This window comes from Photobacterium minamisatsumaniensis, assembly GCF_050336695.1.
In the GTDB taxonomy this organism is placed as follows: Bacteria; Pseudomonadota; Gammaproteobacteria; order Enterobacterales; family Vibrionaceae; genus Photobacterium; species Photobacterium minamisatsumaniensis.
Map to the genome: position 1 here is coordinate 346,030 of NZ_JAKJSI010000010.1, position 57,671 is coordinate 403,700.

A 57,671-nucleotide genomic window follows, 5' to 3' on the forward strand; every position below is an offset into this window, starting at 1 on the left:
GCCAACTGATCAAAAGTAATAGCGAGTAGTTGGGGACTAAACAGGTAGAGAAGAGGTAACGTAAACCATTTGTGCGATGACATGTACATAGTCCATATATGAAACAAGGCTAGCATTATATGATGCTAGCCTTGCAAATTACCTATGTAAGATCACACCTTAACTTGCTAAAGCAGGTTTTATGTTCTTATTGTTACCTTGGTTTGGTTTTTTATTTTGTGGCTTTTTATGGCTGCTACCCGTATTTGCAGCGCTACCATTTTTATTCGTGCTGCTATTTTTTTCACTGCGTTGGCGCTGTGCGGCTGGCTTACGATTACCTGTTTTTGGCTTTTCATCGCGACCAGCACCATTTTCGCCATTTGTTGTTTTGCGCGACTGGCCATTACGTGCTTTAGGCTTGTTTGAGCCGTTTGACGATGTTTTGGTTTTTGGTGACGACTTGCTAGAACCTGTATTATTGGCGCCAGTAGATTGTCGGCCGTTATCCATTTTAAGTTTTTTAGGTTTTTTTGGCTTAACTGCTTTAAGCGCTAATGATACCGGTAGCTTGCTGCTTGGTACAAAACCGAAAACATCTTCACGTTCAAGGTGTTGCTGCGTTAACTGCTCAATAGCATTTAGTTCTTTGAATTCGTCGGCACAAACCAGTGAAACTGCTTGGCCTTCTGCACCTGCACGGCCTGTACGGCCAATACGGTGAACATAATCTTCTGCGACATTCGGCAAGTCGAAGTTAACCACTTGCGGTAACTGATCGATATCAATACCACGTGCAGCAATGTCTGTTGCAACCAAAATACGAACTTCACCGCTTTTGAAGTTTGCGAGTGCCTTGGTGCGTGCACCTTGGCTCTTGTTGCCATGAATAGCTGCTGCGGTAATGTTACGTGCTTCAAGGAATGCAGCCAGACGGTTTGCACCGTGCTTAGTACGAGTAAATACTAATGCCTGCTTCCACTTTTTCTCTTGAATAAGCTTGGTTAGCAGTGCCGATTTCTTGCTTTTATCAACTGGGTGAACCCACTGTTTTACTGATTTTGCTGTTGCATTGCGTGGCGTAACAGAGATCTCAACAGGGTTGTTAACCAAGCCTTTTGCCAGTTGACGGATCTCATCAGAGAATGTCGCTGAGAAAAGTAGGTTTTGACGTTCTTTTGGTAAGAAAGCCAAAATCTTTTTGATATCACGAATAAAGCCCATATCTAACATACGGTCAGCTTCATCGAGTACCAAGACTTCAAGTTGGTTAAACTTAATCGCTTTTTGATTGTAAAGGTCAAGTAAACGCCCAGGCGTAGCGACCAGTACATCGGCACCTTGTCGCATGCGCATCATTTGTGGGTTTACTTTAACGCCACCAAATACAACAGCAGAGCTAAGCGGTAAGTGCTTTGAGTAAGTCGCAACATTTTCACCAACCTGTGCGGCTAGCTCTCGAGTAGGCGTTAAGATCAAAGCGCGTACTTGATTAGCGCGTACTTTAGGGCCTTTAGAAAGGCGCTCAAGAATGGGTAAGGTGAAGCCTGCAGTTTTGCCTGTACCTGTTTGTGCAGCTGCCATGACATCCTTACCTTCAAGTACAGCCGGAATGGCTTGAGCTTGAATAGCAGAGGGGGTTTCATAGCCTTGGTTAGCAACAGCTTTAAGGATCGGGGCACAAAGACCCAGAGAGGCAAAACTCATAGACAATTCTCGATAAAGTAAAAAGTTTGATCTGCCTCACACGGCAGCAAGCGCGATAGCTTACAGTACGAGAGAGAAAAGTCCTAATTATTTGACCTTGGCCTTATTTATTAAGGGTAAGCATCAGATGAGGTGATTAAAACTTCAAAGCGTTCATTACCTCGGAGTGATTCAAAATCAGGTTCTTCGGAAGCTAACTCTCTGAGTGATGAGCTACCAAGAATTGCTCGCTCTAAATCGTCAACTGCTTGCTCTTCTGCACCTAAGCAAGCATAAGCACACGCACGTTGGTATAGGGCGTGAGCATTGGTAGGGTCAAGTTCAAGTACGCGATTACACAAGCTGAGCGCCCAATGAAATTCTCGGATTTCCATTGCAGCATCGGCTTTGTGAGTCAGCGCTTCAAGGTCACCTGGGCGAATGGTTAGAATTTCGTCGTAAACCTCAATTTTCTGCTCGGGTGTTTGTAGATTTTGCGAGCGTAGCCAGAGGTTGTGGATTTCGTTAATGACTTCTATTTCTTTATTGTTTTGCGCGATGATCCGTGTTTTACGTTTTAAGTCCTGTTCAAGGAGTTGGAATTTCTTTTCATATTGATCGGCAATATCTTGTAATTGCTGGTCGGCAATCTTTTTTGTGTTATCTCTTAAATCACGCAGTGATTGCCAACCGACCAATGCGAACAATGAGGCCGCACCAGCAATGAGATAGAAAAAATAAGTCACAGTCACATTTGCGTAATTTAGTGACTTATCAGCAACGGAAAGCTCACGATCCGTAATTTCAACAACCATTCGTCGTTCTAGGTCTTGTTGTTCTTTACGTAATGACTTTAGTTCATCAAGAACATATCGCTCCATCAGCGGCTTTTCGTAAATGCTTTGCTCTGAATATTTTTCTTCAGCAAACGCCCCTGAGGCGAATGAGAAGCATACACAGAGTAGAAATAGCCGATAAAGCATGAGCGTTCCTTTTATTGCAATGGTCATTAATTCAAAAATAACGTAAGTGTCGATATTATCAACATAATTGTTAGAGATAGCATAGCATGAATAATGAAAAATCTTTTGTGGAGGGAGCGGGTGTTGTCGGGGGAGCATAGGGATTGGCAGAGAAGTAGCGCTGGGGGGCCTGAAGAGTTGATGTGCTTACTAACAACGAGATACAGGCAAGTCTATGGTTGGCGACCTTAGTCTATTTTACCACCAGCGCTGGAGAGCTATTTGCAAGCTCTAACGATATAGCGAGTCGTGAATGTTCGTACAATACTTATATCGTTGGCTTATCAAGTCCACCTGCTTGTTGAGCGGAAGCAAGCATCGCTAAACGCTTCTGCTCTTGTTCGGTTGTCTGTGTGTGCTGACTTGCCTGTTGTTGTTCCGCTTCAGTTTCTGGTACAGCGGAAAAGACAAAGTCTTTATTAAAAATAAGCATGTCGTAATACCCTCAAGTCATAATGTGTAGTAATTACCACAACAGATATGCTTTATTCTCTGTGTGGTTGAACAAAAAAACATCATCCTTGAGTTTTTTGTGCAGGGATGAGTACATGGGCGTAGATCACATTTTGTTACTTTTGGTAGGCGTAGAGGCCTCGCCACGTAATCACCCTACGTACATCACCTGCCTGTAGCCGCTAGTCATATTTACCTTAGTAACGCCAGTGCCTGTTTTGCGGATTCAAAAGCAAAGTATTCACTGTTTACGTCTTTGGTTTTGAGCCAAAGCACTTTCTCAACGTCATCAGCGGCCTTAAAAGCAGGTTTGCTTTTAAGGTTAATATGAAAAAAGCTGTCGCAAGTTTTATATGTCACGTCTTTATAATGGTAAGTATTTGGGTATGAACCTAAATATTTACCGTGAGCTTGTTCATAGCCAAGCTCTTCTTGTAATTCTCGGCTTAGCGCCTGTTCTAAGCTTTCATTATGGTCGACAAAACCGCCAGGAAAGTCATACATGCCTTTACCTGGATTTTGACCACGGATAGCGATTAATATTTCGTCTTGGTAAGTGATGACGGCAAGTACAGCTGCTGCGGTGTTATGGAAATACATAAAGCCACATTGATGACAGGCCAATGACTTATCATTCTGTTGAGCGAATGATTGTTTACCACACTGTGGGCAGTACATACTTTGAGCACCAAAAAGAACGAAAGCGCGAGAATAGCGTAGCCAATTCGTGATTGCTAGCGTGGTTTCGGGTAGAATCTGTCGCAAATTATTTCACCACCGGTTTAGTGATGTCTGAAGAAAATAATGAATATGAAGTAGAAGCCCTTGGCGTAGAGGTAAATGTCCAGCCCATTGAGCTTTATAAGGTGTTGAAAATTGCCAATGCAGTCAGTGGTGGTGGTGAAGCGAAATTTGCTATCTCTGAAGGGTATGTTGCGGTTAATGGTGAATTAGAGCAGCGCAAGCGCTGCAAGATCTATGACGGTGATGTCATTGAGTTTAACAATGAATTCTATGTGGTTTTGTGTGAGCAGCCCGTAACTGAGCCGACAGAGGCAAAAGCAGAGAAAATACAGCCAGCAGCATCAAAACCTAGTAAAACCTCAGGCAAGAAACCGGCGGAGCAGGCAAATAAAAGAAATAAATCAACGTCGGGCAACAAAGCTAAGTCTGGTAAAAAAACGTCAAAATCTGAAAAAGAAAAATCAGGCCCTGCTGATAACGCGACAGGACGTAAGCTAATTAGCTTTTAATTAGACTGAAATGAAGAAGCCGTAATAGTGACGTACTATTGCGGCTTTTTTGTTTGTGCAGTGCGGACCGTCCTTCAAAGCAATAGGTAACTTTGTTAATCTGCCAGGATCTTAAGTATATTTTGGCTTCTTCTTTTGTTTTCGACACATAAATTCACCTTGGCAGGCTGCATCGCTATTTTACTCTGGAGTAGCATTGTTGCCTTTATCCGTAATGTTGCCGAGCAGCTTGGCCCCATTGGTGGCGCTGCAATGATTTACACGGTTAGCTCCCTCTTATTGGCATTATTTGTTGGTTTACCGAACCCAAAGCGTTTTTCACTGAAATATCTATTGATCGGCGGTGGGTTGTTTGTTGCCTACGAGATGTGCCTGTCATTAGCGTTGGGTATGGCAAATTCTCGTCATCAGGCCGTTGAAATGGGCGTGATTAACTATTTATGGCCCTGCTTGACCGTGTTATTGGCCGTTGTAGTCAGTAACAAGCCTATTAGCCCCTTGTTGTACCCCGCAATGGCATTGTCATTTTTTGGCGTCGCATGGACAGTGAGTGGTGATGAAGGATTGTCGCTAGCTCAATTGGCGGAAAATGTGGCGTCTAACCCAGTAAGTTATGCGTTGGCATTTGTCGGTGCATTCTTGTGGGCAATATATTGTAATTTAACCAAGCGCTTAGCGAATGGTGAAAATGCCATTACATGGTTTTTCATTGGTACTGCAATCGCATTATGGATTAAGTATTTAATTAGCAATGAACCGCCTATGGTATGGACGATGCAAGCAGGGATTGATTTGCTGCTAGCTGCCACGGTGATGGGGGCGGGGTATGCTTTATGGAATATTGCTATTATTGGCGGCAATATGGTTTTGCTGGCGACGATGTCATATTTCACGCCGATCTTCTCAACATTTCTCTCTGCATTTTTGCTTGATATAGAATTGACGGCAACGTTTTGGCAAGGGGTTGTTATGGTAACTTTCGCCTCTTTGAGTTGCTGGTGGTTGACTCGTAAGCAATAGTATTTTTCGCCATTCGCTGGTTGTTGTAGATGCATAAATGAACCAGCACTTTCCCCAAAAAAAGCTATGTTTAGCTGTAAAGGGAGGTGCTGTGAGCATGCATAATCATCGAATAACCATTGCGGCAATGTTACTGGGTGCAAGTCTTTTCATTGGGGCAAGCAATGTTGTGGCAGAGCCATTACGTGCGACATTAGCCGATGGCCGTGAAGTTGTACTTCATGATGATAAAACATGGGAGTTTTCTTCTGTAGCACAAGGTACTAAAGCCATGGCTAAGCCTGTGGCTGTTATTGCACCTGTTGCCACTTCTGCGATTGTAAAGCCAAGTAACACTGTGTCTAACGTTGTCTCCTCAAACACGACGACTACTCCCGCTATTCCTTCGGTAACGATGAAATCCACCTTACCGGGTACACTTATTGAGTTGAATACAGGGCGTAGCGTTGACCTTGCTCAGCGTAGCGGGGTTACGTTAACTGCGCTTCCTACAAGGTATGATAATGGTGAGCTGGTTATACCGACAACATTAAAGAATGATGGAACAGACGCTATCGTGTTAGTGACCTTAGCGCTTCGTTTACACAGCGTCGAAGGGCGGTTAATCTCAACAAAAGAAAAAAAAGTGTGGACTTCGATTAAACGTATGCCTGAAACATATTTTCGCCCAGGAACTGAGCGGAAAGGGCAGACTCTTACTTTCAAAGTACTGTCAGCCGAGCAGTACTATTTAGAAACTGAAATTACCGAGGTTGAGCATTGGTGAGTTTATCATGGCAACGGCTAGCGTTATTATACCAATGTACGTTGTTTCAGTTTACTGATGTTGTAATACTTCTTTAGCGCTGACTCAATGTGACGATTATCTTCTGCTAGCAGGGTATCTAAATGGCAAGGATAGTCACCTTCTTGGCTTTTGAGGTAAGCCGCGAGAAGTTTTACGTCATCGGGCCGAGGCTTATAGCTTAAATTTGGAAAGGCGATGTAAATAGTGTCTATCGCGTCATTTATTATGTCCTTGTTTCTCTTTTCCATCGTGATATCCATTTTATTACTCTAGCCATGCATGGGTGTATTTATTTTTGGGGCGATTCTACGAGGTGAATATGACAAAGCGTTTGCAGTGAGCTATTTGATAAAATGAATAACGTTGTTATTTGTTGAGGTATTGTAAAAAATGAAGGGCAATACCTGTGCGGGGAAAGTGAGGCAGGTTGGTATACACTTTCTTATTAGATAAGTATCTTTAAATTTTTAGCTTTATCAGAAATATAGAGTTGATAGCACCAAAATTGGATTTCAACGTTAAAAAGGAAGTGAATTAAATGCCTGTGCTCCAACGGATTATTATCACCATGCTTTTAGTCGCCACCCTTTCTGGGTGTGCATCACTCCCCGAGGAGGTTAAGCATCCGAACGAGCCATTAGTCGCCCATTCAACGAGTACATTGTCCGTGTTAAGTGATACATACCGTCTTGGACAGCCTAAACAAGGGTTGAGCGGCATTCTATTGCAAGATACTGGCTGGGATGCATTGGCTCAGCGTTTGGCATTAATCGAAACTGCTGAACACAGCATCGATATCCAGTATTACATCTGGAATTCAGATGCATCAGGGCACTACTTGGCAAATCGCTTGGTTGCGGCTGCAGATCGTGGTGTTCAAGTCCGAGTCATGCTTGATGATATCAATCTTAACGAACGAGAGGATTTGTTAGTCGCTCTTGATTCCCATCCTCATATAGAGATCCGTATATTCAACCCTATACCCACTCGTAGTGGGGTCGCAAAATGGCTGAATGTGCTGGGTGATTTTTCTCGTCTAAACCGTCGTATGCACAATAAGTCATTTACTGTTGATGGCGTTTTTTCAATTGTCGGGGGACGTAATATCGGTGATGAGTATTTTGACCTTTCTGATGAAATTAATTTCCGTGACCGTGACGTACTGGTAATAGGCGCTGCTGTCACCGATATCCAGACAAGTTTTGGAGAGTACTGGAGCAGTCGTTGGTCTTACCCTGTCGACTTACTGGGAGGTGAAGTTTCACCGGAACTCCCGAGCTTAGGAGAGGTTTCTGCACCTCGTTACAAGAATTATCCCTCCTTGCCAGAAGGCAATCAGACAGCAAATCGTTTCTTGACGGATTTAATGGATGGGATGACTTGGGTTGAAGCTCGTTATGTTTCTGACCAACCAGTGCCTGTCGATGCTGATGATACTAGTGAGCCGAAGGCGACAGCCAAGTTATTGGCTGAATTGGCGCGTCAATCTGATCAAGAGATCTTACTGGAATCTGCCTATTTAATATTTGATGATCGTCAACTTGAAAAGTTGCATAAACTGACCAGTGATGGGGTTCAGATAAAAGCACTGACCAATTCAATGGCTTCTAATGACCTAATTACTAATCATTCTGGCTATGCTGGTCGACGCCGGGACATGCTTGACCATGGCATACAGTTGTTTGAGTTAAAGCCAGATTCGAATTTGTGCGTCGAGTCGACCAGAGATTGGTCCAAATGCGCCCCGGCCACAGCCTATGGTCTTCATACAAAGTCTGTTGTTTTCGACCGGCGTGTGGCAGGTATCGGCTCTTTCAATTTCAACTTACGTTCAACCTACCTTAATACTGAATCTCTTCTAGTCATTGACGATCAAAGTGTTGCTGAAAGGCTTGCTGATGACATGGATCAGGCGATGAACGAAAGTAATAGTTGGCGCCTGAATGAAAGTGAAGGTGAAGTCCGTTGGTATTCCGGCACAGAAAGTTGGGAAAGTGAGCCAGAAACTGGCCAATGGGCAAGATTCCAATCATGGTTTTTACAGTTGTTGCCGATAGAGAAATACTTGTGATTGAAGCTTTACCGCTAATTCACTGACACGTTTATATCTAGCTTATACGGCAGGAACGAGAGGGGCGGATTCAGTATGAAAGGCTATACGTTCCCCATCTCCCCTCATTATCTTTTAGATGCGCTTTGAGCTTAACTCGCTGCTTGATTATGCCGTAGCCAGTCGATGATAAACGTGGCGATACTTTCCGGTTGGTTTAAATCGAGTTGCGGTAACGAGCAGTTATCAAGGTGTTCGCCATCGGTGGCAAAGGCAAAAATGTAACTGTCTATAGGGTGCAGTAAGGGTTTGCCATAGCTTGGCCTATGTACCTCAATCTTAGGGATCGCTTCTTCCCGAAAACCTTCAACAATGACTAAATCTAGTTGGCTATGATCAAGCTGGTTTATGCATGCCTGAAGCGCGGGTTCTTCACGCTCTGGCTCTGGGTATTCGAAGTAGAGCATGTGTCGTTCTTTCGTTGCTAGCAATGTTTGAGCACAACCAGCATGGCGCAAGCGATAACTGTCTTTCCCTGGTTTATCAGGGTCAATGCTATGGTGACTATGTTTGATCAGGCCAATACGCAAACCATGATGTTTTAAGTTGGGAATAAGTTGTTCTAATAAAGTTGTTTTACCTGAACCGCTGTAGCCAGCAAAACCAAGAATAGGGGTCATTATCGCGTTAACTGAGTTTGTGATTGTCAGCATAAAGTGTAATGGAATAGGTTACTAATACCATAGCTATTTAAAGGTGAAGTGTATTAAAACTGAGTGGTATTAAATATTTTCTATCCTAGCTCATGATTCAAGCTACATTTATTGTGTAGTTCAGTTGCATCTGCTATTAACAATTTAGGTGCAGCATAATTTTGCATCTCTGCTATTCAGTGTATTTAAGACAGGAAGTCGTAGTTCTGAATAACAGATCACTATTACCACATCAGGGAGAGTGCAATGTGGGCAACTCTGGATTTTGAAGCATCTGGTCTTTCTGACCAATCTTACCCTATTGAAGTCGGTTATTCGTTGCCGGACGGTACTGGGCATAGTCTACTTATCAACCCTCTAACAGCGAGTGATGTTTGGCAACATTGGGATGATCACGCCGAGCAGGAAATTCACCAAATTTCACGTCAAGAACTGCACCATAATGGTATGCAGGTTGTTGAAGTATGCCAACACCTGAATGCAATACTAGGCCAGTATGAACAGGTATTTTGCGATAGTCAGTGGGACTTATTTTGGTTGGGGCGACTATATCACGCGGCACATATGCGCCCATCGTTTACGCTCACCGAAGTCGGGCTGTGGCTATTACAAGAAAATGGTATTGCAAGAGCGCATTTTCAACAAACAATGGCTGCACTAGGCCCTGCAAAACACCGTGCCGAATCAGATGCAAAGCAAATACGAAAAGCGATTCGCCAATTGATGGAATAAGTGTTTAAACAATAAATGTGTAGTGATGAGTGGTTTCCCTTAGATTCTTACTTATCAGAGATGCTTACTGATCAGAGGTAGTTGCTCATTTCTTCCGTATTGGTGGCAAGGTATACTTTGAATACATACCTTGCTTAGGATACTTTTCTTGCAAACTCAGTCTATTGCAACTCACAGTGCGGCGCCGTTACCGACATCATTCCGGGTTGCGGTGTTTAATGTTTCAATGTCATCCCCCCGCTCAGGCGAGATACGGCAACAGGTAGCGTCCCAATCTGATACACGTTTTTCAAAGCTTGCTGCCATTATTCAGCACCAACAGCCTGATGTATTGATGTTGTGTGAGTTCGACCATCCAGGAGAAGGTGGTGATGATGGTGCTTTGGCTGATTTTTGCCACCATTATTTAGCGGTGTCTCAACATGACCAACACCCCGTATATTACCCTTATCGTTATTGTCCGCCGACCAATACAGGATTACGCTCTGAGTATGATTTAGATGGTGATGGTGTAATAACCCTACCGAATGATGCGCAAGGTTTTGGCGAGCACCATGGGCATTTTGGTTTTGTGATTTTGTCGCGCTACCCAATAGATGAAACTAATATTCGCAGTTGGCAGACATTGTTATGGCAAGACTTTCCAAATCATAAAATGCCGCCAAATTATTACAGCAAACCGGCGTCACAGTCGCTTCGCTTGTCGTCTAAAAACCACCTAGTCATACCAATTGTGATTGATGGACACACTGTGAATCTGGTGTGTTGTCATCCAACGCCCCCAGTATTTGATGGTGACGAAAAGCGTAATGTTAGACGTAATCATGATGAGTTGATGTTGGTAAAAGCCATTCTTGATGATGCAGAGCATTTGGTTGATGACAGTGGACAAATTGGTGGCTTACCTCCAGAGCAGCACTTTGTCATTGTTGGTGATTTAAATGCCGACCGTGTGGATGGCGATGGTATGAAGCCTGCGATCCAGCAGTTGCTAATGCATCCTCGTGTTAATCGTTCAGTCGCCTCCGGCAGAATGACGCCAAAAAGCCTTGGCGGCCGTTTCTTGCGCCCTTGGCTTCCACGAAAAGGCCGTGCAAGTGAATGGACTCATATTTCAGGTTTGAGGCTTGATTATGTAATACCGTCAGCGAATTTAACGGTACTGCAGTCAAGCGTATTTTGGCCGGACAAAAAAGACTCTTTGCGATACCTCATTACCGATGATAAAGGTCGTGAGCGACCGCAGGCGGGGAGCGATCATCGCATGGTGAGTGTCGATGTTAGCTTTTAGATAAGGTAAAACGCGTGTGGTAGCAGGATATTATAGCTGGTGACATGGTTGGTACAGACTTTCTAGCCTAAGCTTTTGATACAGAGAAGCAAAACAGGGAGTTTGAGATGCCAGATTCATTGAGGTCAGATGGTAGCGACAAGTTGTGTGGTGAAGGATTACGAGGCCAGACGGCGGGAGCTACGGCACTTTGTACGGTAGGGAAAACAGGCACTGGTTTAACCTACCGCGGTTATGATATTTCCGATCTTGCGGAACATGCAGAATTTGAAGAAGTCGCTTACTTGCTGTTAAAGGGAAAGTTACCAACAAGAGCAGAATTAGCGGCTTATAAAACGACGTTGATCTCATACCGTGGTTTACCGTTAGCACTTAAAGTCGTATTAGAGCAAATTCCGGCAGACGCTCACCCAATGGATGTGATGCGCACAGGTTGCTCAATGTTAGGTAACTTAGAGCAAGAGCATGGTTTTTCAGAAGAATACGACAAAGCAGACCGATTGTTAGCGTTGCTGCCTGCCATTATTTGTTATTGGTATCGCTATAGTCATCACGGCATTAAAATTGAAACCTATTGTGATCAAGACAGCCTTGGTGGCTATTTTCTTAAAATGCTGACGGGAGAGTCACCGTCAGAGTTACATAAGCAAGTGATGCATTGCTCTTTAATTCTTTATGCAGAGCATGAATTTAACGCCTCGACGTTTGCAGCAAGAGTTTGTGCCTCGACACTCTCCGATATATATTCTTGCATCGGTGCGGCTATTGGAACATTGCGTGGGCCATTACATGGTGGCGCGAATGAAGCCGCGATGGAAATGATAGCGCAGTGGCAGACCCCAGATGAAGCTGAAATTGGCATCATGGAAATGTTAGCAAACAAAGATAAAATTATGGGGTTTGGCCATGCTATTTATCGAGAATCAGACCCACGTAATGCATTAATCAAAGTCTGGTCGGAAAAGCTGTCTCACCAAGCTGATGCGCCTTATCTTTATGCTATCTCAGATCGTGTTGAAGCTGTGATGAAGCGCGAGAAGAACCTGTTTTGTAACGCGGATTTTTTTCATGCCTCGGCTTATCACTTCATGGGGATCCCAACCAAGCTTTTTACTCCGATCTTTGTTATGAGTCGGGTTACTGGGTGGGCTGCTCATGTGTTTGAACAGCGCGACCATAATCGTATTATTCGACCCAGTGCCGATTATGTTGGCCCCGATCATCAAGACTGGATGCCAATAGATGATCGCCACTAAGTGTAACCGTCAATAGGAGCGATATGCGGCAGTTAGAGTTACTGGGAAATAATGAACCTGATCTGTTTCGTGAAACAGCAAACGATCAAGAAGGCTGGCAATCGGTACGTGATGGAAGGCTTTTTTGGTCGCGGCATTGGTTAACGCTGCAAGATGCAGACAGGTTATATCGTCGACTTGATAATACTCTGCAATGGCAACAAAAGCCTATTTCTATGTATGGTCGTAGCGTTATGCAGCCACGCTTACAAGCATGGTGTGGTGATGCGACATATCGTTATTCCGGCTTAACCATGCACCCAGATCCGTGGACGGCGGAGTTAGTCGAAATTCGGGATAAATTAAACCGTTTACTGAAGGTTCAATTTAACTCGGTGCTGGCAAATAAATACCGAGATGGTTGCGACTATATGGGGTGGCATCAAGATAATGAGCCCGAATTAGGTGAGAACCCACTTATTGCTTCAGTTAATTTAGGTGAAGAAAGACGATTTGTTTTGAAGCACACCACTACCAATGAAAAGCGAGAGTTTACACTATCACATGGTTCACTGCTGGTGATGGCTGGCTCACTACAAAGCCACTGGCAGCATTGTGTCCCCAAAACAAGGCGCCCTAAAGACAGCAGAATTAACTTAACATTCCGTACAATTATTTAACTATGCCCTGACTTTATATATCATATCTTTTGCTAGCATAATTATGCACTTAAAGAATATAAGGATATCGGTGATGTGGTTGAAAAAAGAAACACGGAATATGTTGCTGTCATGTGGACTATTGCTGGCTGCAGTCTCGCCAGCAATCGCCGCAGGCGAAAACGAATCAGCCAGCGTTTTACCAAGTTATCAGCAAGATGCCGCATTAATTAGAAGTACGTTTGAGCCTCAGCTTTATACATTACCCGCATTTAAAATGGGGCACTATGGATTAAGAATGTATCGCCAAACTCAAGATAGTAAGTACCAAGCTGCTATTTGGGCTGATATGGCCAGAGTAGCTAGCCGACTGAACTATTTTACGACTGAAGTACATACGCCTGCACAAATTAGCACTTACTCAGCAAGTAGAATTGCGAATTATGATAAGAAAAAAGATGTAAGAAGTGACATGAGGTATGAAGCGACGATCGATAAGCCTGAGTACCTGTATCTAGGTGTCGATCTATTGGGCTCAATGGCGAGAGCTAATGAATATGAACTAAAGCATCGAGAAGATGAAAAGCTTCGCCAAATTATTCGCCGTTACGATTTCAAAGCCTATGCGACGGATCCCGATATGATCCGTGCTTGGGCAGCTCAATTAGCAAATCAAGTCTACTGGCTCAAACAATTGGGAGAGCAAAATGTCGTCTCTGAATTTATTGAAGCATTTAAATTAGCATACCCAGATGATCAAGATGCTCAATTAACCGATCAGCAATTCATGAATAAAATATATGGGATGACTCATATTATATTTGCGGCTGCTGAATATTATCAACACACGGTAAATGAAGCAGACTACCAATGGATTTATGATTATTACCGTAACAACGTTGATGCCATTCTTGCACGTTCAAAAGAAGATGTATTAGCCGAGGTTGGTATTAATTTTTTGCTCGCAGATTTAGAAAGTGATCCTGTTGTCGAGAAAATGCGAAAGGCCATTCAACAGTCAATTGATCGTAATGCGGGTATGGTACCTGCGACAAACGGCAGTACAGACTTAGTCGACGGCGAACACCGAAATGTCTTGGCGATTATGTTATTGGATTGGAAAGGTGCGAAGGAAGTGCCAACCATTACACACCAGCCAGAAATGTTTACCAGTATTCCATATGGGCTGGTGGAAAAATAAAATAATGGCAATAAAGCCCTGCTGAGCAGGGCTTTATAATTTGAGAGAGTAAGTCATAACTGGTGATGTAAATACGTTGCTGACTTTTTATTAATAGTATCGACCGCTGATACTATTAACCTTAAAGGTTTTTACCTGCATCGTTGGCGACCAATATACCGTGTTCCATCCCGCTTTTATTTTTAGTTGGCGAATGAAATCTACTGGTTTTGGAAGGCTTTCCCATACTTGTGGTAAGAACAGAGCCTGCTGGTATTTATCCGATAAAATCACACCCACTTTATTCTTTTCGAGGTAATCAATCAGTTCTTGTTCTGATTGGATCGAGAGTGGCTGTGGTTGCGATAGTACAGAAATTTCAATATTTAAGTTATCAAGTTGCTCTTCGGTTAAAGGCATAAAGCGACGGTCTTGATAGGCACTAGCACGCGCTTTATTGTGTACTTCAAGGACTAAAGGAGAGTGAGCGGCTGTTGTACCTAAACAGCCTTGAAGCTGACCATCAACTTTTAGAGTGACGAAACAGGCACCCGGTTGCAATAGTTTTTTTCCATATAAATCAAGCTGCGGCAGTTTTGGTATACCCGTCGAAAAGTGACTGCGAATCGCTTCACGCGCAATATCCAATAATTGGGTTAATTCACCTTTATTCAGGCTCTGATATAAGATAGCTGACATATCCTACGACTCTCTCCTTATCTCCGGCAACGGTATCACCAGAGTTGATTAATGCTATTCGAGTAAGCTGATACCCTCTTTTTTTAGCCATTAATAGCAGTGTATTGATCCCTGTTGAGCCACAGGCTTGTTCTGGCGTGAGTGATGGCTCGTAACGTTCAATCAGAGAGCACGTATGATTATCGATTGTTTGTGCTTCTGAGTAGGAATGAAAATGGCTAAGATCACTGCTTATTATCAGTAAACAGTTGTCACCTTGCCATAATGTATCGATTAGCGTTGCTACTTTCGCGGGTGACACATTACTGGTTATCAGTGGTATTAGAGTAAAATCATGCAAACATGCTTGGAGGAAAGGTAACTGTACTTCAAGACAATGCTCTAAAGCATGTACCTGTTCCGATACTTCAATATCTTCTATTTCGCGGAGTTTTTCAATAGATTGTGTGTCAATTCGTACTTTTCCTAACGGTGTCTCGAAATAATCCGCAGCCGGTAATGCACATCCTTTGAAATAATGGCGGTGGCTTGGACCAATCAAAATAACTTTATTAATTTTATTTGCCAGTTCACCAAGGTATTGGTAAGCCTTTGCTGCTACTTCACCCGAAAATGTATACCCAGCATGGGGGACAATTAAAGCGCGTATCGGCTGCTCAAAGTGCGATTTTTCCGATAACCAGTTTGTTAATTGCTGTTGAAGTTGCGCTTGAGACTGACTATAAAATCGACCAGCTACAGCAGGATGACGAATACGCATAAATTACCTACTTCGTTTAGACACTATCGTCTATTTCATTACCTATACTCAGTATAGAAAAGGAATACTCAATCAGGTGAATAAGATGCGAACCCCTCCTGCCTTTTATCCAACAAAGTACTGGCACCAGCTTGATGATGGACGAGTCGTTTGTGATCTTTGCCCTCGGCATTGTCGTTTACGGGATGGAAAGCGCGGCGCGTGTTTTGTAAGGCAAGCACATAATGGTGAAATTGCCTTGACGAGTTACGGACGTTCTAGCGGGTTCTGCATTGATCCTATAGAGAAAAAACCATTGAATCATTTTTACCCCGGCAGCTCCGTTCTCTCTTTTGGTACTGCTGGGTGTAACCTTGGTTGTAAGTTCTGCCAAAACTGGAACATAAGTAAGTCCCGGCAAATCGATACTTTGGGCTCATCAGCAATGCCAGAACAATTGGCTGCAGCAGCAAAACGTTATAATTGCGACAGTATTGCTTTTACCTATAACGATCCGGTTATTTTTTTAGAATATGCCGTTGATGCAGCCCAAGCTTGTCGTGAGCAGGGTATTAATAGCGTTGCGGTAAGTGCAGGTTATATTACGGATCAAGCTCGGCCTGATTTCTTCCGTTACATGGATGCGGCCAATATTGATTTGAAGGCATTTACTGAGCGTTTTTATCATAAAATTTGTAGCGGACACCTTGCACCTGTACTCGATACGCTTCTGTATTTACGTCATGAAACCGAGGTGTGGTTCGAGATTACGACATTGCTTATTCCCGATGAAAACGACAGTAGCCAAGAAATAGAAGCACTTTGTAAGTGGGTATATGACCATTTAGGGGCTGATATTCCTATCCATTTTAGTGCGTTTCACCCTGACTTTAAAATGATGGATAAGTCGAGGACGCCGCCAGCAACGGTACAGCGAGCGCGTGAAATTGCCGTTAAAAATGGATTAAATTATGCCTATGTCGGTAATATCTACGATGAACAGGGCGACAGTACTTACTGCCCTAACTGTAAGGAAAAAGTACTCTCACGTAATTGGTATGAGCTGGGCGATTGTCAGCTTTCGGGGCAGGGAGAGTGCAAATATTGCGGTTTTCAGCTGGCTGGCCGGTTTGCCGCGCGCGAGAAAGCGTTTGGCCGAAAACGGATTCCAATCAAAATTGGTTGAAAACGCTAACGCTAGCTTCCTTTTACTCGCGCAGCGATAAAGTCGACTGCCGCTTTAACTTTCGGTGTCGCGTAGCCAAGCTTTTGGTACAGCATGTACACACCCAGATGTTGGTTTTGCGTAATGCTTAACGGCTCTTGAAATTTTAATTCAACGAGCTCATTTGAATCAAAGTAGGGCTGTAATACCCAACGTGGCATCATCACAATACCAACGCCTCCAATGGCTTTTCTCGCCAACCATTTTCCATTATTTGTGGTTAAGGCACTTGGTGCCGAGACGTCTTGCCATTGCCCTTGAATCTCACTTAACCACGGTGTTGGCCCCATAGGCGTTTTGAAATATAGTCCTTTATGCTCCTTTAACTCGATTGTACTGCTTGGTACCCCATGGATCTGTAAATACTTCTGCGAGGCGGCGGCAATAAAATGGTTATCCATGAGGTGAATTGCCACCACACGTTCATCTGGCGCAAACCCACCACGGATAGCGATATCGACATCATCACGATCTAATTTAGAAAGCTCATCACTTAACACGACGTCTAATAGGATCTCGGGATAAAGCGCCGAGAACTCATCCAAGATAGGGAGTAATATCTGCTCGCCAAAACCAACCATGGCGCTAATTTTTAACCGTCCTTTGGGAGTCGCTTGATACTCTTTAACGGCTTTATCAGACTGCTCCAGTTGATCCAAAATAGTATTTATTTGATGTAAATATTGTTGGCCAACCTCTGTTAATGCAACGGTACGGGTGGTACGCGTAAGCAATTGAGCGCCTAAGCTGGCTTCTAAATCAGCAATACGGCGTGAGATCGATGAGGCAGGGACATTAAACCGCTTTGCGGCACTGGTAAAGTTGCCTGCTTCTGCTGTGGCAGAAAAATACTTTAAGGCTCTTAATTGGTCCATAAATCATTCATTGTTGTTATTAAGACAATAGAGTTTAGCATTTTAGCCTCTATATACGACTTAATACATAGGTAATACTAGATGCATCTTAGATAGCTATCCCGGCTGAAGTCTTCACCTAAAGCGAGTTGGGTAAATGCTAATAATAAAAATGAAGGAAGAAATAATGACCCAATATACTGAAATATTACTTGCTCACCGCCCTGACAATAGCCCAATTGGCCCACACTTGTTTGACGTTGTACGTAAAACGATCCCAACAGCGGGACCAGGACAAGTGCTTGTTAAACAAACGCATATGTCGTTAGACCCAGCAATGATGGGTTGGATGAGCCCAGATACAAACAGCTACATCGCACCTGTTGAGTTAAATACGGTTATGCGCTCAAGCGGTTTTGGCGAGGTGGTAGAATCGAATCACCCTGATTTTGTTGTTGGCGATAAAGTGATGGGGATGACAGGGTGGACGGAATATTTTCTAAGTAATGGCCGTGGACTGAATAAAGTACAAGCGGGCATTGATGCGGAAATGGCGCTGTCGGTGTTTGCTTTACCTGGATTAACTGCCACACAAGGGCTGTTTAATGTCGGTAAGCCAAAAGCTGGTGAAACACTGGTTGTAACAGGTGCTGCGGGCTCTGTGGGCTCAATTGTTGGGCAATTAGCCAAAGCTGATGGTTTACGTGTTATTGGGGTTGTAGGAAGTGATGAAAAAGCGGATTGGATAGTTAATGATCTGGGTTTTGATGGTGCCATTAACTATAAGTCAGAGAATTTAGACCAACAATTGAGTGCGTTGACCCCGAATGGCATTGATGTATTTTTTGAAAACACCGGAGGGCCAATTCAGCAGCTTATTTTCAATCGTATGAATACCTTTGGTCGTATTGTTGTGTGTGGAATGATTGCCGACTACACCTCAGAAGTACCGGCACCTGGCCCAAATTGGATTCCGTTGATCAAAAAGCGCATTACCGTTCAAGGTTTTGCAATGCCAGACCATTTAGGTGATGCGCCAGCGTTACTGGGCAAACTTACGCCGTATGTCATGCAAGGTAAAATAAACTATCGTACTCACCTGCTGAACGGATTAGAAAGTGCAATGACGGGGTTAAACTTGTTTTTCACCGGTGCAAATAAGGGCAAGTTAATCGTTAAATTATAATGAGTGGTTCTTTGGCTTGGACTTTAAAGCTGAATTTGAATATAAACAAAATGATAGGAAATAAAATGGATCAATTGGCAACCGAGAACCACGACAGAATTGAACTGGGTAGTTCACTCACCTTGAAAAGTGGCCAGACAATAAAAAACCGTTTATTCAAATCAGCAATGAGCGAGCAGCTAGGGACACGAGAACATAGCCCAAAAGCGGGCCTAGCGACGTTATACTCACGCTGGGCGGAAGGGGGAATTGGTCTGTCGATAACCGGTAATATCATGGTTGATAGAACTGCGCTGGGTGAGCCTAAAAATGTAGTGCTTGATGAAGAATCAGATTTAAGCTTATTTAAATGCTGGGCTGTGGCTGGTAAGAAAAATAACAGCCAAATTTGGACCCAATTAAACCATCCAGGTAAACAAATACCCAGTTTCATTTGTAAACAACCCGTTGCACCCTCGGCTATTGCTTTAGAAAACGGTTTGGAAAAAGGATTTAATAAACCCCGAGCACTGACAGAAGCCGAAATATATTCGATTATTGATAAGTTTGCGCTTAGTGCACAGTTATCCAAAGAGGCTGGCTTTACTGGGGTTCAAATCCACGCCGCCCATGGGTATTTAGTAAGCCAATTTTTATCTCCCCGCCATAATCAACGAGAGGATAAGTGGGGCGGGTCGTTAGAAAACCGTATGCGATTTGTGTTAGCAATCTATGATGCTATACGGCTTAAGGTGGGTGAGCATTTCCCTATAGGTATCAAGCTGAACTCGGCAGACTTTATGCAAGGAAGTTTCAGTGAAGATGACTCGATGCTGGTGGTTAAAGCGTTAAGTGACGCAGGTATCGATTTAATCGAAGTGTCTGGTGGCACCTATGAAAGTCCTACGATGATGGGGGGCAAACAGAAGGAATCGACACAAAAGCGCGAAGCGTATTTTCTCGACTACATTGAAAAAGTACGTCACTTAGTGGATACACCACTTGTCTTGACTGGGGGCTTTAGATCAGCACCTGCAATGCAGGCTGCATTAGATTCTGGGGCGACTGATTTTATTGGTTTGGCACGTACTACAGCTGTCGATCCTGACTTTCCACAAAAGCTAATCAACAATATTGAGCATAAGCAAGAGCTACGCACATTAACCACTGGTGTCAGAGCTATCGATAACATAGCGATGTTGAACATTACATGGTATGAGCAACAACTCGCCCTAATGGCAAAAGGTATATCACCAAAAGCGAATTTAAGTGAGTGGAAGACCTTCATCAATGTACTGCTTAATGCGGGTATGTATGCCTTTAGAAAGCGTAGGGCATAATTAAGTCGATAAAGATCTTACATCAAAATTGCGGTCGTGAAGGGTTTCGATTATCTTAGCGGGCAAAGTTAACCTGAAGAAGTGAAGAACAATGTCTGAGATGACGATTGAACAACTTGCTGGCCACCAGAACCTTGTTGTTACCCAGCCAAATTGCCCATTTTGTGTAAAAGCAAAAGCCTTGCTTGATGCACGTGGAACAGAATACACCACACTGGTACTCGGCCAAGATTTGCCAAAAACAATGATGGTTGACTTCATTGAGCAAACAACAGGTAACGTTGTCCGCACCGTGCCTCAAATTATTCTTGATGGCCAATATATTGGTGGTCATGATGATCTTGTCGCTTTTCTTGAGCGCCAAGTAGACAGTGAAGCTTTCGGTGGTTTTGAGCTATAAGCTCAAATCACGAAATAAAAAAGGTAACGAATTCGTTACCTTTTTTTGTTTTTGATCTGCGTTAAACCTTTCTTTGATAAGCCAGTTATCTTCTTGAATTCTGTTAAAATGATGTATCACATTGATGTTTTTTGAACATAGAATATCAGTGGTTTAATTTATAGTTACAGTATGATGGAGAGGGAACCTTGGGTTATCAAATACTATTATTTGGACTATTACTGGTGGCTGCTGGCTCATTGCTTGCTGGCCATTCATACCGTCATAATCGAAAAGTAACACCACTCTTTATTGGTCTTTTTTCTCTAATATCGATGATGTCTATTGGGGTTTATGCTTTTCTCGGAACGACCCAACCCGATCGCCAAGAAGTCGTTCTTTTAGAGAAAGTAAGTGATGGCTCTGATCGTGATAATATTGCGTCGATGATGCCGACTGATCTCAATCAACAACGCATTAATGAAATACAGAATGAACTGCGTGAAGATACTCAAAATGGTGAATTATGGTATGCCTTAGGGAATGCCTATATGTACAGCTCTCAGTTTGAAGAGGCTGGGACAGCTTTTTTCTATGCGTCGAAACTGGCAGAAGAACCACAAGCCAACATTTATTCAGCAATGGCAACCGCTAGCTATTATGATAAAGGGCAGAATTTTACCCCTGAAAGCCAGCAATGGTTGGATAAAGCCTTTGAGCTCGACGAAGATAACATTCCTGCTTTGATGCTACAGGCTACAGATTACTTTCTAACAGCGCGCTACCAAAGAGCGATTGATACTTGGCAGCAGGCCCTTGATACCGAACGAACAGACCTAGATCGTGTGAAGTTAATCAATGCGATTAATAGGGCAAAAGGTTTAATTTAATTATCTTTTATCCATAAAAATGTAGCTGGTGTGGCCCAGTTATACCAATCTGGATAAGTGAATGATCTAAGTATTACGCGGGAAAAATTGTTGTTATCAAGGCAGAGATTGCAGTAACTAGTGGTTCTAATTACAAAATCTCTAACGTAGAGAGCAACGGTTTTAACCAGTAAGACTGATCAAGTACTTTTGTAGGTTGGTATTAATCACTGGGCTTTTATTTATGGCCACGATGCAGGAGTTGCCGTCGCTAGTAGCAGATTGCTTGCCCTCGCATACCTCAAAGCCAAACAGTGAATCCCAAATTTCGATGTTATCACCTGTCATGCTAAATATATTGCTTATGCTAGCGTGGGCACAGTATGGAAAAATACGAATGGCGCTAGAAGGTAGTGTTTTAAATAAAAAAACCCAGCGTCAGCTGGGTTTTTATTTATATCGAATAGTTTAATTACTTATCGTAAGACGCTTCGCGAGCTTCTGCTTCTTTATCCCATTGTGGTACAACGGTCTTCAAGAAGTCTTCTTTCTCTTTGTTCATAGCATCCATATCCATGCCAAGAGCTTGCTGTGCTTTTAGCTTGGTTGAGATATCTGGGATCTGAACTTCTTCCGTAATGCCTTTAGTTGCCAACAAGCGAATAACTTGAGCACGTGCATCACTTGCTTTATCAACAGCAGTGCCTAATACGCGTAGGGCAACTTCTGGAGCATGCATATGAACGCCGTGTGAAGCAATTGCATAGTCCCAGCGCCATTGTGCGTGGCGAATATCCATAAGGATTGGCTTCATTTCCTCTTCGGTTGCACCTGCATCCCAAGCCGCTTTCGCTTCAAAGTGAGCAGCAACGATTTGCTTCTCAGCGCGTAGCTTCATATCAAGTACTTGTGCTTTACGTGTTGAAACGATGCCTTGCATTGTTGCTTTATCTTGCGTGTGGCATTGTGCACAAGTATCTTCGAAACGGTCGAATGGGTTGCCGATCTTATGATCTGTGAACACGACACCTTCTTCGTTTTGTACCTTAGGCATGTGACAGTCAATACATGTCACGTTATTCTTGCCATGGATACCATCACGCCATGTTTCATATTCTGGGTGCTGTGCTTTGATCATTGGTGCTTTAGATACGCCATGAGTCCAATCGCTGAACCCAATCTCATCGAAGTACACTTCCATTTCATCAACGCCAGTACCTTTATCCCAAGGGAACTTAACCGCGTTTTTGTTTTGTTTTTGGAAGTAGTATTCAACGTGACACTGACCACAAACTTGCGCTTGCTGGTCAAGTCGCGAGCCATCTTCAAACTTCATGTCAATCGCTTCCATTGCTCGCTTAGCGTATGGGCGTGACATTGCAAGGGCTGGTTTACCCTGCTTGAAGTCGTCGCTATTTGTGTTGTGGCAATCGGCACAACCAATAGCGTTATTGATTTCTGAGCCTAAGCGTGCCCACTTACCTTCGAAGTAGCCATCTTCACCACGTTCGTCAATGACACGTGCTACGTCTGGGCTTTTACAGCTCCAACATGCCATTGGCATTGGGCCTGAGTTTTCATCTTGTGGGCCGCCTGTACGAAGTGTTTCACGTACGTCATCAACAGCATAAAAGTGACCACGTGCTTTGTTATAGTCTTTTGCGAAACCATATCCCGCCCACAAAATCACCATATTAGGGTCGCCTTCAAGGGCATCCTCAATGGTGTCACTTTCTTTGGTCGCTTCCCAGCTTGTGTATTGCTCAATATGCTCTAGTGCGTAGTTTTGGTTGCGTGCTTCTATTCTTTCTTTTTCTGCATCTTCAGAGGCAGCCTGCACATTAGTCGAAAGAAATATTGCAGACAACAAAGCTGCAACGGCGGCAGTGTTTCTCGTCCATTTATTACTCACAGTGTGTTACTCCATAATTCTAATTATAAATAGAGCCAAGCGTTGTGAGAGCGGCCGATTGATGATTAAGAACTGGAGATCTTGCTAAGAATAGCAAATATGATGTTGTGTGGAGGAAAAGGAAAATGTTTATTGTTTTGGATCAAAAGTGAAAAATTAATAATGGGAGTTGACCTAAATTTACATTCAAATACCCCTTTTTGGGTATTTAGGGGTGGATAAATAACTGCTGGAGATTTATTTAAAAAATGAACTTTAAATCATCATCTTATGCGAAGAATGGAATTGATCTAGGTCACTAAATAGGCAGATTAAATCACTCCTAAGTAGTATTTGCAGTTTGACGCATGTTTTCACATATTGAAATATTGTTTAATATGTAACTGTTAAGCGTTGTGGCTTATGTTGATGAAAATAAGAATTGATATCAATTAAATATGTTAAGTGACATTTATATTAATTGTGCATCTTGATGCACTCAACTCTTTATATCAGCACCTGTTACTTTTAAATAAAAAGTAATTGGAAGATGAAAAGGTGAAAAATGGGCAATTATAAAGTAGCCCTAAATAGCATGATTACATTATTTGTAGGCATGTGTATTTGGGGTTTCTCAATCAATGTTGCCGCCGACTCTCAGCCAGCAGAAGCCACAGCAGCAACCCCTTCTGTTTCAACTCAAGAGTCAGGTCGACATGTTGTCGATTTCATCCGGGATCGCGACTACGCTTGTACGCAATGCCATAAAGATGAAAAAGACACGCTAAAAGGCGCACATAGTGATGTGCTTCATGCTGAAACAAATCGAAACATTACATGTGTCGATTGCCACAGCACGATAGGAAAAGATCACCGCGATGGTGGTTCATCAGTGACGAAGTTTGCACCGTCACAGTCTGTTGCTGGCAGTGAAAAGCCAGCGGCCGATATAACGTGGATCACGAAGCAAAATCAAACCTGTACTGATTGCCATGAGCCAAAAGATTTGCGTGAAGCAAACTGGACTCATGATGTGCATGCGTTAGATTTATCTTGTGCATCTTGCCATAACATCCACCCAGAAACAGATCCAATGAAGGGTATCGAAAGAAAGCCGAGAATTAAGCTTTGTGTCGATTGTCATTCAGATCTGAAAAAAGAAGAGTAGGGGCGATTATGACGTGTTCAAGACGTAATTTTTTGGCTGGTGCCGGTGCAGTAATTTTCACCACAGGCGTCGGTGCAAACTCGCTACTCGGCCGCCAATCACTGGCGGCAACAATGAAAGACGGCGTTAAGCTATACGGCATGGTACATGATGAAACGTTATGTATTGGCTGTACAGCGTGTACTGATGCTTGTCGAGAAGTGAACAATGTACCTGAAGGGGTATCTCGATTAGAAATTGTACGCAGTGAGCCTCAAGGCGAATACCCGAATGTAGACTACAAGTTTACGCGTATTTCTTGTCAGCATTGTGAAAATGCACCTTGTGTTCATGTATGCCCAACAGGTGCCGCCTTTAAAGACGCAGAAACTGGCATTGTTGATGTTGATAACTTCAAATGTGTTGGTTGTGGCTATTGTTTGGCAGCATGCCCTTATCAAGTCCGCTTCTTTAACCCTGAAACAAAATCAGCTGATAAGTGTGATTTCTGTAAAAAAACAAACTTAAAAGCCGGTAAACAACCCGCTTGTGTTGAATCATGCCCAACAAAAGCACTGACATTTGGTGATCTTAATGATCCAAACAGTGAAGTTAGTCAGCTGATAAAAGAGAAGCCTGTTTATCGCCAGAAAGTGGAACTAGGGACGCAGCCGAAGCTGTATAAAGTACCTCATGGAAAAGGGGAGATAAAAGGATGAGTACAGCATTTGCAGATGCCTTTTATTTTGATTCGCTTGTGTGGGATTGGATCATAGCCGTTTACCTATTTTTAGCCGGTATGTCGGCGGGTGCGGTGATGATTTCAATTTACCTTAAACGTAAGGTGATTGAAGGTCACCCAAGTACAAATGGTATTATTAAAGCAACGGCGATCCTGGCACCATTCGGGATTATTGTTGGTCTATTAATCTTGGTATTCCACCTAACGAAGCCATTGTCTTTCTGGAAGATTATGATCTTCTATAACCCAAGTTCAGTGATGTCGATGGGGGTAATGTTATTCCAGATATACATGGTGGTACTGTTTGCTTGGATTGCCATTATCTATAAAGATGAGCTGCTGAAACTACTTAACGGCCGCTTGCCAATTGTAGGTAAAGTGATGGCCGTTATTACACGCTTTGAAAATAGCCTTGAGTTATTCTTGGGCTTCTTAGCGTTACTGCTAGCGGCGTATACCGGCTTCTTGTTATCAGCACTTCAAACCTACCCGTTGTTGAATAACCCAGTATTACCATTACTGTTTTTATTCTCCAGTTTATCGTCGGGTGCGGCAGCTTGTATTTTGGTTGGGGTTCTTTTCTTCAAAGAATCTGCACATAGTGCAAGCGTAAAATGGGTGCACAAGTTCGAACGCCCAGTCGTGATGTTTGAATTATTTGTCATATTTGCTTTCTTTAGCGGTTTGTATTTCGGTGGCGGTCAAAGCGCTGCGGCTGCAATGGCTGCAATCGGTGGCGGTTTTTGGGCTACATGGTTCTGGTACGGTGTCATCGGCATGGGTATGTTGGTTCCACTTGGCCTGAATGCATTTAGTCCTGCGGGCATTCGTCACAACAAAGCTTTTATTATGCTGGTAACCACATTAAGTTTGATTGGGGTGCTAATGTTACGTACTTTCATTCTGTATGCTGGCCAAATGACCACGGTATAATAAATACCTAGTACTACGTTAATCGTCACGGTGTATGCCGTGACGATTATTGAAAGGATACACGATGCTTCCTGAAGTTGGACACTTTGCCCTGATCATAGGGTTTGTCTTGGCAATACTCGGCTCCACCATCCCTGTTATTGGATTAATTAAAAAGGATTCATACCTTACTCGCTACGCTTGGCCGTTAAGTTATGGCGCTTTCCTGTTTGTTACTCTATCAATTGTTTTATTAGGCGTAGGCTTTGCGTTGGATGATTTTTCGGTTGCCTACATTGCCCATCACTCTAATACCCAGCTTCCTTTCTTCTTCAAACTTGCTGCGGTGTGGGGGGGGCATGAAGGGTCATTCCTATTTTGGTTGTTCTCGCTTGCTTTTTGGGCTGCAGCCGTTGCTTGGGTGTATCGTCACCGAAATGAGGCGTTTATTGCCAGAGTCTTAGTGACTCTAGCTATATTGATTACGTTATTTAGTGCATTTATTTTATTTGCATCAAACCCGTTTGAACGATTATTTCCAGTTCCTCTTGAAGGGCGGGATTTGAATCCGATGTTGCAAGATATTGGCCTGATCTTCCACCCACCGATGCTCTACCTTGGTTATGTTGGGTTTGCGGTGAGCTTTGCCTTTGCCATGGCTGCGTTAACCTCTAAAGAGGCTCAGTTAGATTGGGCTAAATGGAGTCGCTCTTGGACGCTGGCTGCTTGGGTATTCTTGACTGGTGGTATCGCTCTTGGCTCTTGGTGGGCCTACTACGAACTAGGTTGGGGTGGCTGGTGGTTCTGGGATCCTGTTGAGAATGCATCATTAATGCCTTGGCTAACAGGTACAGCGTTACTGCACTCGTTGATGATCACACAACATCAACGTGCATTAATTGGCTGGAGTTTGCTGCTGGCTATCTTCACTTTCTCGCTGAGCTTGCTTGGCACATTCATTGTGCGCTCTGGTTTGCTAACATCGGTACATGCGTTTGCGGTAGACCCAACGCGCGGCATTATATTGTTATCTATTCTGGCGCTGATATTGGTTGTTTCACTTAGTTTATTCGCGGTGAAGTCAGCCCAATATTTTGTACCCGCTAAATTTGGTTTTTTATCTAAAGAAGCCATGTTTATGATAGGTAATAGTTTATTTGCTGTTTCAACACTAACCGTTTTGCTTGGAACGTTTTACCCACTGGTTTTTCAAGCTTTAGGGCTCGGTAATATTTCAGTTGGTGCACCCTACTTTAATGCCATGTTCGTGCCAATGAGCTTTATATTGTTCATATTTATGGGCTTTGGTGTGCTGATCCGCTGGCACAGTGTGACGATGGATGATTTGATCACTCGAACGCTTGCACCCATGGCGGCATCTGTTGTATTGGGTGTTGCATTATCAGTGTTGTTTGAAAGAGGGGTTAACCTTGTTGTATGTGCATCATTTATCACTGCGCTTTGGATAGCACTCACAGCGTTACAAGCATTTGTTATGCGGGTTAATAAAAGGCGCTCAAAAGGCTTAAAAGGCATTGTTTGGCGACAAGCGGCAATGGTGGTTGCGCATATTGGTGTTGCTATTACTATTGTTGGCGCGGCTTTAGTGAGTAATTACGATACTGAAATTAGCGATAAAATGGGGCCGGGTGATGTGGTTGTTCTTGACGATTATACCTTTACATATAGTGATACAGAGTTGCTTATAGGGCCTAATTATACAGCTGAGCAGGCGAATATTGTGATGACTAAAGACAGTCAGTTTGAAGCGATGATCCAACCTCAACGTCGGCATTATGCTGTACGAACGATGAACATGAGTGAACCAGGTATTAAATGGTATTGGCACGGAGATATTTACATAACTCTGGGTGAAAAACTTAATCGCACTGACTATGCAGTAAGAATTCAATATAAACCATATGTTCGTTGGCTATGGTTAGGCGGCCTGCTAATGATGATTGGTGGGTTTATGGCGGTACTTAGTTTACGTAACGAGAAAGCCACTCATAAACAAACTAAGCCAGTTGAAACAATCGTGGTATGGAAATGATCCTAATGATGGCAAATAGCAGGTGAAAATTGTGAATCGTTTTATACCACTGATATTAGTTGTAGGCCTGCTTGGTGTGATTGTGTATGCAATGAACAACAACACCCCGTCGTCATTAAGTAGACTAGAAAATACCCCTGTACCGCCATTTCAAATGGAAACACTCTCCATTACAGCGGTACAGGTGGATGAGTCTGTCTTTAAAGATAAGCTGACGCTATTGAATGTTTGGGCATCATGGTGTGGCGTGTGCCAGTCGGAACATCCTTTTTTGATGTCATTGGCTGAAAATAACATCATTGATTTAGTCGGTTTGAATTATCGCGATAATTTAGCCGATGCACGTAATATTTTGCGGCGTACTGGGAGCCCATATCAGACAGTTATCTATGATCCAAGAGGCAAGTTATCACTTGATTTAGGTGTGTATGGTACACCTGAAAGTTATCTGGTTGATCAGCATGGGATGATCCGCTTTCGATACTCTGGTGCGTTAGATACGAAAATATGGCAACAGGAATTTGAGCCAGTTATACAGTACATAAAGGAACAGCAAAATGATGAAATTAATGGCTAATGGTAAGTATTGGCAAGGAGCCGTTGGTTTTCTATTTACGATGCTATTCTTTAGCCTGCCCGTCTTTGCACAAGTCGAGCAGATCTTTGTTGGAGCTGATTCAGAGATCATTGAAACAGTAGAAACTTTTAAGTTTCGTTCACCTTCTGAGCAGAAGCGAGCGATTGATTTATCGCGACGCTTACGTTGCCCACAATGTCAGAATCAGAATTTGATAGAGTCGAACTCACCTGTTGCTAAAGACTTGAGGCTACAAGTATATCAGATGGTGAACAATGGCAAGACAAACGCGGAAGTCGTGGAGTACATGACTTCTCGCTTCGGTGACTTTGTTTTATATAAGCCTAAGCTCTCTCCAAACACTTATTTATTATGGGGAGGGCCAATATTGCTGCTTGGTTTGTTCGGCGGGATTGTGTTTTTTACACTTCGCAGGCAGCAACGCTCAATGAAAATATGACATTTAACTCGTGTTCTATATTAATGACTAACTATTTTAAAGGGTGAATTTCTTCACCCTTTTTTATTGCCTGTTCTAGGCTGAGAGTACCTTTTGAGCAAAAAAGTATGCCTTTTGCTCTGAAATATATGTGGTTACTTGAAAATAAAGGAACAGTTGATGAATAGAAAGGGAATAATTACTTTTGTTGTTAGCTTTGCTTTAAGTTGTTCACAAGGCGTAGTATGGGCATCTGGGGGCGGTGGTGTTTTATCCGATCCCGGTGCAGCAGAAGGCAAGCATTTTGATCCAAAAGGACAACCCCCTTCGAAATATACTCAAGACATCCAACAGCAGCAGCGTGAATCTCTACCATTTGATGATAAACGTGATTTTGATGAGGCAAAAAAAGGCTTTATTGCTGCACCTGACTATAAACAAATAAAAGCTGAATCAGGCAATGTCGCATGGGATATGGCGAGTTACGAATGGCTACTGCAAGAAAAAGAATTCGACAGCATTCACCCTTCATTGCAGCGACAAGCCGTTCTCAATATGGCTTACGGGCTCTATGAAGTCGTCCCCGATAAAATCTATCAAGTTCGAGGCTTTGATTTAGCTAACATTAGCTTTATCAAGGGTGATACGGGCTGGATTATCTTTGATCCATTAACCGCGAAAGAAACCGCAGCAGCAGCGTTGAAGTTTGTTAATGAGCAACTTGGTGAGCGGCCTGTCGTCGCTGTTGTGTATTCTCACTCCCATGCTGATCACTTTGGTGGAGCTAGGGGGGTCATTAGTGATGAAGATATTGCCGCTGGTAAAGTAAAAATCATTGCTCCAGAAGGTTTTATGCTGCATGCGGTTTCTGAAAATGTCTACGCCGGTAACGCAATGAACCGTAGACTTTTTTTCCAATATGGTGTGTTGTTACCAAGAAGCCCATTTGGACATGTTGATCAATCCATTGGTAAGAATACCGCGGCGGGAACAACTGGGCTTGTACCTCCTACAATGTACATTAAAGATGATATTGAAGAGCACACAATTGATGGTGTGAAGATGGTATTCCAAAATACACCAGGCACAGAAGCTCCAGCGGAAATGAATACGTATTTCCCAGAGTTAAAAACATTTTGGGCTGCTGAAAATATTACGGGTACAGTACACAACATCTATACATTACGTGGTGCATTGATACGTGATGCTCTTGAGTGGTCGAAGCAGATTAATAAAGCTTTATATAAGTTTGGTCAAGATGCTGAAGTGATGTTTGCCTCTCACTCCTGGCCGCGTTGGGGGAATGATCGAATTCAAGAAATCATGCGTTCTCAGCGTGACATTTACGCCAACCTTAACAATGAAGTACTTCATTTAGCCAATCAAGGCGTCACAATCAATGAAGTACATAATCAATATAAACCACCAAAGAGTCTGCAGCAGCAATGGTCAGCCCATAGCTATCATGGCTCAGAGGCACATAACAGTCGTGCTGTTATTAACCGTTATCTAGGCTATTGGGATGGTAACCCTGCAACATTGATCCCCGTGTCACCGAGTGAGTCTGGCCCTCTATATGTTGAAATGATGGGGGGCGCCGATAATATCATCAAGAAAGGCCAGGCGCTGTTTGATAACGGCGAATATCTGATGGCTTCAGAAATATTGAATAAGTTGGTTTACGGTGAACCCGATAACCAGAAAGCCAAAGATTTATTAGCCAACGTGTTTGAGCAAATAGGCTACCAGCAAGAAAGCCCTAGTGTACGTAATAGCTTCTTGGCTGCAGCGTATGAACTACGTAACGGTATTCCAACAGGGGCAACACCGAAAACATCGGGACCTGATGTTATTAGGGCAATGTCGACCAGTTTATGGTTAGACTTCTTAGCTGTTCGATTGAACAGTGAAAAAGCGGATGGTATTGAGTTTGTGATTAATCTGATCACCCCGGATAATGATGAAAAATATGGGGTCGAGTTAAGTAACTCAACACTCACAAATATCAAAGACTATATTGCAGATGAACCTGATCTTACGATCACTATTGATCGAAAAGATCTCGAACAGGTCATGATGGGTGCCGTATCATTAGATGAACAAATTGAGAATGGGAAAGCCAAACTAGAAGGTGATCGTAAACCAATCGATCAACTAAAAGACATGCTAGCGAGCTTTACGCCAGACTTTGAGTTGATGCCAGGGACAAAGAAAGCGGTTGATGATAACGCTGAATCACACAGTCCAACGTTTGCTCAGCCCGAACTAGGAAGCACCGAAGGCGGTTAATCCGTCATTTTATATACCGTAACTCATTGTAAATGGAGCGATATCGCTCCATTTTTTTGAGTACTCGTTTATGATAGTTTCTTAAGGTTCAACAAGGATATTAAGATGCTAAAAGCCATTCATCACGCTGCGATTATTTGTTCTGATTATGCGGTTTCTAAACACTTCTATGTCGATATTTTAGGTTTAAGCATATATGCAGAACATTACCGTGAAGCACGAAACTCTTTTAAGCTGGATTTAGCATTACCAGACGGTAGTCAGGTTGAACTGTTTTCTTTTCCTAATCCACCCGAAAGACCGAGCTTTCCTGAAGCAAGGGGATTGCGGCACTTAGCGTTTGCCGTTGATTCGGTTGAACTGGTGGCAGATTATCTTGAAAGTAGAGGGGTCGGCGTTGAGCCAATTAGAGTGGATGAGTACACAGGGAAAAAGTATACATTTTTTCAAGACCCTGATGGGTTACCTTTAGAGCTTTACCAAACAGGGGGAAGTGCTTAGGGCGTGTTGACGTTTCAAAATTCGGCCTGCTGAGAGCGATTTTTTCAGATAACTAGGCGGAAATAGCAGTGACTAGTGGTTCTAATCATAATATTTCTAACGAAGTTAGGTGGAAAAATAGGCTCAGCCCAAAGGGTGAAGTCTGAAAAAGCTTTATACTGCGTTACTCAATTTGTATTTAGGTGACTAAACATTAAATTTCGTGCCTTGTCTAAAGGCGTTTTCAGACTTCACAGGCTAGAATTTGAAACGTTAACACGCCCTAGTAAAGCTCTTGGGGGGCTTAGCTAAGAATTCCCGCGAGTAAGGCGGCAAAAACCAAACTAGCGACGCCGTAAAAGCCGAATTCAATGCGTGATTCAACTACGGTTTCAACTTCTGATTTCTTTACTGTGGCCATGGTAAAAAATGAACCACCAGATAAGCCGATGAGTAGGACGATTAAGCCAAAAAGCAATCCTTCGATTAAAAACGTTAATTCCATGTTAGTGTCCTTTGAAGCACGGGATAATACATTTGCAAGGGCATAATACACACCTGATTGCATTTATCAACGTGAAAAACAGACAATTAAACTTATAAAAAACAGGGTCTTAAGTAGTTATGTGATAGCTTTGCATTTATACGCATATAAGGTGGAAAAGCGAAGAACTTGATAAATAACAGCGAGCTGTGAAATTTATTGTAAAAGGTATGAGCCCTAGTCGATAGGGCTCAATATATATCGTTAAATGGTATTTTTGTTCGGTATATCTACAGTTATGTGATTAAAAGCAGGTTTCAACAAACTGACTAACCGTGTATTTTTCATCAGAAATACAGATGTACTTCCATTTATCAAATGTGAGGCACGGGTGCGAGGTTGAAAAAGCGATAACATCACCAACAGCAAGATCACAGCCATCAGGTACAGTGACAAAGGTATGCTGATCCATGATGGCAGTTGCTTCTAGCTGAGCAACATCGATACTTTCTCCATTACGGTAACCGCGTTCGGGGATGGGTAAACCCGCATCAAATGCGACATCCCGCTTCCCTAATCCTACCACTGCTTTATTCTTTTCAGGACGAGAAAGCACATAAGCCCAAACTTCGAGTGCAGATTCAAGGTTCCCCCCTAAATCACAAGCATAGCCTTGGTTCTTTTCTGCGCGGTTCATTACCTTGTCTTGGGCGTCTTGGTAGATCCCCGTATCGTGGATTAAGTAACAACCCGGCCTGATGATTGCGTTTAAGTGCTGACAGGCGGTAAAACTTTCTGCGACAACGTCGTACCATGCAGACCCTGCACCGGTAACGATAGGGTGCTGTTCTGTAATGAGTTTATCTTCAGCCAATTTTTCAACTGTACGAATGGTTGTGGCAAGGAATTCACGAATATCGGCTTCGGCATTATCACCGTGAATAACACCTTCGTAGACTTCGAGACCAGCAAGGTTTAATCCGTCCAACTGGCTGATATGTTCAGCCAGCGCAACAACGTCTTCTGCACTGCGACAACCACAACGACCGCCTTCAACACCAAATTCAATCAATATATTAAGGGTCACACCTGCTTGGTGGAAGTATTGATGCAGTTGGTCGGCATTCTCTGCGGAATCGACACAGCAATAGAAGTTAACACCATACTGCTCAATAACGTTCTTGATCAGCGACATGTTGGCTTTACCAACTAATTGATTCGCCATCATGATGTTTTTAGCACCCGCTTCGGCAGCCACTTGGGTATGTGGTGCTGTGGCGATGGTTACTCCCCATGCGCCAGCAGCAAGCTGCTGTTCAAAAAAAGCAGGAGTCATGGTGGTTTTACCATGTGGGGACAATTTAACCTGATGGTGGTTGGCAAATTGCTGCATCCAGCTAAGGTTGTTTTCTAGTGCTTGCTGCTTGATAACCGCAGCAGGTAGGCTGATTTCTTCGTTAATTAGGCTGTATTTGCCTTCATTTTTTTCATCAACCCATACTCCCTTGGTACCTGCGGGAAATTTTTTGTGATGGGTGTCTTGGTATTTACTAACATGCTTTTTATTTGCTTGGTTCATTTATTATTCTCCTAACATAGCTTCTAGGCTACGTCGTTACAGGGTTTAAGCGTGGTTATCATATTTGCGGTGTTAGAAAGTATCAAACATTGCTTGTATTTTTGTGGTGCTTCTCACTGTTTTAACCCCGCCCTGAATTTATTATTTGTCTTGTCGAGAGAAAGGTGAAAGCCGTGACAATCGAAGTTGATATTGTTTCAAGAATTACAGAACGTTTTTCGCAATTGCGAGAAGCAGAAAAGAAAGTTGCCCGATTAGTCATCGATGATTTGGCAGCAGCGTCAGGTTCAAGCATTAGCCAGTTAGCAGAAGAAGCTGGAGTGAGTGAGGCAACAATTACACGCTTTGCGAAAGCTGTTGGTTGTAAGAATGTACGTGATTTAAAGCTCAAACTGGCTCAGTCCCTGGCTATAGGTCAACGCTTTATTCATGAAGCACCAGACCAATCAGGCATTCAAGGGGTTTATGAGTCGATAAAAAATGCGATCAACATAAACCGCAAGATAGTGAATGAGCAGGATATTGCGACAGCGGTTGAAACCTTGCAAAACGCAAGGCAAATACTCGCAGTTGGTATGGGGGGCGGTTCAACCATGCTATCTCAGGAACTTCAGTTCCGGTTATTTAGGCTTGGTTACCCTGTCACAGCATACAACGATGGCCTGCTTGCACGAATGGTCGCTTCAACGGCAGATGCAAACGATGTGATGGTTGTGATTTCTGCAACGGGCTATACCCCTGAAGTGGTTGAGCCGGCATCAATAGCGAAACAATACGGTGTGAAAATAATTTCGATTACACCAAAAGAATCACCATTGGCGGAAATTAGCGATTTAGTACTGCCTATCGTGACAAAAGAAACAGATTTCATCTATAAGCCGTCAGCATCGCGCTACGCCATGATGGCTTTAATAGATGTGTTGTCGACAGAGCTTGCCTTAAGCCATAAACGCCGAACCCGAGATAAATTACGACGGTTAAAGCTGGCTTTAGATAGCCACCGCGGTGGCGAAGATAGGCAACCTCTCGGCGACTAGCCGTAACCAGAAAGTAATCAAACTTCTGGGGACGGTAATGAAGCAGCAGATATAAGAGGAAGAGTCATGCAGTTCGATACCGTTTTCAGAAATGTACAAGTTGTAGACGGCACTGGTGCCGAACCATACAACGCAGATGTAGCAATAACTGGGGATCGTATTGCAGCCATTGGTGATTTAGCGGGCAGTCAGGCTCAACAAATCATTGATGGGGAAGGGAAGGCACTTGCCCCCGGTTTTATTGATGTACATACCCATGATGATACCAATGTCATCCGTTTACCTGAGTGTTTACCAAAGATCAGCCAAGGCGTTACTACTGTCATCGTCGGCAATTGCGGGATCAGTGCTTCCCCTACGGTGTTAGCGGGTGATCCGCCAGATCCGATGAACTTGTTAGGTAAGCGAGAAGATTTTAAATACCCGGATTTTAGCGCTTATGCAAACGCAGTAACGCTGGCACAGCCTGCAGTGAATGTCGCTGCACTTGTTGGGCATACCACGCTACGTAACAACGAAATGGATGATTTACTTCGCGCAGCAACAAGTGAAGAAATATCGATGATGAAAAAGCAGCTTCACTTAGCGATGGAGCAAGGGGCATTAGGTTTGAGTTCTGGCCTTGCATATGCCTCGGCAAAGCAAGCTCCTGTTGAAGAAGTGATGGCGTTAGTTGAAGAGTTAGCTGAGTTTGACGGTATTTATACCACGCATATGCGCACCGAGTTTGAGCAGATCCTTGAAGCAATGGAGGAAGCGTTTAAAACCGGTAAGCACGGTAAAGTACCTGTTGTTATCTCCCATTTAAAATGTGCTGGTGCTGGTAATTGGGGACGTACGGTTGAAGTGCTTGATTTAATGGATAAGACAGCGCAGAAACAAGACGTGTCGTGTGACTGTTATCCGTACTCTGCTAGTTCATCAACGCTCGATTTGAACCAAGTAACCGATGAGATAGATATTTTTATTACTTGGTCTGAAAGCCACCCGGCGCAAGCAGGAAAAATGCTGAAAGACATTGCAGTCGATATGGGATTGCCATTAATTGAAGCGGCAAAACAATTACAACCCGCAGGTGCGGTATACCACTGCATGGATGAAGCGGATGTTGAGCGAGTATTGAAATACCGCTTAACCATGGTGGGCTCAGATGGACTGCCAAATGACCCTCATCCACATCCAAGACTATGGGGATCTTTCCCTCGGGTGCTGGGTTATTACAGCCGTGAAAGACAGCTGTTTAGTTTAGGCCAGGCCATTCACAAAATGACGGGCATGTCTGCCAAGCGCTATTGCTTGAAAGATCGTGGGGAAATTAAACAAGGCGCGTATGCCGATATGGTGCTGTTTGACCCAAATACTATTATCGATGTCGCCAGTTTTGAAAACCCGATAGCGGCTGCAAAAGGCATCGACGCCGTCATGGTCAATGGCTGCATTAGTTACCAAAATGGTCAAGTAGACCAACAACGGCATGGCCGTTTCTTATACCGCCACCAAGCATAATGCTTGTCGGCTTACAAATTGGTGATGTAGCCCAAATGGTTTGGGGTGCCGCCATTACTAAAATCAGTAACAAGAAGTTGGAGAAAAAATTATGACTATCACACGCTATGGCATCGAAGGCGGTACAGGCACCGGCGGTCAGCACCTTCCTTTTGCACGAGCAACTCAAGCGGGTGGTTTCCTGTATGTGTCAGGCCAGACACCAATGACCGATGGTGAAGTTGTTGAAGGCGGCATCATTGATCAGTCTCGCCTAGCGGTTCAAAACTGTGTCGATATTATGGAAGAAGCGGGCTACGGCCTAGAAGACGTTGTCCATGTTAAAGTGGTATTAACGGACTCACGTTACTTCCAATCATTTAATAAAGTGTTTAAAGAGTTCTTTGGCGCAAACCCACCAGCACGTATCTGCATGGTATGTGACTTGGTTGTTGATGTGAAAGTTGAAGTTGATGTGACGTGCTACCGTGAAGATCGTCGCTAACAGCTGACTAAATATTTAGACAAGTTTTCACCCTATATTATGTCAAAGAACATCTGAAGGCTTGTCACAACTGCTTGGTAAGGGATATCAGGTAGTTATTACAAAAGTGGCTAAGGATTAGCCAAAAGAAAAAGGGTTGGCAAAGCACCAACCCGATATAAAAAAGCAAAACTGATGATATCAGTTAATCATGGGGTAGTGATTAAGAGCGCTATCCCCAAGCAAATAAAAGCAATAACGATTATAAGAGGGATGGAATGAACAGTACACTCTTTCTCACCGGGTTCGGTGCATATGTGGTTTTTTTAATCTGGTTGGGCTGGTTTGTTTCTCGAAACCAAAAATCAGGTGAAGATTTCTTACTAGGTGGACGTGGCTTACCAATGTTCTTAGTACTTGGTACAACCGTTGCAACGATGGTTGGTACCGGTTCAAGTATGGGAGCTGTCGGTTTTGGTTATGCTAATGGTTGGGCTGGTGCGCTTTACGGTGTTGGTGGTGCTATCGGTATTCTATTGTTAGCTTACTGGTTTGCCCCTGTGCGTAAGCTTAACTTCATGACCATGAGTGAAGAACTGTCTTACTATGTGGGTGCAAACAAAGTCGTTAAGAATGTTGTTGGCATATTGATCTTTGTCGCATCGATTGGTTGGCTAGGCGCCCATATTCTGGGTGGTGGTATGTACCTGGCTTGGATTGCCGATATTGAACTGAATACGGCAAAACTGATTATTGCCGCAGCCTTTACTATTTATGTCGTTATCGGTGGTTATACCGCCGTTGTGTGGACCGATACGATTCAAGCAGTGATTCTATTTGGCGGTTTCATTTTAATGGCTGTGCTTTCTGTTGAGCATATTGGCGGGCTTGATAACCTATATGCAGCGATGGATCCTGCAGCGGTTAGTTTATTTGGTATCGATAAGCTTGGTCTGATTCCTGCTATCTCACTGGCAACCGTTGTTGGTGTTGGTATCCTCGCGACTCCATCTTTTCGTCAGCGTATCTATTCAGGTAAAGATGTAAAAACTATCCGTCGCTCATTTGTTCTATCAGGTGTGCTGTACTTGTTCTTTTCAATCATCCCTGCGGTTATCGGTATGTCAGCGCATGCGATTAACCCTGAGTTGAATAACGCGAACTTTGCCTTCCCGTATGTTGCGGCAACAGTGTTACCTGTTGGCATTGGTATGATAGTGCTTATTGCTGGTCTATCTGCAACCATGTCGAGCGCAAGTTCAGATGCCATCGCAGGCGTCTCTATCTTGCTACGTGATATCTACATTATGTTCACGGGCAAAGTACCAGCAAAAGATAAGATGGTGAGCTACTCACGCTTCGCTTTAGTTATCTGTATTGGCTTTGCTCTACTGTTTGCGCTGACGTCAAACGACATCATTAGCTATATCACTAAGATGATTTCAACGGTTATGTCAGGCATGTTTGTGTGCGGAATGTTGGGTCGCTTCTGGTCACGCTATAACTGGCAGGGTGCCATTGCAACATTAGCGGGTGCATCAGCAGCATCATTTACTGTCATGATGAGTGGTGACTTTACCGCTTTCTGGGGTAACCCTGTGATCCCATCAGTATTAACGGCATTAACCGTCGGTGTTGTTGTGAGCTTGGTAACACCAGTAAACTCAGTAACGAAAGAAGAAGCGCTAGCGATCCTTGATGCAGAGCGTGCAGGAATGGAACAGTCTGAAGAACCAGCTGTGAGTATCGAAACAGCAACTGCAAAATAATCCTCTAAAACTCGTCAAAATGCAGGCCTTTGTGATGATGTAAGGCCTGCATCTTCAATTACGCTTTTAGTACAGATTTAAAAATTTAAGGTGACAGTGTGAAAATTGCATTTTTTGGTGAATGTATGGTTGAGCTAAGCGGCCAGCCATTACAACGCACTTTTGGTGGCGATACGCTAAATACTGCGCTGTATCTATCACGCCTTGGTGCTTCCCGTGATATCGCTGTCAGCTACGCAACAGCATTGGGTATCGATAAAATTAGTCAGGATATGCTTAGCTCATGGCAGGCTGAGAGTATCGATGTTTCGATGGTCAGAAAAGTTGATAATAAATTACCGGGCTTATACTTGGTTGAAACAGAGCCTAATGGCGAGCGACACTTTCATTACTGGCGTAATGATAGCGCGGCAAAATTCTATTTTTCAGTTGATATAACACCACTAGAACAAGCGATTGAGCAACATGAGTTTGATGCTTTGTATATCAGCGGGATCAGTTTAGCCATCTTAGCGGAAGATGCCAAAGCAACGTTGATCACGTTACTTGAAAAGCATAAAGCAAATGGTGGACGAGTATTATTTGATAATAATTTCCGCCCTCAATTATGGACAGCAAAACAAGCGCAATATTGGTATTCACAAGTACTGCCGTTCGTTGATATCGCACTCATTACTGAAGATGATGACCATTTAGTTTGGGGTAAAACCGATATTGTAGAACGTTGCCAACAGTTGGGTTGCAAAGAAGTCGTAATAAAGCGTGGGTGTGAGCCTTGTAAAGTGGTTTGTGGCTTACAAGACCAGCAACGTGAAACATTCTATGTCGCAGCAAATAAAGTAGAGAAGGTCGTTGATACTTGTGCTGCAGGTGACTCATTTGCTGCAGGTTATTTAGCCGGACGACTAAGCGGTAACACGGAAACAGCATCAGCAGAATTGGGCCATCAATTGGCTTCTATAGTTATTCAATATCCTGGGGCGATTATTCCGCCTCAAGCGATGAAAGCGTTAATGTAAAAGGAATAGTGTAAAGATGTCTCAGCAACTTATTGAAAAACTGAAAGCCTTCAAAGTTATCCCTGTTATTCAGATCAACAGCGTTGAGCAGGCAGTACCATTAGCAAAAACATTAGTTGAAAATGGCTTGCCTGTCGCTGAAGTTACGTTTCGAACAGAAGCTGCTGCAGAATGCATTCGGTTAATGCGAGAAGCATACCCTGAAATGTGCATTGGCGCAGGTACAGTATTAAATGCAAAGCAAGTTGATCGTGCGATTGAAGCGGGTGCCGAGTTTATGGTGGCGCCGGGCTTGAACCCAACAACAGTGCGTTACTGCCAAGCGAAAAGTATTCCAATGGTACCAGGTATTAATAACCCAAGCCAGGTTGAGCAAGCACTGGAATTAGGGCTAACCTTTTTGAAGTTCTTCCCAGCTGAAGCATCGGGTGGCATTAATATGATTAAGTCACTACTTGCCCCATACGGTGATATCTCAGTGATGCCAACTGGCGGGATTGGTAAAGCGAATATACGTGATTACCTTGCTATAGACCGTGTACTTTGTTGTGGTGGTACGTGGATGGTATCACCTCAGTTGATTGAGGCTGGGGACTGGGACGAAATTGGTCGCCTAATTCGAGAAGCCGTTGAGCTAGTTAACGACTAGTTACGTACCTTATTTAGGACGGGTCATTTAATATAAAAAAGCCACTGGACAGTGGCTTTTTTGATTTTAAGACGAGACAGATGCCTTTGTTAGGCTTGATCTATCTTAAAACGAGCGAGTTGCTTATTTTGTTCGGCTGAGAGGTGTGAAAGCTCTTCGCTAGCTGAAGTCGTTTGTGCTATCCCAGCTACATTTTGGTTTATAGTATCTAAGGTAACCGTCACATTCTCTGAAATAGAGTTCGTCACTTGTACTTGTTCTTGTGTTGCGCTGGCAACAAGGTTGTTGACATCATTCATAGCCTCAACGGATAGCTTAATATCCTCAAAAGCATTGGCCAGTGAACTTGATAGCTGTTTCGATTCCTCGACTAATGAAGCATTGCCCTCCATATGCTCAACGGCAAGTTGAGACTGGGCTTGTAGCTTATTAATAATTTCTCGAATACTCAGTGTTGACTGCTGGGTTTTAACAGCAAGCGCCCTGACTTCATCCGCGACAACTGCGAAACCTCTACCTTGCTCTCCAGCTCGTGCTGCTTCAATGGCTGCATTTAAAGCTAGAAGGTTGGTTTGATCGGAAATGCTGTTAATTACTTCAATAACGTCACTAATTTCATTAGTAAATTCGTTGAGTTGACCAACGATGTTTACCGAATCATCGACAGATTGCTGTATTTGGTTATTCAGTCTATTAGATGTCTGCAGCGACTGTCCGCCGTGAGTAACATTTTCTGCGACAGATAACGTAATCGCTTGTGCTCTTTCAGCCTGTATGCTGACTTCGTTGGCGGCAACAGTGAGCTGATTAACAGCACTTGATACATTTTCGATCTGTTCAAGCTCGATATTGGCGTTGTCGTTGGCTTGAATCATCACGGTTGCCAGCTCTTCTGAAGCTGAAGCCACGTTATCGGCAATGCTAGCCGACTGTCTAAAAGAGGTTTTGAGGGTATCAGCAAGGTTGAGAACGTCACGGTAAATACCTTTCTCATCCCCTTTCTTCTGTAGAGTAAAATCACCTTGGCTAATGATTTTGATCTTTTCTGAAATCTCGTTTGGCTCACCACCAACATGCTGCTCTATATATTTAAAAATTAGATAGTTGAGATAGAGTGTTGCGATCACACAGATAAAGATAATATACATAACCAGTTTACTCGCTGAAGAGGCATCAGCAAGGCTTTGCTCGTATAGTGTTTTAGCGATAGATTCTTGAATATGGGTTAGTTCAGCACCTATAGCAGATAGAATATCAACCTTTTGATATAGTTCTAGTACCATTGCGTCAGTAACGGGTTGCTGCTTAATTGTAGCCAAATACTGATTGACCACGCGCTGCTGTTCAGCAAACCGTGAGGCTATAGCACTTTCTTCTGGAGTCAGGTAAGTATTCATGTACTCGCGCCAAACACTTTCAACATTTTGTAAACCTGAATCGATGGATTGATTCATTTGGTTATGCGTAAAGTCACCAAGTAAGTGCTTGTTAAACGCATCAATAATATTCACCGCAAACGTATCATTGATGACTTTAAGCTGTCCCATTGGGATAACTCTATCTTGATATAATTCACTGGAGTTCTGATTTACTCTATTAAACGAGTAAGTTAGAACAATGAAAATAATAACAAATGATATAAGGCTTAGAAGCAACTGTAATGTAAGTCTGAGTTTCATAAAATAACATCCATGCAAAGTTCGCTGATATTAAAACAATTACTTAACCAACATCCAGTGATATTTCGTTAAATAATAATTATTATTTAAAACGGCGTTTATGTAGGCTATTTTACGATGCATTAATTTGTGACTAATCGCATTGATTCATAGTTGTTTCGAATTGAACGCCAATATAATGTCATATTTAAGCTGAATATTTGACGCTCAGGGCAGTGTTTATGACTGGTGGTGATATTTTGCTTTTACTATATTTAGAATTGTAGTGAAGGTATTAATACATGAAATCACATGATATAACTTTGCCGTTTATATCAAACTTTAAATATAAGTCTTTCCAATCTCCCTTATCATCAAAATATGCAATACAGCTACCATTATTAAAGGTTGCATTATAGTTTTCACCAGTACTAACTATAACATCAAGCCCATTTATTTTGTTTGCTAAATAACTTGAGTACATTCCAGAGTATTGACTTAATAAAATAATTTTATTAATTCCTTGAACATATAGTCGATCAACTGAGTGGGCGATGATGTCTAAGTCTTGCTGCTCAGGCTTATCATCAAGTTGGTTGCTTTGGTTTATAAGTGAAAGGTAAGCAACCTTTTCATTATTAACAGATTGAATGTATGCATCTGCACGAGATTTACCTGCATTGTAAGCATAAATTTTCGAGCCATATTGCTTGAGGCCAAAGTTTATATTGCTGGCGATGATAGAATGGTTCGGTTTTATATATTGGCGAGCAATATCGGCATTTTGATCATTAAGTACTAATGCTGTGACATAAGAGAAGGCAGGGGTTAATAATGGCTTATTCAGATTTTGGTCTGAATAGAAAGCGATGTGTTTTGTATTATTTACTTGTGCCCGATCGAATGCTTGTTGGAGGTTACTTCTTAGCCATTGCTTTATCATGGGTTGCTGGTACTTATCATTAACCAGCATTGAGTCTGGTGCTTGAGTGATGAAGCTGATTGCGATACCAACTGGCTTCTGTTGCTTTGGCGAGCAAGCGGATAATAATAAAGTTGCTAAAACGCTAGCAATGATAAGTTGTGTACGTGACATAATTAAAATGAACATAAAGTGTGATCTGGATCAGCATTCTCTAGTATCTGTAATTTAATTACAAGAAAGACTCTGTTGAATACATGGGCACGTTTGACTTCAGTTTCCTGTTATTGAGAGGTTTAATCGCTTGTTGGGCAGGTAAAATCGGCTAAAATGGCTTTTTATTCGATCTTTTGTACATATATCAGTCAATTAAAAAGTTTTTTGATATTTTTTGTTGACTCAAACTCAGCATTCCGTAAAATGCAGCCCATACCAACGTCGATGAGTTGTTTGGTTGTGATGTAAGGGCGCGTTGGCAGAGTGGCTATGCAGCGGATTGCAAATCCGTGGACCTCGGTTCGACTCCGGGACGCGCCTCCATTCTCTTGAAGAGAATATAAAGCGACACTAGCTCAGCTGGTAGAGCGCAACCTTGCCAAGGTTGAGGTCACGAGTTCGAACCTCGTGTGTCGCTCCAAATTTTGTACTAACGGTCAGGTTAATATGGCAGACCGTTATTAAGATGGTGTCTTATCCATCGCAATCAAGAATTGCGTGCCCTGGTGGTGGAATTGGTAGACACAAGGGATTTAAAATCCCTCGGCGTTCGCGCTGTGCCGGTTCAAGTCCGGCCCGGGGCACCATCTATAAAGTCTGATATTATCTGAAATGAAAATATCAGCATGCGACACTAGCTCAGCTGGTAGAGCGCAACCTTGCCAAGGTTGAGGTCACGAGTTCGAGCCTCGTGTGTCGCTCCAAATAAGAAAGCCCCGATAGAAATGTCGGGGCTTTTTTACGTTTAGTCATCAACAAAATTACAATCTTTGATACCCAACCCATCAAGTTCAATGCAGATAAACCGATCATGCCAAATGGTCTTCTTCGTTAGTGGTTTTGCCAAAACCCGCACCTAAATAAAATCCTCTATTATATTGTTCGAATGCGAGACCGTATGCGGCTGAGTCTCTAATGCAAGAGTAGGGTGTTCAACGTCATTTGGGCCATTGATAACACATGATTTTCTTTATAAAGTGGTTAAGATTACTCGATTGTTAAATTTTGTGTAGCAGGGATAGCGATGAAATTAAACTGTGATATGGGCGAAAGCTTTGGTTGTTGGAAAATGGGTAATGATGAAGCCGTTATGCCATGGGTAGATATGGCAAATATTGCCTGTGGGTTTCATGCTTCAGACCCTGATCATATGTCAGAAACCGTTAGCTTAGCCAAAAAACATAAGGTTGAAATTGGAGCACATCCTGGCTACAACGATAAACAAGGTTTTGGTCGCCGCTCTATTCCACACTCATCGGTAGCGATTTCATATTTAATTGCTTATCAAATAGGGGCACTTAACGCGATCTGCCAATTTCATGATGTTGTGATGACCTATGTTAAACCTCATGGGGCACTGTATAACGATATGATGGCTGAGGAGAGGGTATTCATCGCGATTGTTGAATCCATATCAAGACTGAATCCATCATTTGAAAAGCCGTTAAAGCTGATGGTGTTAGCAAGAGCAGACAATACAGCGTATCGCGATTTAGCCGCAAAATATAATGTAGAGCTATTGTTCGAAGCGTTCGCTGACCGTGCATATGATGATACGGGGTTATTGGTGGCTAGAAGTGAATCAGGTGCGGTATACCATGATAGCCAGAGGATCCGACAGCAAGTTGCCGAACTTTCAGCAGGGTTTATCACGACGGCGTCGGGCACTAAATTATTGCTCCAAGCGGATACTGTATGTGTTCATGGTGACAATGAACAATCTATTGCGGTTGTAAAATCGTTATATGAGGATCTCCAGCGATGATGAAGATCGAACATGTTTCAGAAAACAATGCGATAGTTTACCTAGGTAACCAAATCGACGTTGCATTAACACCGAAAATTAGCCTGTTAGTTGACTACTTATGGACGCTAAAGGCTAATGCCATTGTTGAAGTCATACCTTCATACACTTCCGTACTTATTCAATTCCGGCCACAGCAAATTTCATTCGGGCAACTACAAGCTGCAGTATTGCAATATGAGCAGGCTAATCGTGAAACCCAGCCGTTAAACCTAACGCAATCAAATCATTCAAAAGTGATTGAGTTACCTGTTTATTATTCGACAGAGGTTGGCCCTGATTTAAAGGCGATCGCGAAAGATAAACAGTTAAGCCTCGACCAAGTGGTTGCACTGCATAGTGAGCAGCTTTATACGGTGTGCGCTATTGGCTTTGCACCTGGTTTTGCTTTTTTAGCATCAGTTGATGAGACGATTGCCACTCCTCGGCACCATGCCCCAAGAAAGAAAGTACCTGCAGGCAGTGTTGGAATTGCAAATTCTCAAACAGCGGTCTATCCCGCAGACTCACCGGGAGGATGGCAAATTATTGGCAATTGCCCATCGGAACTGTTTAATCCTAATAAAACACCCATGTCACCTTTTATGGTTGGCGACCAAGTGCGCTTTAGTCCAATATCGCGTAAAGCGTTTTTGGAACAAGGAGGTGAGATATGGCCACATTGGAAGTGATCCATGCAGGTATGCTTAGCCTGATACAAGATCTCGGGCGATTTGGCGTTGGCTCGCAAGGGTTAAGTCAGGGAGGGCCTGTCGATTTACATGCTTATTGCTGGGCTAATTATCTGGTTGGGAATGATGCAAATACTCCACTGATTGAGATCACGCTGGGTAAGGCGTCATTTAAAGCGACATCGCGGTGCTGCGTGGTGATTACGGGTGCCGATATGTCAGCAACCGTTGATGGTACTGTGGTTAACAACTGGCAACGGTTTACTCTAAATAAAGGGCAGGTGTTATCTTTTGGTTTCGCGCGAGAGGGGCTAAGGGCGTATTTAGCCGTCAGTGGCGGCTTTAACATTCCCGTTGTTTTAGGCAGTTGTTCAGCGGTGTCGCGAAATCAACTAGGCGGGTTGAAAAAAGGTCGGCCGTTAATGAAAGGGGATAGCTTACCGTTAAATGCGGTGGCAGATTTTAATGAGATTGGACGTAATGAAGGGCAGCAGGTTGCTTCTCGTTTCGTGCCGGATTACGGCAATCCCATCACACTTAGAGTTGTAGAGTCTTATCAGCATGCAGCCTTTGCTGATAGTGAAAAAGAGGCCTTTTATCATAGTGCCTATACTGTTAGCCAAGAAACTGATCGGATGGGGTGTCGACTCGATGGGAGAGCAATAACGGCGGATATGAATAATGGTATTGTTTCAGAGGGGATAGCGCTTGGAGCTATTCAGATCCCACCTAATGGCCAGCCAATTGTGTTACTGAATGACCGACAGACGCTTGGTGGTTATCCAAAATTAGGGTGTGTCGCCTGTGTTGATATTCCAAAGTTGGCACAAGCAAGGCCATACACTGAGGTTCACTTTAAACCAACATCATTGTCTGAAGCGACAGAAGAGTGGTTGGTATTCTCAAGATTTTTTGGTTTGCAGTTTTAGCGGCCTATTACTTTTTGATGCAAAAGGAGCACTATGTATATATTCGGCTACGGTAGCTTAATTAATCATTACTCGAGAACACGTACAGGGCAAACAAGTGAGGCGGTCGCCGTGACGGTAAAGGGGATTGAGCGTTATTGGGGTAAAATAGACAGTCGCTATAGCATTTCACCATTGGTTGCTATGGTGGGGGCTGGTGAGTGTAATGGGGTATTGATGCGGGTGAATGATGAGGCGTTGCAATGCTTTGATCAACGAGAGCGTGGCTATCAACGTATTGAGCTTGAACCCAACCAAATTATTACATCAAATGAAATCGATAAACATCAACCGATTTGGGTGTATGTTAGGCCCCAGCATGAACCGCCATGTGAAGTGCAGCCGATCATGCAAACCTATGTCGATACCGTGTTAGCTGGATGTTTGTCTATCTCAGAGACCTTCGCAAAAACATTTGTTCAAACAACTCAAGGGTGGCATTATCCCTTGGAAAATGACCGCCATCAGCCTAAGTATGGTAATCATGCAGGTGTAGAAGAAAGACACCTAGATCAAATCGATCAACTGCTAGCAACTGTTAGGACTAAATAAGAGAACAATGGCTAAACCGAATAAGAAAGGGCCAACCAAAACGGTTGATGTCTATTGTGCGGGTTGTAAAACACCACTCTATAAATACCGCAAGGGCGGAAAAGGGGCGTTGGTAAAGTGCTTCAAAGAACGCATAGTGAAAGATTTTACAACTGATGCAGGAACCTGCCCGCAATGCCAGAAGGTATTTGCTCGCGATACGTTAGTTCGTGGTGCCCCTGCATTCAAAATGATCGGTGGCAAGGTGACAATGAAATAAAAGTGGCCTTTATTCTTGAAGGGCTTTAAGAAGCATGCGTTATGACTGAGGGCATTGGATTTTTTTGCTAAACAACACGGCTTTTAAATTAAGTATTTTACGCTTATAGGTTGCCCTGACCAGCTGATAGTCAATGTCTGGCGAAAACCACATGACCAATTTTCGGTCACTTTTCCGTACTTGTTCGACTCTAATTGTATTAATTTTGCCAAAGTTGCTGTTGATTTTTTCAGTGCCCATAACCTGAAAATAGTAGTGATTGACGTCATCAGTATCTTGCAGTTTGTAGTTGAACTCTTTTTTACCTTCAATGAGTGCGAGCCGCATTTGGCTGCCAATGGCATCGGTGTCGAGTAGAGGGAGGTCCTGGCTTGTGAATGTTGCCGTTTCACCGTTAATAGTCACAGACGATGCTTTCCCATCAGAGGCAAAACTTGCTTGCGTTTTACCTGCGAGTAACCCTGATACTTCTCGCTTGAATCCTTTTGATAAAAAAGAATTATGAAGCTCAGACCAATACAATTGGCTGCTTTGCTTAAACTTTGTCTTCGTCATTAAAACGTCGATGTTGCTGTATGAAAGAACCGTGGCGTTTGTATCCTGCCATTTTAATGAACGGCTTAGTTGGCCGACTTTTAGGTTATTAAAAAAGAGATTATAGGAAAATGTTTTTGAGCATTGGTGAAAGGTAAGGGAAGGCGCAGTACTAGCGGTCGCTGAGTAGAAACTCGAGATGAGGAAAACTAAAACGATAAAACATGGATATAGAAAGGAATAAGCCTGCACTCTACCTCCGATTCAAAATACTTCACAGCTTTGATCAAAAATAGCAGGGCAGGCTTTATTGTGCCAATTTAGGACGACTATTTTAGTAGGCGTTTTAGTATTTTACCTGTAGCAGTCATTGGTAACTCAGTCATTAATTCAATGTGGCGAGGGTATTTGTAATCAGCTAAGCGTTCTTTACCCCAGTGAACCAATGTTTTAGCAGATACAGTCGAACCTTCTTTGAGAATGATGAACGCTTTTGCTTCTTCGCCATACGTTTTATGCTCGATACCGATGACCGCAATCATCTGAACATCAGGGTGACCCATGAAGGTTTCTTCGATATCTCGAGGGTAGATATTAAACCCACCACGAATAATGACTTCTTTAAGTCGATCGACAACATAAACATAGCCTTGCTCATCCATACGTACGATATCGCCAGTATGGAGCCAGCCATCAACGACGGTTTTCGCGGTTTCTTCTGGCTTTTTGTAATAGCCTTTCATCACGTTATGGCCACGAATTAGCAACTCGCCTTCCTTACCTGAAGTAACCTCGTTACCTTGGTCGTCGACAACTTTCATGGCTACACCAGGTAATGGTTGGCCGATACTACCTGGCTTACGTTCATATTCTAAATGGTTAAATGCAGCAACAGGCGAAGACTCAGAAAGGCCGTAACCTTCTATAACGGGTACATTTAATTTTGCTTCAAACTGCTTAAGGATCTCGACAGGCATCGATGCCCCACCTGAAATGGCGACCTTGAGCGTACTTGCAATGTCAGCAACATAATTGTCACCATGTTTTTCGACAAAGGTAAGTAAGCCCATAAACATGGTGGGTACACCCGCGATATGGGTGACTTTATGTGTTTGCATTAACTGCATAACCGTTTTGGGCACAAAGCGAGGTACAAGTACTAATGTACTACCCGCTAGGATAGAGGTATTCATGATCAGTGACTGGCCGAAAGTATGGAAGAGAGGCAAAATCGCCATACTTACATCAGTACCCTTTTGGTTGGTAAGCGCTTGGCAGGCTTGGGCATTACATAACATGTTACTTTGGCTGAGCTCGGCCCCTTTAGCTCTACCTGTTGTCCCTGATGTATATAAAATGACGCAGGTGTCTTCGGCACGTCGGTATTGTGCATCAAATTCGGTTAAGTCCGATTGCAACCATTGATTGAAACGGTGCGCGCCATCAGGGAGCACTTGCTCCGTATTCGCTTCAATCGTTATAAAGTGTTTACAGCTAGGTGTCTGCTGGAAGCCATCAAAGCAATACTGACCACAAGGTAGGGCGCTATTGCCTTCAAAGCTGATCAGTGCGACAGCATCAGAATCATCGAGGTGATAAGCAACCTCTGAGCCTTTTAACATGACATTCAGCGGTACTGTTACTGCACCGACTTTTTGAATCGCGTAATAACCGATCACGAAGTCTGGTGTATTTGGGCAAGAAATTGCAACCTTATCATCAGGCTTAATACCGAGCTGAACTAAGTGGTTGGCGACTTGGTTAACCATTGTGTTCAGTGCTTGGTAGCTTATTTTTTGTTCACCAAAAATAAGGGCGATATCGTTAGATCGAAAAGCGGCATTACGTTCAAGGTTCGTAGCTAAATTATACATAGAGTATTGATAAGGTGGTGAATGGCTCGGATATTCTAATATAGCTAGGCTGTTGATGTGAAAAAATCACTTGAATTTATTCTATAACTTGCGAAGAGGCTTGTTTTTGTAAGAAAAAACGAATTTTTTATTACAATGAAAGGGTAGTCAATTCAATTGGTTACGTGGTTAATGAATGTGTTTATAGGTTTCGACTCTTAACTGTGTTTTCTAACTAACTGAATTAATTGCTTAATTTACACTTACCGCTTACAGCAGAGAGATGAAGATTTGATGTCGTTTATTTGACGATTTTAATGTCCACTTCTATTTTTAGTTGGGTTTAACTGACAGAGGTGTGGAAAATGAAAAAAATGAATTCAACCTATCGTTTACAAGTCATCAAAGAGGTTGCGGTACGTAAGCAGTTACAATCGCAAGGTGACCCGATGGCTTGCCACATATCTGATTTATTAAATTCAAGCCAGCAGAATACCGAAGTTGTTGAAAAGCATTATAGTGGTTGTCATTATGATGATAGTGTCGGTGGATGGGTGAGTAACCTATGGGACGCGAAGAAATAGCATCACAGTAAAAAATGTCATTACTAGCATAGTAGTATTTTGATAGTGAATGTCACCTGTGACAGCATACGTTTTATCGCAGTTTCCACTCTGAGAGACTGCCTGAATTGTTCTGTTATAGGTGATCTTACGAGGATTACGTTGCATAAGCCGCTGGATAAATGTGATCGACTCAGGTACATTCCTCTCGTCTGTAACTTTTAGGTCGACGCATGAATTACGTAGAGTTAGATAGCTATTCCCGCAAGTGGATTTTCACCCACGCTTCAATGCCTGTAGAAGCCACTGATTTAGCCTTGATCAAACCTTTTACCCAAGCCCGTTCTGCACAGATTTGGCGTGATCATATCAGTGCTCACAGCCCTGATGCGGATCATTTTGAAAAGGGTGATTGGGCGTTTGATAGCAAAATTTGGTCAGAGGCTCATGATTGGCAAGATGCATGGGATAGCGATGAACCGGAGCTACCTGAAGAGCTACTTGAATTTCTTGAGTGGGAAGATAACACCACCGTTTTCTTCTGCTACGAAAAATACAATGTGATTGAAACAAAGTGGAACGTATTCAAGCGCAATTGGAAGAACTTCCTGTTTTTTGATGATGGCCCAATACTCCTTGGACGTAAGAAAAAACAAGCCGTTTGGTTTAGTTCTAAAGGCACATTCAAATGTGCACTACGTGGTGACTAATACATCGCGAATTATGTGATAATGAATACCAGTCAGTGGTTTCTGGCTGGTACTTATACCAACCTACATAAGTACTTGATCAGTCTTACTGGTTAAAACCGTTGCTCTCTACGTTAGAGATTTGGTAATTAGAACCACTAGTTACTGCAATCTCTGCCTTGATAACAACAATTTTTCCTGCGTAATACTTAGATTAATTACTTATCCAGATTGGTATTAATACTTCTTACTTATCTTGTTATATTCAATAACTTGACCCTTTCCCATTAATTTTGCTTCATACATTGCTTTGTCTGCTCGGCGTAAGATGTCGTCTTCATTTTGTTCATCTTGTGGTTGTACGTAATAGCAGCCGATACTTGCACTTATCGATAAGCTGACTTTTCCCAAATGAATCTCTTCAGCAATACGATTAAATAACCGGGTACAGGTTTTTTTTACTGCCCCTTCACTTTCTATAGGGGTGAGTAAGATGACAAATTCATCACCCGCCAAGCGCGAAACAAAATCTGATTTCTTTACTGTACGCTTCAGTTTTTCTGCAATGATGGTCAGTACCTGATCGCCAGCTGCATGCCCGTAAGTGTCATTGACGTTTTTAAAGCCATCTAAATCGATAAACAGCACCGCAGAGATTTGCGGGGTTATTTTCTGTTGAATTAAGTACTGGTGTAGCGTTTGATGCAATTTAGCCCGATTCGGTAAGTTGGTAAGTGAATCATGAGTCGCTAGGTGTTCTAGGCGCTGCATTTCTTTTAACGAGCGCAGATCTGAGGCAATAACAACAGTTTGTTGCTCTTGGCTGTATGAATCTTGTATTCGGTTAACTCGGACGAATAAAGGAAGGATCTCATTATTGATTGTTCGGGTGTTGACCTCACCTTGCCATTGATTCGCACTTTTTAAGCTTAGACTAATGGTTTGTTCAGCTTGTTGATACTCATCGTTAACCAGTATCTTGAAGTGCTGACCGAGGATGTCAGCCTCCTTATATCCTGTAAGCTCTTGAAATGTAGCGTTAACCATTGAAATGTAGCCATCTTTATCAAAAAGTAAAATGGCATCTTGACTGTTGTCGAATATTTTAGCGGCTAATTTTTGCTGCTTTTCCGCTTGATCCCGAATTGTAATATCTTCTATAGCAAAGAGGGTTTGATGGCGTTGGTTTAATGGACGGCTGAACACACTGTAGACTTTGGTTTCTCCCGTGCCGGTTAAGCTTTTAATGGTCAGATGGTCAATGATAGAGCCTGAAGAAAGCGCATCATTCAGTATTGATGTACTAGCATTCTTATCGGTTGGGGCAATGATATCGATGAAGAGCTTCCCCGATAGCTGGTGTAGTGGGATATCAAAGACATTGCGGCAAGCTTGATTGACCAGCGTAATATAACCGCGGTGGTTTACGACAATGAGTGCATGACGTACTGTTTCAATGACTTCATCGGCAAATGCTTTCTCTTCGGCAATATCAGCCATCGCTTCACGTATTTTACAATCTCGATAGCTAATTTTATCAACCATTTGGTTGAAGCCTCGTACCAACGAACTCAGCTCGTCATTGGTATAGTGGCTTTGTGGCAAAGGCTGGTGTTCATCACCAACGATAAGGCGTTTAATTGCCTTATTTATTTGGGTGATCGGATTAACCACCCAAAGCTGAAGGCGATTGATTATATAGGTTGCGACACCGAAAAGTAGCAGCAATAAAAAGAGACTGACCTTGAGGTGAGAGATACGCAGCGATTGTAGTTCATGTAGCGAAACGGCGATGTGCATATGAGCAATGTTCTCACCGTCTAACAATATTGGCACAATGATGTAGAGCATCTCGGTCCCAAAATGGTGTCCATTTTGGATGCTAAGTTGCTGTTGGCTAGCAGTTGGAGGAATGAATTCAATTGATGCATTCTCATATTGCGCAAACAAACTATCATCGGGTCTTTCTAGGCGTACTTGTGCAATGAGGCGGTCGGCTTTGAAAGCGGATAAAATCTCATGCGCTGAGACAATATCGTTAAAGAGCACAGGCGCTGTTAGGTTTATGCCCACCCCACTTGCTAAAATATTGGTACGGCTAACTAAGTTATCTTGCTCGACTTCTAAGTAACGTTGGTAGCTGAGAATTTGAAACGTGAAAAAAACGACCAGAATAAAACTCATTATAGGAATGGATAATCGCTGGTTTAAACTGAGTTTTTCAATCCACCTATTCATGGTTTCCTCCCCTGTCATTATCAGGCTTCTGTCGCTCGTGAATAATGGCAATGCGAAGTAGTTGGGAACTCACCGTGAGGTTAGAACGCTCAAGGTGCGTAAGTGCTAGGACTGGCTTTATTTGGCTGCTATATGTGCGAAGCTCTATCATACCACCGCGCTCCAAAAACTGAGGGCTATCACTAATGGTCAGTAGGTTAGGGTATTGTGGTATAGCTTGAAGGATATTGAGTTTTTGCTCTGTAATATAAAGTACGTCGCATTGTTGGCTGGCTGCAGTGAGATCAGCCATGTGCACGAGTGGAGAACTGATTTCTGAATTGGAAAAAAAAGTATCAAGCGTAACCGTAATACTATTACGTCCTAAAACGCAGTAGCGTAAAGGCTGTGGTTGAGGAGATGGCCAGCGGATAAAATTGGCAAGGCGGTAGACGTATACCGTTTTTATCTTATGTGCAGAATAGCTTTGTGACGCATTGGCACTGGCTTTGGCGGCAATACTCAGTGCTAGCAATGTAAAGCACATTGCTAGATTGACTAAGTGCCGTGAGGTGATAGCCATTTTTATCATTATTACCAGTTCCATGATGCTCGTAAAAAGGCGCTTTCTTCAATTTTGGCCTTATAAGGTAAATCTTCATAGGCTGACTTACCTAACGCATCAACCACTAACTCGACCTTTGGCCATGTTGGGTATTCTTGCCAAGCAAGGCGAATATCCAGAGTACTGATAGAAGGCGCTTGGTAAGTGACATGGTTTGAAGAAACCGCGCTTTTGTGTTTGTACCATAAATCAAGTTGCCAAGCTGTTGTTATGTCCCATAATGTTTGAATTGAAACGAAGTGGGCTGGCTGGTGGTTATATTTTACCTTGTACCCGCTTTCGGCATTGTCATTACACTGGGTAGCACCGTCGCAAGATGCTTTTGTTTGGATATAGCTATAACTAGTATTGATTTCTAGCGATGAAAAAGGTGTCCAACGAATAGCTGTTTCGAAACCATAACTATTAGCTTCAAGGTTATCGGAATATGTTTCAGTTAAAATAAACATCTCATAAGGCAGGTTGTCGCCATTGCTACACTCTCCAAAGGCACAATGCCACTGGCTTTGGTCTTCCATACGTAAGTTTCTATATTCACTGTAGAATAGCGTACTATCAATATCGAGTGCATGACTCACTGTGAAGCGGTGGCCTACGTCGACAGTGACGACTGATTCATTGTTTAAATCATCATTCGCCGAAATATACTTAATTAGCGGGCGTGTATTCTCGCATTGTTCGTCTAGACAAACAGCTCCCGATAAATAACCGTCAGTTTTGGTTGCCACAAATGAAGGAGTAACAACGGCGCGGCCGACTCCAGCCCAAAAGCGATGATCATTATTGTGCTTATAAAGCATCCTCGCTTGAGGCTGAATTTCAGTGGTATCGTTTAATGAAAAGTGTTCAACTTTGGTGCCCAGAGTAACGGTGACTTGCTCAGTTAATCGTGATTCTAATTGGGCATACACATTGAGTATTGTATCGGTGCCTTTTGGGTCGAGGCTGTATCGTCCCCAGGGCTCAACGTGTTGGTAAGGACTGTCAGGATAAGGCTCTGTGCGTCGATGAATAGCACGAATGCCACCACCTAGAGTGAGCTCATGATTATTAGCTAATCGGCGGTGAGTGAGTAAATCAATATCAAAGGTATAAAACTCACCTTTTGCCGACGGTTCATTAGTCGAGTTTGCATCGACCCATGTATGTAATTCGTAGTTGGCATTCTCACGTTGTTCATACCAATCTAAACTGACAAAACCACCTCGAGAATAGACATTCAGTTCCGTGTCAGTGAAAATTTGGCTGGGATCATTAGTAAAATTAGCATAGTACCAATCATGTACTGATTTAGTTTGAAACCCACCCGTTTGGATGGTGATTTGTCGATTATTATTGTCATAGTCGGCACGCATTCCGCCTGAAAGGTTGCGCCAAGTATCGTTATTTTCGAGATAATAATCGCCTTTCGTACCTTTGATATAGAAACGTGCGGTTAAATCATTATTTAAAGCGCGACCATAGCGGTAATTTATATTTTGGTAATGGCGTTCGCCTGCAGATATTTCCCCGTAATGGCCAAGGGTGTCTTGGCTGCTTTTAGTGATGATATTCACAATGCCATTGGCAGCGTTCCCCCCCCACATTGTGCCAGTTGTACCGCGAATGACTTCGATACGATCAATGTCTTCGAAAACAGTATCAATGGTATGCCAAAAAGTCCCTGACATGAGTGGACTGTATACACTACGTCCATCAATCATAATTAACAGTTTGTTATACAAGACTTCATTAAGGCCTCGTAATGATACCTGCCAATTAAATTCTGAAATTTTTGTTACTTGTACGCCGGGTGCAAGGGCAAGTGCTTCAGCAACTGAGCGAACGGCACTGCGTTTTATCTGTGCATGGCTAATGATATAAACAGCGGCGGGCGTTTCATCAATGCTTTGGTTCTTTTTCGCCGCAGAAGTTACTTTTACCTCTGCCGTTGTGAGCTCCTCTAAACTCATAGCCATTAACATATCAAGCTCACTGGCATTAACGGGTATTGTTATTGCGGGAAGCAGGCATATAAACGCAAGTCGTGATGGTTTGAATAAATATGTTTTCTGATGATAAAAAGAGAATGCCATAGCCAATACAAACCGATAGTGATCCAATGGTTTATATAATATCAAAAATATGAAAAAGCATTTATATTCAGTTTATTAGCGTGGGTTTCTTAATGTAGTGATTTATACCCCTTAGCGATGCTTGTGGCGTATAATACATATCTATTCATATAGACCTTAGTTCTTGGTGAGCAAAAAAATGACACTAAGAATCAATTTGTTCTAAAAGCAGATTTTATATTGCTCAAATGGGTCGGTAGTGACGCAAAAATGCTCTATTGGTGTGTTTTAGTGTCAAAAAAATGGATTGTTTAAAATGTGAGAAGTATCACGTTGATTTTAAAGCTGGAACCAATATCACTTTATTTCAGCGAGTAGTGTCCCTATATTTTGTGTCGCTTTTGACAAATTGTCGGGTGAGGAATGTACCGACTGGGTTGAAGAATAGAAAGGTTGTTCTAGCGGCTTGCCTAAGATAACAAATAAGCGTGCAGCAATTTTGCCAGTACGAATTTCGATAGGAAGGGTCGATTTATGTAATGTGGCCATTTGGTGATGATGTAGCTGACTGCCACTGATATACACGCTGCCTGAACGTAAATAGATAAAACCGACGGTTTGCTGCTCGTCTGGCACAAAATGCCATACCCCATAGGGTGAAATCATAATGTCGAGATAGGTAATAGGAATACTGTAGCTTGCAGGGCTGAAAGTACTTTTATATTGACCAATGATCACCTTGGTGGTTGAGTCATTTTCTTCAACAAGTGGTAACTGCTGCGAGAGAATATTATGGCTTGAGGCATTTGCCATTTCAGATTCTCCCGCAGGGAGAGCAGTCCATAGGCTGAATGATTCTACTCGTCCATCTCGCGGCTTCATGGTGTCTTTATGAATAACGCCATTACCAGAGGTCATGATATTTATATCACCACTTGCTAATGTCGTGTGGCTTCCAGCAGAGTCATGATGACTGAGTGAGCCGGTAACAGGGTAGCTGATGGCATCGATACCGGAGTGACCATGATAATCAAGCCCCGCAGAAGTCACGACTGCTTTGGCTTCAAAGTGATCCCACAATACAAACGGATCGAGTGATTCACGCTCAGTATTATCAATGAATGCTGTTAGCAGACCATTTTTTTTCCCAAACCGAATCTTATTAACTGTTCTTGTTTTTCTCATGACGAGCCACCGACAATCATGATAGATATAAAGGCAAGAATGACTATTAAGTTAGTCAAAATATTTTCTAATACTTGAATTAAATCTTAGACCTAAGAGCGGCGTTTCACCAATGCGAATAAAGAGAAAGGGCTGTAAAAGAGGAATTAGTTAATAAAAAAGCAGAAGTCTTTAAGTGAATAATGGACTTCTGCTTTTCGCGAGGCTTTAAATCGCCTTATCGTAACCGTAACCGTAACCGTAACCGTAACCGTAACCGTAACGGTCCGACTTAGAATGTACGGCTGTATTGTAGGCCAACAAGAATCGCATCTGCGCGAGTGGTTGCTGATACGCTTGTACCAATTTGCGTATCGCCAATTTCAATACCCATGAACTCATCAACTTGGGTATCTTTACCAACTAGGTACGTGGCACCAAAGTCGATATTCGAACGCGAGTCAATGTGGTAAGTAAAGCCTGCAGATAGCCATTGGCGATCTGAATCTGGAATTGAAATAGACTTCACTTCATCGGTCGCTGCTACGTCATACAT

57 protein-coding genes and 4 tRNA genes (2 of these 61 only partly in view) are annotated in these 57,671 nt (G+C 42.9%); 39 read left to right on the plus strand and 22 right to left on the minus strand.

Features of this window, described 5'->3' with window-relative positions:
• The 5 genes from L4D78_RS01910 to L4D78_RS01930 form a co-directional block, all read right to left on the minus strand.
• Positions 1–83, minus strand: the 5' end (the start) of a protein-coding gene (locus L4D78_RS01910) for a sulfurtransferase (RefSeq protein WP_428465371.1). It extends 1,204 nt beyond the left edge of the window; the window shows 83 of its 1,287 coding nt (coding positions 1–83); it begins with the start codon at positions 81–83; the stop codon falls past the left edge of the window.
• A gap of 76 nt (positions 84–159) precedes the next feature.
• On the minus strand, positions 160–1,686 hold the full coding sequence (locus L4D78_RS01915) for a DEAD/DEAH box helicase (RefSeq protein ID WP_428465372.1): 1,527 nt from the start codon (positions 1,684–1,686) through the stop codon (positions 160–162).
• 110 nt (positions 1,687–1,796) lie between these two features.
• On the minus strand, positions 1,797–2,648 hold the full coding sequence (locus L4D78_RS01920; RefSeq protein WP_428465373.1) for a TPR end-of-group domain-containing protein: 852 nt from the start codon (positions 2,646–2,648) through the stop codon (positions 1,797–1,799).
• Between the two features lie 307 nt (positions 2,649–2,955).
• The gene (locus L4D78_RS01925) at positions 2,956–3,120 is read right to left on the minus strand and encodes a hypothetical protein (protein WP_428465374.1); all 165 of its coding nucleotides are present in this window, start codon (positions 3,118–3,120) and stop codon (positions 2,956–2,958) included.
• Between the two features lie 212 nt (positions 3,121–3,332).
• On the minus strand, positions 3,333–3,905 hold the full coding sequence (locus L4D78_RS01930; RefSeq protein ID WP_428465375.1) for an NUDIX hydrolase: 573 nt from the start codon (positions 3,903–3,905) through the stop codon (positions 3,333–3,335).
• 23 nt (positions 3,906–3,928) lie between these two features.
• On the opposite strand from L4D78_RS01930, the gene L4D78_RS01935 reads away from it, so the two are divergent.
• The 3 genes from L4D78_RS01935 (at position 3,929) to L4D78_RS01945 (ending at position 6,179) form a co-directional block, all read left to right on the plus strand.
• Positions 3,929–4,393 carry an RNA-binding S4 domain-containing protein gene (locus L4D78_RS01935; protein WP_428465376.1) on the plus strand — a complete coding sequence of 155 codons (465 nt, stop codon included), beginning with the start codon at positions 3,929–3,931 and terminating at the stop codon, positions 4,391–4,393.
• Between the two features lie 135 nt (positions 4,394–4,528).
• Positions 4,529–5,413: an aromatic amino acid DMT transporter YddG gene (gene yddG, locus L4D78_RS01940; RefSeq protein ID WP_428465377.1), complete on the plus strand. Its 885-nt coding sequence runs from the start codon at positions 4,529–4,531 to the stop codon at positions 5,411–5,413.
• Between the two features lie 97 nt (positions 5,414–5,510).
• On the plus strand, positions 5,511–6,179 hold the full coding sequence (locus L4D78_RS01945; RefSeq protein WP_428465421.1) for a DUF3157 family protein: 669 nt from the start codon (positions 5,511–5,513) through the stop codon (positions 6,177–6,179).
• A gap of 26 nt (positions 6,180–6,205) precedes the next feature.
• Here the strand turns inward: L4D78_RS01945 and L4D78_RS01950 are convergent, their stop codons facing one another.
• The gene (locus L4D78_RS01950; protein WP_428465378.1) at positions 6,206–6,448 is read right to left on the minus strand and encodes a hypothetical protein; all 243 of its coding nucleotides are present in this window, start codon (positions 6,446–6,448) and stop codon (positions 6,206–6,208) included.
• Between the two features lie 290 nt (positions 6,449–6,738).
• Between L4D78_RS01950 and L4D78_RS01955 the strand changes: the two genes are divergently transcribed.
• A complete protein-coding gene (locus L4D78_RS01955; RefSeq protein WP_428465379.1) occupies positions 6,739–8,271 on the plus strand; it encodes a phospholipase D family protein in 1,533 nt (510 codons plus the stop codon).
• A gap of 131 nt (positions 8,272–8,402) precedes the next feature.
• Here L4D78_RS01955 and mobB read toward each other — a convergent pair whose 3' ends face one another.
• Positions 8,403–8,930 (minus strand): molybdopterin-guanine dinucleotide biosynthesis protein B, encoded by a 528-nt coding sequence (mobB, locus tag L4D78_RS01960; RefSeq protein WP_428465380.1) that lies wholly within the window; start codon positions 8,928–8,930, stop codon positions 8,403–8,405.
• A gap of 279 nt (positions 8,931–9,209) precedes the next feature.
• Here mobB and L4D78_RS01965 point away from each other — a divergent pair, with 279 nt between their 5' ends.
• The 5 genes from L4D78_RS01965 (at position 9,210) to L4D78_RS01985 (ending at position 14,081) form a co-directional block, all read left to right on the plus strand.
• The gene (locus L4D78_RS01965; RefSeq protein ID WP_428465381.1) at positions 9,210–9,695 is read left to right on the plus strand and encodes a hypothetical protein; all 486 of its coding nucleotides are present in this window, start codon (positions 9,210–9,212) and stop codon (positions 9,693–9,695) included.
• Positions 9,696–9,921: 226 nt separating this feature from the next.
• Entirely contained in the window at positions 9,922–10,986 is a 1,065-nt protein-coding gene (locus L4D78_RS01970) for an endonuclease/exonuclease/phosphatase family protein (RefSeq protein ID WP_428465422.1), read from the plus strand.
• Between the two features lie 107 nt (positions 10,987–11,093).
• The gene (prpC, locus tag L4D78_RS01975) at positions 11,094–12,242 is read left to right on the plus strand and encodes a bifunctional 2-methylcitrate synthase/citrate synthase (protein WP_428465382.1); all 1,149 of its coding nucleotides are present in this window, start codon (positions 11,094–11,096) and stop codon (positions 12,240–12,242) included.
• A 23-nt stretch (positions 12,243–12,265) separates the two neighbouring features.
• Complete coding sequence (locus L4D78_RS01980) at positions 12,266–12,901, plus strand: alpha-ketoglutarate-dependent dioxygenase AlkB family protein (protein WP_428457056.1); 636 nt, start codon at positions 12,266–12,268, stop codon at positions 12,899–12,901.
• A gap of 73 nt (positions 12,902–12,974) precedes the next feature.
• Positions 12,975–14,081: a DUF3541 domain-containing protein gene (locus L4D78_RS01985; RefSeq protein ID WP_428465383.1), complete on the plus strand. Its 1,107-nt coding sequence runs from the start codon at positions 12,975–12,977 to the stop codon at positions 14,079–14,081.
• Between the two features lie 90 nt (positions 14,082–14,171).
• On the opposite strand, the gene amrA is transcribed toward L4D78_RS01985, so the two are convergent.
• Positions 14,172–14,759 (minus strand): AmmeMemoRadiSam system protein A, encoded by a 588-nt coding sequence (gene amrA / locus L4D78_RS01990; RefSeq protein ID WP_428457058.1) that lies wholly within the window; start codon positions 14,757–14,759, stop codon positions 14,172–14,174.
• Complete coding sequence (amrB, locus tag L4D78_RS01995) at positions 14,728–15,519, minus strand: AmmeMemoRadiSam system protein B (RefSeq protein WP_428465384.1); 792 nt, start codon at positions 15,517–15,519, stop codon at positions 14,728–14,730. The genes amrA and amrB overlap by 32 nt, the downstream gene beginning before the upstream one ends.
• 85 nt (positions 15,520–15,604) lie before the next feature.
• On the opposite strand from amrB, the gene amrS reads away from it, so the two are divergent.
• Positions 15,605–16,684, plus strand: a complete 1,080-nt coding sequence (amrS, locus tag L4D78_RS02000; RefSeq protein WP_428465385.1) for an AmmeMemoRadiSam system radical SAM enzyme — start codon at positions 15,605–15,607, stop codon at positions 16,682–16,684.
• Positions 16,685–16,695: 11 nt separating this feature from the next.
• Here amrS and L4D78_RS02005 read toward each other — a convergent pair whose 3' ends face one another.
• Positions 16,696–17,598, minus strand: a complete 903-nt coding sequence (locus tag L4D78_RS02005; protein ID WP_428465386.1) for a LysR family transcriptional regulator — start codon at positions 17,596–17,598, stop codon at positions 16,696–16,698.
• 166 nt (positions 17,599–17,764) lie between these two features.
• On the opposite strand from L4D78_RS02005, the gene L4D78_RS02010 reads away from it, so the two are divergent.
• The 4 genes from L4D78_RS02010 to L4D78_RS02025 all read left to right on the plus strand — a co-directional run bounded on the left by L4D78_RS02010 (position 17,765) and on the right by L4D78_RS02025 (position 21,351).
• Positions 17,765–18,763, plus strand: coding sequence for an NADP-dependent oxidoreductase (locus tag L4D78_RS02010; protein WP_428465387.1), 999 nt, complete (start codon positions 17,765–17,767; stop codon positions 18,761–18,763).
• A gap of 65 nt (positions 18,764–18,828) precedes the next feature.
• Entirely contained in the window at positions 18,829–20,082 is a 1,254-nt protein-coding gene (locus tag L4D78_RS02015; protein ID WP_428465388.1) for an NADH:flavin oxidoreductase/NADH oxidase family protein, read from the plus strand.
• Positions 20,083–20,173: 91 nt separating this feature from the next.
• On the plus strand, positions 20,174–20,482 hold the full coding sequence (locus tag L4D78_RS02020; protein ID WP_428457064.1) for a glutaredoxin domain-containing protein: 309 nt from the start codon (positions 20,174–20,176) through the stop codon (positions 20,480–20,482).
• Positions 20,483–20,670: 188 nt separating this feature from the next.
• The gene (locus L4D78_RS02025) at positions 20,671–21,351 is read left to right on the plus strand and encodes a TPR domain-containing protein (RefSeq protein WP_428465389.1); all 681 of its coding nucleotides are present in this window, start codon (positions 20,671–20,673) and stop codon (positions 21,349–21,351) included.
• Between the two features lie 451 nt (positions 21,352–21,802).
• Here the strand turns inward: L4D78_RS02025 and nrfA are convergent, their stop codons facing one another.
• Positions 21,803–23,242: an ammonia-forming nitrite reductase cytochrome c552 subunit gene (gene nrfA / locus L4D78_RS02030; protein ID WP_428465390.1), complete on the minus strand. Its 1,440-nt coding sequence runs from the start codon at positions 23,240–23,242 to the stop codon at positions 21,803–21,805.
• A gap of 544 nt (positions 23,243–23,786) precedes the next feature.
• Here nrfA and nrfB point away from each other — a divergent pair.
• The 8 genes from nrfB to gloA2 all read left to right on the plus strand — a co-directional run bounded on the left by nrfB (position 23,787) and on the right by gloA2 (position 31,881).
• The gene (gene nrfB / locus L4D78_RS02035) at positions 23,787–24,389 is read left to right on the plus strand and encodes a cytochrome c nitrite reductase pentaheme subunit (protein ID WP_428457068.1); all 603 of its coding nucleotides are present in this window, start codon (positions 23,787–23,789) and stop codon (positions 24,387–24,389) included.
• An 8-nt stretch (positions 24,390–24,397) separates the two neighbouring features.
• On the plus strand, positions 24,398–25,087 hold the full coding sequence (gene nrfC, locus L4D78_RS02040; RefSeq protein WP_428457069.1) for a cytochrome c nitrite reductase Fe-S protein: 690 nt from the start codon (positions 24,398–24,400) through the stop codon (positions 25,085–25,087).
• The gene (gene nrfD / locus L4D78_RS02045) at positions 25,084–26,043 is read left to right on the plus strand and encodes a cytochrome c nitrite reductase subunit NrfD (protein ID WP_428457070.1); all 960 of its coding nucleotides are present in this window, start codon (positions 25,084–25,086) and stop codon (positions 26,041–26,043) included. Before nrfC ends, nrfD begins: the two co-directional genes overlap by 4 nt.
• A 64-nt stretch (positions 26,044–26,107) precedes the next feature.
• A complete protein-coding gene (locus L4D78_RS02050) occupies positions 26,108–28,075 on the plus strand; it encodes a heme lyase CcmF/NrfE family subunit (protein ID WP_428465391.1) in 1,968 nt (655 codons plus the stop codon).
• Positions 28,076–28,106: 31 nt separating this feature from the next.
• Entirely contained in the window at positions 28,107–28,652 is a 546-nt protein-coding gene (locus L4D78_RS02055; RefSeq protein WP_428465392.1) for a DsbE family thiol:disulfide interchange protein, read from the plus strand.
• Complete coding sequence (gene nrfF, locus L4D78_RS02060; protein ID WP_428465393.1) at positions 28,633–29,112, plus strand: heme lyase NrfEFG subunit NrfF; 480 nt, start codon at positions 28,633–28,635, stop codon at positions 29,110–29,112. The genes L4D78_RS02055 and nrfF overlap by 20 nt, the downstream gene beginning before the upstream one ends.
• Before the next feature lie 159 nt (positions 29,113–29,271).
• On the plus strand, positions 29,272–31,380 hold the full coding sequence (locus L4D78_RS02065; protein WP_428465394.1) for an alkyl/aryl-sulfatase: 2,109 nt from the start codon (positions 29,272–29,274) through the stop codon (positions 31,378–31,380).
• Positions 31,381–31,485: 105 nt separating this feature from the next.
• Complete coding sequence (gloA2, locus tag L4D78_RS02070; RefSeq protein WP_428465395.1) at positions 31,486–31,881, plus strand: SMU1112c/YaeR family gloxylase I-like metalloprotein; 396 nt, start codon at positions 31,486–31,488, stop codon at positions 31,879–31,881.
• Between the two features lie 283 nt (positions 31,882–32,164).
• On the opposite strand, the gene L4D78_RS02075 is transcribed toward gloA2, so the two are convergent.
• Complete coding sequence (locus L4D78_RS02075) at positions 32,165–32,365, minus strand: hypothetical protein (RefSeq protein ID WP_428457076.1); 201 nt, start codon at positions 32,363–32,365, stop codon at positions 32,165–32,167.
• A 283-nt stretch (positions 32,366–32,648) separates the two neighbouring features.
• Positions 32,649–33,923: an amino acid deaminase gene (locus tag L4D78_RS02080; RefSeq protein ID WP_428465396.1), complete on the minus strand. Its 1,275-nt coding sequence runs from the start codon at positions 33,921–33,923 to the stop codon at positions 32,649–32,651.
• Between the two features lie 173 nt (positions 33,924–34,096).
• Here L4D78_RS02080 and L4D78_RS02085 point away from each other — a divergent pair, with 173 nt between their 5' ends.
• The 6 genes from L4D78_RS02085 to L4D78_RS02110 all read left to right on the plus strand — a co-directional run bounded on the left by L4D78_RS02085 (position 34,097) and on the right by L4D78_RS02110 (position 40,366).
• On the plus strand, positions 34,097–34,960 hold the full coding sequence (locus L4D78_RS02085; protein WP_428457078.1) for a MurR/RpiR family transcriptional regulator: 864 nt from the start codon (positions 34,097–34,099) through the stop codon (positions 34,958–34,960).
• A 66-nt stretch (positions 34,961–35,026) separates the two neighbouring features.
• Positions 35,027–36,466: an N-acyl-D-amino-acid deacylase family protein gene (locus L4D78_RS02090; protein WP_428465397.1), complete on the plus strand. Its 1,440-nt coding sequence runs from the start codon at positions 35,027–35,029 to the stop codon at positions 36,464–36,466.
• A 91-nt stretch (positions 36,467–36,557) separates the two neighbouring features.
• Positions 36,558–36,950 carry a RidA family protein gene (locus tag L4D78_RS02095; RefSeq protein ID WP_428465398.1) on the plus strand — a complete coding sequence of 131 codons (393 nt, stop codon included), beginning with the start codon at positions 36,558–36,560 and terminating at the stop codon, positions 36,948–36,950.
• Between the two features lie 257 nt (positions 36,951–37,207).
• Positions 37,208–38,698: a sodium:solute symporter family protein gene (locus tag L4D78_RS02100; protein WP_428465399.1), complete on the plus strand. Its 1,491-nt coding sequence runs from the start codon at positions 37,208–37,210 to the stop codon at positions 38,696–38,698.
• Positions 38,699–38,823: 125 nt separating this feature from the next.
• The gene (locus L4D78_RS02105) at positions 38,824–39,717 is read left to right on the plus strand and encodes a sugar kinase (protein ID WP_428465423.1); all 894 of its coding nucleotides are present in this window, start codon (positions 38,824–38,826) and stop codon (positions 39,715–39,717) included.
• A gap of 16 nt (positions 39,718–39,733) precedes the next feature.
• Positions 39,734–40,366, plus strand: a complete 633-nt coding sequence (locus L4D78_RS02110; RefSeq protein WP_428465400.1) for a bifunctional 4-hydroxy-2-oxoglutarate aldolase/2-dehydro-3-deoxy-phosphogluconate aldolase — start codon at positions 39,734–39,736, stop codon at positions 40,364–40,366.
• Positions 40,367–40,455: 89 nt separating this feature from the next.
• Here L4D78_RS02110 and L4D78_RS02115 read toward each other — a convergent pair whose 3' ends face one another.
• Both L4D78_RS02115 and L4D78_RS02120 read right to left on the minus strand, forming a co-directional pair.
• Positions 40,456–42,045, minus strand: a complete 1,590-nt coding sequence (locus tag L4D78_RS02115; protein ID WP_428465401.1) for a methyl-accepting chemotaxis protein — start codon at positions 42,043–42,045, stop codon at positions 40,456–40,458.
• Between the two features lie 274 nt (positions 42,046–42,319).
• Positions 42,320–43,120, minus strand: coding sequence for a hypothetical protein (locus tag L4D78_RS02120; RefSeq protein ID WP_428465402.1), 801 nt, complete (start codon positions 43,118–43,120; stop codon positions 42,320–42,322).
• Positions 43,121–43,412: 292 nt separating this feature from the next.
• Between L4D78_RS02120 and L4D78_RS02125 the strand changes: the two genes are divergently transcribed.
• From L4D78_RS02125 to L4D78_RS02165, 9 genes are all read left to right on the plus strand, one after another.
• Positions 43,413–43,486 (plus strand) — tRNA-Cys (locus L4D78_RS02125).
• A gap of 21 nt (positions 43,487–43,507) precedes the next feature.
• Positions 43,508–43,583 (plus strand) — tRNA-Gly (locus L4D78_RS02130).
• Positions 43,584–43,662: 79 nt separating this feature from the next.
• Positions 43,663–43,749: transfer RNA gene (locus L4D78_RS02135), tRNA-Leu, on the plus strand.
• Between the two features lie 41 nt (positions 43,750–43,790).
• Positions 43,791–43,866 (plus strand) — tRNA-Gly (locus L4D78_RS02140).
• Between the two features lie 320 nt (positions 43,867–44,186).
• Entirely contained in the window at positions 44,187–44,927 is a 741-nt protein-coding gene (locus tag L4D78_RS02145) for a 5-oxoprolinase subunit PxpA (RefSeq protein WP_428465403.1), read from the plus strand.
• The gene (gene pxpB / locus L4D78_RS02150; protein ID WP_428465404.1) at positions 44,924–45,637 is read left to right on the plus strand and encodes a 5-oxoprolinase subunit PxpB; all 714 of its coding nucleotides are present in this window, start codon (positions 44,924–44,926) and stop codon (positions 45,635–45,637) included. The genes L4D78_RS02145 and pxpB overlap by 4 nt, the downstream gene beginning before the upstream one ends.
• Positions 45,619–46,566: a 5-oxoprolinase subunit C family protein gene (locus L4D78_RS02155; protein ID WP_428465405.1), complete on the plus strand. Its 948-nt coding sequence runs from the start codon at positions 45,619–45,621 to the stop codon at positions 46,564–46,566. Before pxpB ends, L4D78_RS02155 begins: the two co-directional genes overlap by 19 nt.
• Positions 46,567–46,599: 33 nt before the next feature.
• Positions 46,600–47,157 carry a gamma-glutamylcyclotransferase family protein gene (locus tag L4D78_RS02160; RefSeq protein WP_428465406.1) on the plus strand — a complete coding sequence of 186 codons (558 nt, stop codon included), beginning with the start codon at positions 46,600–46,602 and terminating at the stop codon, positions 47,155–47,157.
• Positions 47,158–47,164: 7 nt separating this feature from the next.
• Positions 47,165–47,416: a hypothetical protein gene (locus tag L4D78_RS02165; RefSeq protein WP_428457090.1), complete on the plus strand. Its 252-nt coding sequence runs from the start codon at positions 47,165–47,167 to the stop codon at positions 47,414–47,416.
• Positions 47,417–47,455: 39 nt separating this feature from the next.
• Here L4D78_RS02165 and L4D78_RS02170 read toward each other — a convergent pair whose 3' ends face one another.
• Together L4D78_RS02170 and L4D78_RS02175 are read right to left on the minus strand one after the other, a co-directional pair.
• Positions 47,456–47,971: a DUF3108 domain-containing protein gene (locus tag L4D78_RS02170; protein WP_489686018.1), complete on the minus strand. Its 516-nt coding sequence runs from the start codon at positions 47,969–47,971 to the stop codon at positions 47,456–47,458.
• Between the two features lie 308 nt (positions 47,972–48,279).
• Positions 48,280–49,824, minus strand: coding sequence for a long-chain-fatty-acid--CoA ligase (locus tag L4D78_RS02175; protein WP_428465408.1), 1,545 nt, complete (start codon positions 49,822–49,824; stop codon positions 48,280–48,282).
• A 344-nt stretch (positions 49,825–50,168) separates the two neighbouring features.
• Between L4D78_RS02175 and L4D78_RS02180 the strand changes: the two genes are divergently transcribed.
• Together L4D78_RS02180 and L4D78_RS02185 are read left to right on the plus strand one after the other, a co-directional pair.
• Positions 50,169–50,387: a hypothetical protein gene (locus L4D78_RS02180; RefSeq protein WP_428457093.1), complete on the plus strand. Its 219-nt coding sequence runs from the start codon at positions 50,169–50,171 to the stop codon at positions 50,385–50,387.
• A 212-nt stretch (positions 50,388–50,599) separates the two neighbouring features.
• Positions 50,600–51,076, plus strand: a complete 477-nt coding sequence (locus tag L4D78_RS02185; protein ID WP_428465409.1) for a DUF2947 domain-containing protein — start codon at positions 50,600–50,602, stop codon at positions 51,074–51,076.
• Between the two features lie 216 nt (positions 51,077–51,292).
• Here L4D78_RS02185 and L4D78_RS02190 read toward each other — a convergent pair whose 3' ends face one another.
• The 5 genes from L4D78_RS02190 to L4D78_RS02210 all read right to left on the minus strand — a co-directional run.
• Complete coding sequence (locus tag L4D78_RS02190) at positions 51,293–53,293, minus strand: sensor domain-containing diguanylate cyclase (RefSeq protein ID WP_428465410.1); 2,001 nt, start codon at positions 53,291–53,293, stop codon at positions 51,293–51,295.
• A complete protein-coding gene (locus tag L4D78_RS02195) occupies positions 53,286–53,879 on the minus strand; it encodes a YfiR family protein (protein WP_428465411.1) in 594 nt (197 codons plus the stop codon). The genes L4D78_RS02190 and L4D78_RS02195 overlap by 8 nt, the downstream gene beginning before the upstream one ends.
• On the minus strand, positions 53,867–55,861 hold the full coding sequence (locus L4D78_RS02200; RefSeq protein ID WP_428465412.1) for a TonB-dependent receptor plug domain-containing protein: 1,995 nt from the start codon (positions 55,859–55,861) through the stop codon (positions 53,867–53,869). The genes L4D78_RS02195 and L4D78_RS02200 overlap by 13 nt, the downstream gene beginning before the upstream one ends.
• Positions 55,862–56,308: 447 nt before the next feature.
• Positions 56,309–57,136: a pirin family protein gene (locus tag L4D78_RS02205; protein WP_428465413.1), complete on the minus strand. Its 828-nt coding sequence runs from the start codon at positions 57,134–57,136 to the stop codon at positions 56,309–56,311.
• Positions 57,137–57,407: 271 nt separating this feature from the next.
• A protein-coding gene (locus L4D78_RS02210) for an outer membrane protein transport protein (RefSeq protein ID WP_428465424.1) crosses the window boundary here: on the minus strand, positions 57,408–57,671 show its final stretch. 1,062 nt of this gene lie beyond the right edge of the window; 264 of the gene's 1,326 nt are visible here — the last part of the coding sequence; its start codon lies off the right edge, out of view — the gene reads right to left on this strand; it ends in the stop codon at positions 57,408–57,410.

Coding starts and splice junctions, on each gene's coding strand:
- L4D78_RS01915 (WP_428465372.1), bottom strand. CDS start 1,686: ATGAGTTTTGCCTCTCTGGGTCTTTGTGCCCCGATCCTTAAAGCTGTT.
- L4D78_RS01920 (WP_428465373.1), bottom strand. CDS start 2,648: ATGCTTTATCGGCTATTTCTACTCTGTGTATGCTTCTCATTCGCCTCA.
- L4D78_RS01925 (WP_428465374.1), bottom strand. CDS start 3,120: ATGCTTATTTTTAATAAAGACTTTGTCTTTTCCGCTGTACCAGAAACT.
- L4D78_RS01935 (WP_428465376.1), top strand. CDS start 3,929: ATGTCTGAAGAAAATAATGAATATGAAGTAGAAGCCCTTGGCGTAGAG.
- L4D78_RS01945 (WP_428465421.1), top strand. CDS start 5,511: ATGCATAATCATCGAATAACCATTGCGGCAATGTTACTGGGTGCAAGT.
- L4D78_RS01950 (WP_428465378.1), bottom strand. CDS start 6,448: ATGGAAAAGAGAAACAAGGACATAATAAATGACGCGATAGACACTATT.
- L4D78_RS01955 (WP_428465379.1), top strand. CDS start 6,739: ATGCCTGTGCTCCAACGGATTATTATCACCATGCTTTTAGTCGCCACC.
- mobB (WP_428465380.1), bottom strand. CDS start 8,930: ATGACCCCTATTCTTGGTTTTGCTGGCTACAGCGGTTCAGGTAAAACA.
- L4D78_RS01965 (WP_428465381.1), top strand. CDS start 9,210: ATGTGGGCAACTCTGGATTTTGAAGCATCTGGTCTTTCTGACCAATCT.
- L4D78_RS01970 (WP_428465422.1), top strand. CDS start 9,922: ATGTCATCCCCCCGCTCAGGCGAGATACGGCAACAGGTAGCGTCCCAA.
- prpC (WP_428465382.1), top strand. CDS start 11,094: ATGCCAGATTCATTGAGGTCAGATGGTAGCGACAAGTTGTGTGGTGAA.
- L4D78_RS01980 (WP_428457056.1), top strand. CDS start 12,266: ATGCGGCAGTTAGAGTTACTGGGAAATAATGAACCTGATCTGTTTCGT.
- L4D78_RS01985 (WP_428465383.1), top strand. CDS start 12,975: ATGTGGTTGAAAAAAGAAACACGGAATATGTTGCTGTCATGTGGACTA.
- amrA (WP_428457058.1), bottom strand. CDS start 14,759: ATGTCAGCTATCTTATATCAGAGCCTGAATAAAGGTGAATTAACCCAA.
- amrB (WP_428465384.1), bottom strand. CDS start 15,519: ATGCGTATTCGTCATCCTGCTGTAGCTGGTCGATTTTATAGTCAGTCT.
- amrS (WP_428465385.1), top strand. CDS start 15,605: ATGCGAACCCCTCCTGCCTTTTATCCAACAAAGTACTGGCACCAGCTT.
- L4D78_RS02005 (WP_428465386.1), bottom strand. CDS start 17,598: ATGGACCAATTAAGAGCCTTAAAGTATTTTTCTGCCACAGCAGAAGCA.
- L4D78_RS02010 (WP_428465387.1), top strand. CDS start 17,765: ATGACCCAATATACTGAAATATTACTTGCTCACCGCCCTGACAATAGC.
- L4D78_RS02015 (WP_428465388.1), top strand. CDS start 18,829: ATGGATCAATTGGCAACCGAGAACCACGACAGAATTGAACTGGGTAGT.
- L4D78_RS02020 (WP_428457064.1), top strand. CDS start 20,174: ATGTCTGAGATGACGATTGAACAACTTGCTGGCCACCAGAACCTTGTT.
- nrfB (WP_428457068.1), top strand. CDS start 23,787: ATGGGCAATTATAAAGTAGCCCTAAATAGCATGATTACATTATTTGTA.
- nrfC (WP_428457069.1), top strand. CDS start 24,398: ATGACGTGTTCAAGACGTAATTTTTTGGCTGGTGCCGGTGCAGTAATT.
- nrfD (WP_428457070.1), top strand. CDS start 25,084: ATGAGTACAGCATTTGCAGATGCCTTTTATTTTGATTCGCTTGTGTGG.
- L4D78_RS02050 (WP_428465391.1), top strand. CDS start 26,108: ATGCTTCCTGAAGTTGGACACTTTGCCCTGATCATAGGGTTTGTCTTG.
- nrfF (WP_428465393.1), top strand. CDS start 28,633: ATGATGAAATTAATGGCTAATGGTAAGTATTGGCAAGGAGCCGTTGGT.
- L4D78_RS02065 (WP_428465394.1), top strand. CDS start 29,272: ATGAATAGAAAGGGAATAATTACTTTTGTTGTTAGCTTTGCTTTAAGT.
- gloA2 (WP_428465395.1), top strand. CDS start 31,486: ATGCTAAAAGCCATTCATCACGCTGCGATTATTTGTTCTGATTATGCG.
- L4D78_RS02075 (WP_428457076.1), bottom strand. CDS start 32,365: ATGGAATTAACGTTTTTAATCGAAGGATTGCTTTTTGGCTTAATCGTC.
- L4D78_RS02080 (WP_428465396.1), bottom strand. CDS start 33,923: ATGAACCAAGCAAATAAAAAGCATGTTAGTAAATACCAAGACACCCAT.
- L4D78_RS02090 (WP_428465397.1), top strand. CDS start 35,027: ATGCAGTTCGATACCGTTTTCAGAAATGTACAAGTTGTAGACGGCACT.
- L4D78_RS02095 (WP_428465398.1), top strand. CDS start 36,558: ATGACTATCACACGCTATGGCATCGAAGGCGGTACAGGCACCGGCGGT.
- L4D78_RS02100 (WP_428465399.1), top strand. CDS start 37,208: ATGAACAGTACACTCTTTCTCACCGGGTTCGGTGCATATGTGGTTTTT.
- L4D78_RS02105 (WP_428465423.1), top strand. CDS start 38,824: ATGGTTGAGCTAAGCGGCCAGCCATTACAACGCACTTTTGGTGGCGAT.
- L4D78_RS02110 (WP_428465400.1), top strand. CDS start 39,734: ATGTCTCAGCAACTTATTGAAAAACTGAAAGCCTTCAAAGTTATCCCT.
- L4D78_RS02115 (WP_428465401.1), bottom strand. CDS start 42,045: ATGAAACTCAGACTTACATTACAGTTGCTTCTAAGCCTTATATCATTT.
- L4D78_RS02120 (WP_428465402.1), bottom strand. CDS start 43,120: ATGTCACGTACACAACTTATCATTGCTAGCGTTTTAGCAACTTTATTA.
- L4D78_RS02145 (WP_428465403.1), top strand. CDS start 44,187: ATGAAATTAAACTGTGATATGGGCGAAAGCTTTGGTTGTTGGAAAATG.
- pxpB (WP_428465404.1), top strand. CDS start 44,924: ATGATGAAGATCGAACATGTTTCAGAAAACAATGCGATAGTTTACCTA.
- L4D78_RS02155 (WP_428465405.1), top strand. CDS start 45,619: ATGGCCACATTGGAAGTGATCCATGCAGGTATGCTTAGCCTGATACAA.
- L4D78_RS02160 (WP_428465406.1), top strand. CDS start 46,600: ATGTATATATTCGGCTACGGTAGCTTAATTAATCATTACTCGAGAACA.
- L4D78_RS02165 (WP_428457090.1), top strand. CDS start 47,165: ATGGCTAAACCGAATAAGAAAGGGCCAACCAAAACGGTTGATGTCTAT.
- L4D78_RS02170 (WP_489686018.1), bottom strand. CDS start 47,971: ATGACGAAGACAAAGTTTAAGCAAAGCAGCCAATTGTATTGGTCTGAG.
- L4D78_RS02175 (WP_428465408.1), bottom strand. CDS start 49,824: ATGTATAATTTAGCTACGAACCTTGAACGTAATGCCGCTTTTCGATCT.
- L4D78_RS02180 (WP_428457093.1), top strand. CDS start 50,169: ATGAAAAAAATGAATTCAACCTATCGTTTACAAGTCATCAAAGAGGTT.
- L4D78_RS02185 (WP_428465409.1), top strand. CDS start 50,600: ATGAATTACGTAGAGTTAGATAGCTATTCCCGCAAGTGGATTTTCACC.
- L4D78_RS02190 (WP_428465410.1), bottom strand. CDS start 53,293: ATGAATAGGTGGATTGAAAAACTCAGTTTAAACCAGCGATTATCCATT.
- L4D78_RS02195 (WP_428465411.1), bottom strand. CDS start 53,879: ATGGAACTGGTAATAATGATAAAAATGGCTATCACCTCACGGCACTTA.
- L4D78_RS02200 (WP_428465412.1), bottom strand. CDS start 55,861: ATGTTAATGGCTATGAGTTTAGAGGAGCTCACAACGGCAGAGGTAAAA.
- L4D78_RS02205 (WP_428465413.1), bottom strand. CDS start 57,136: ATGAGAAAAACAAGAACAGTTAATAAGATTCGGTTTGGGAAAAAAAAT.